The 56,931-nt window shown below is 47.7% G+C and carries 56 protein-coding genes, 2 pseudogenes and 1 CRISPR repeat array (1 of these 59 cut by a window edge); of the genes and pseudogenes, 23 read left to right on the plus strand and 35 right to left on the minus strand.

From position 1 onward, the window contains the following. Nucleotides 1–7: 7 nt before the first annotated feature. Nucleotides 8–275: a CRISPR direct-repeat array (repeat unit 28 nt; unit sequence TTTCTAAGCTGCCTATCCGGCAGTGAAC). 256 nt (nucleotides 276–531) lie between these two features. After that, complete coding sequence (locus tag B5D50_RS03360) at nucleotides 532–1,428, minus strand: LysR family transcriptional regulator (RefSeq protein WP_159448559.1); 897 nt, start codon at nucleotides 1,426–1,428, stop codon at nucleotides 532–534. A 148-nt stretch (nucleotides 1,429–1,576) separates the two neighbouring features. Here B5D50_RS03360 and B5D50_RS03365 point away from each other — a divergent pair, with 148 nt between their 5' ends. The 4 genes from B5D50_RS03365 to B5D50_RS03380 are packed head-to-tail and all read left to right on the plus strand — an operon-like array spanning nucleotide 1,577 to nucleotide 5,329. Continuing rightward, entirely contained in the window at nucleotides 1,577–2,866 is a 1,290-nt protein-coding gene (locus B5D50_RS03365) for a gallate dioxygenase (RefSeq protein ID WP_078921155.1), read from the plus strand. A 28-nt stretch (nucleotides 2,867–2,894) separates the two neighbouring features. Continuing rightward, nucleotides 2,895–3,515, plus strand: a complete 621-nt coding sequence (gene dctP, locus B5D50_RS03370) for a TRAP transporter substrate-binding protein DctP (RefSeq protein ID WP_078921156.1) — start codon at nucleotides 2,895–2,897, stop codon at nucleotides 3,513–3,515. Nucleotides 3,516–3,522: 7 nt separating this feature from the next. After that, a complete protein-coding gene (locus B5D50_RS03375; RefSeq protein ID WP_078921157.1) occupies nucleotides 3,523–4,038 on the plus strand; it encodes a TRAP transporter small permease in 516 nt (171 codons plus the stop codon). Then, the gene (locus B5D50_RS03380) at nucleotides 4,031–5,329 is read left to right on the plus strand and encodes a TRAP transporter large permease (RefSeq protein ID WP_078921158.1); all 1,299 of its coding nucleotides are present in this window, start codon (nucleotides 4,031–4,033) and stop codon (nucleotides 5,327–5,329) included. The genes B5D50_RS03375 and B5D50_RS03380 overlap by 8 nt, the downstream gene beginning before the upstream one ends. A 37-nt stretch (nucleotides 5,330–5,366) precedes the next feature. Here the strand turns inward: B5D50_RS03380 and B5D50_RS03385 are convergent, their stop codons facing one another. The 17 genes from B5D50_RS03385 to pqqA all read right to left on the minus strand — a co-directional run bounded on the left by B5D50_RS03385 (nucleotide 5,367) and on the right by pqqA (nucleotide 20,482). Continuing rightward, entirely contained in the window at nucleotides 5,367–6,071 is a 705-nt protein-coding gene (locus B5D50_RS03385) for a hypothetical protein (protein WP_078921159.1), read from the minus strand. Between the two features lie 2 nt (nucleotides 6,072–6,073). Beyond that, complete coding sequence (locus B5D50_RS03390) at nucleotides 6,074–6,592, minus strand: hypothetical protein (protein ID WP_078921160.1); 519 nt, start codon at nucleotides 6,590–6,592, stop codon at nucleotides 6,074–6,076. Next, nucleotides 6,589–7,197: a hypothetical protein gene (locus B5D50_RS03395; protein WP_078921161.1), complete on the minus strand. Its 609-nt coding sequence runs from the start codon at nucleotides 7,195–7,197 to the stop codon at nucleotides 6,589–6,591. Before B5D50_RS03395 ends, B5D50_RS03390 begins: the two co-directional genes overlap by 4 nt. After that, nucleotides 7,184–7,879 (minus strand): MotA/TolQ/ExbB proton channel family protein, encoded by a 696-nt coding sequence (locus B5D50_RS03400; protein WP_078921162.1) that lies wholly within the window; start codon nucleotides 7,877–7,879, stop codon nucleotides 7,184–7,186. Before B5D50_RS03400 ends, B5D50_RS03395 begins: the two co-directional genes overlap by 14 nt. Nucleotides 7,880–7,911: 32 nt before the next feature. Further along, the gene (locus B5D50_RS03405) at nucleotides 7,912–8,466 is read right to left on the minus strand and encodes a PQQ-dependent catabolism-associated CXXCW motif protein (RefSeq protein ID WP_078921163.1); all 555 of its coding nucleotides are present in this window, start codon (nucleotides 8,464–8,466) and stop codon (nucleotides 7,912–7,914) included. Further along, complete coding sequence (locus B5D50_RS03410; RefSeq protein WP_078921164.1) at nucleotides 8,463–9,401, minus strand: quinoprotein relay system zinc metallohydrolase 1; 939 nt, start codon at nucleotides 9,399–9,401, stop codon at nucleotides 8,463–8,465. Before B5D50_RS03410 ends, B5D50_RS03405 begins: the two co-directional genes overlap by 4 nt. Next, a complete protein-coding gene (locus B5D50_RS03415; protein ID WP_078921165.1) occupies nucleotides 9,398–10,147 on the minus strand; it encodes a quinoprotein dehydrogenase-associated SoxYZ-like carrier in 750 nt (249 codons plus the stop codon). Before B5D50_RS03415 ends, B5D50_RS03410 begins: the two co-directional genes overlap by 4 nt. A 7-nt stretch (nucleotides 10,148–10,154) precedes the next feature. Beyond that, nucleotides 10,155–11,018, minus strand: a complete 864-nt coding sequence (locus B5D50_RS03420; RefSeq protein ID WP_078921166.1) for a substrate-binding periplasmic protein — start codon at nucleotides 11,016–11,018, stop codon at nucleotides 10,155–10,157. 84 nt (nucleotides 11,019–11,102) lie between these two features. Further along, a complete protein-coding gene (gene pedF, locus B5D50_RS20590; protein ID WP_234975786.1) occupies nucleotides 11,103–11,936 on the minus strand; it encodes a cytochrome c-550 PedF in 834 nt (277 codons plus the stop codon). Nucleotides 11,937–12,015: 79 nt separating this feature from the next. Next, nucleotides 12,016–13,773: a PQQ-dependent methanol/ethanol family dehydrogenase gene (locus B5D50_RS03430; RefSeq protein WP_078921167.1), complete on the minus strand. Its 1,758-nt coding sequence runs from the start codon at nucleotides 13,771–13,773 to the stop codon at nucleotides 12,016–12,018. A 220-nt stretch (nucleotides 13,774–13,993) separates the two neighbouring features. Then, entirely contained in the window at nucleotides 13,994–15,187 is a 1,194-nt protein-coding gene (locus B5D50_RS03435; RefSeq protein ID WP_234975787.1) for a helix-turn-helix domain-containing protein, read from the minus strand. Nucleotides 15,188–15,424: 237 nt separating this feature from the next. Further along, the gene (pqqE, locus tag B5D50_RS03445; RefSeq protein WP_078921169.1) at nucleotides 15,425–16,510 is read right to left on the minus strand and encodes a pyrroloquinoline quinone biosynthesis protein PqqE; all 1,086 of its coding nucleotides are present in this window, start codon (nucleotides 16,508–16,510) and stop codon (nucleotides 15,425–15,427) included. Further along, complete coding sequence (gene pqqD, locus B5D50_RS03450; protein ID WP_078921170.1) at nucleotides 16,503–16,778, minus strand: pyrroloquinoline quinone biosynthesis peptide chaperone PqqD; 276 nt, start codon at nucleotides 16,776–16,778, stop codon at nucleotides 16,503–16,505. Before pqqD ends, pqqE begins: the two co-directional genes overlap by 8 nt. After that, nucleotides 16,775–17,512, minus strand: coding sequence for a pyrroloquinoline-quinone synthase PqqC (pqqC, locus tag B5D50_RS03455; RefSeq protein ID WP_078921171.1), 738 nt, complete (start codon nucleotides 17,510–17,512; stop codon nucleotides 16,775–16,777). The genes pqqD and pqqC overlap by 4 nt, the downstream gene beginning before the upstream one ends. A gap of 80 nt (nucleotides 17,513–17,592) precedes the next feature. Beyond that, nucleotides 17,593–19,383 (minus strand): AAA family ATPase, encoded by a 1,791-nt coding sequence (locus tag B5D50_RS03460; protein WP_078921172.1) that lies wholly within the window; start codon nucleotides 19,381–19,383, stop codon nucleotides 17,593–17,595. Nucleotides 19,384–19,473: 90 nt separating this feature from the next. Beyond that, nucleotides 19,474–20,391, minus strand: a complete 918-nt coding sequence (pqqB, locus tag B5D50_RS03465) for a pyrroloquinoline quinone biosynthesis protein PqqB (protein WP_078921173.1) — start codon at nucleotides 20,389–20,391, stop codon at nucleotides 19,474–19,476. Between the two features lie 4 nt (nucleotides 20,392–20,395). Further along, nucleotides 20,396–20,482: a pyrroloquinoline quinone precursor peptide PqqA gene (pqqA, locus tag B5D50_RS20815; RefSeq protein WP_078921174.1), complete on the minus strand. Its 87-nt coding sequence runs from the start codon at nucleotides 20,480–20,482 to the stop codon at nucleotides 20,396–20,398. 164 nt (nucleotides 20,483–20,646) lie between these two features. Between pqqA and B5D50_RS03475 the strand changes: the two genes are divergently transcribed. Next, a complete protein-coding gene (locus tag B5D50_RS03475; RefSeq protein ID WP_078921175.1) occupies nucleotides 20,647–21,801 on the plus strand; it encodes a CaiB/BaiF CoA transferase family protein in 1,155 nt (384 codons plus the stop codon). A 20-nt stretch (nucleotides 21,802–21,821) separates the two neighbouring features. Here the strand turns inward: B5D50_RS03475 and B5D50_RS03480 are convergent, their stop codons facing one another. Beyond that, nucleotides 21,822–22,700 carry a TetR/AcrR family transcriptional regulator gene (locus B5D50_RS03480; RefSeq protein WP_143594230.1) on the minus strand — a complete coding sequence of 293 codons (879 nt, stop codon included), beginning with the start codon at nucleotides 22,698–22,700 and terminating at the stop codon, nucleotides 21,822–21,824. Nucleotides 22,701–22,905: 205 nt separating this feature from the next. Between B5D50_RS03480 and B5D50_RS03485 the strand changes: the two genes are divergently transcribed. Genes B5D50_RS03485 through B5D50_RS03530 form a run of 10 tightly spaced genes read left to right on the plus strand, consistent with a single transcriptional unit; the run spans nucleotide 22,906 to nucleotide 34,626 of the window. Next, entirely contained in the window at nucleotides 22,906–23,943 is a 1,038-nt protein-coding gene (locus tag B5D50_RS03485; RefSeq protein WP_078921177.1) for a branched-chain amino acid ABC transporter permease, read from the plus strand. Further along, the gene (locus B5D50_RS03490; RefSeq protein WP_078921178.1) at nucleotides 23,940–25,715 is read left to right on the plus strand and encodes a branched-chain amino acid ABC transporter ATP-binding protein/permease; all 1,776 of its coding nucleotides are present in this window, start codon (nucleotides 23,940–23,942) and stop codon (nucleotides 25,713–25,715) included. The genes B5D50_RS03485 and B5D50_RS03490 overlap by 4 nt, the downstream gene beginning before the upstream one ends. Further along, nucleotides 25,715–26,464, plus strand: coding sequence for an ABC transporter ATP-binding protein (locus B5D50_RS03495; RefSeq protein ID WP_078921179.1), 750 nt, complete (start codon nucleotides 25,715–25,717; stop codon nucleotides 26,462–26,464). The genes B5D50_RS03490 and B5D50_RS03495 overlap by 1 nt, the downstream gene beginning before the upstream one ends. A 40-nt stretch (nucleotides 26,465–26,504) precedes the next feature. Then, complete coding sequence (locus B5D50_RS03500; protein ID WP_078921180.1) at nucleotides 26,505–27,650, plus strand: ABC transporter substrate-binding protein; 1,146 nt, start codon at nucleotides 26,505–26,507, stop codon at nucleotides 27,648–27,650. Between the two features lie 46 nt (nucleotides 27,651–27,696). Next, nucleotides 27,697–29,565: a feruloyl-CoA synthase gene (locus B5D50_RS03505; protein WP_078921181.1), complete on the plus strand. Its 1,869-nt coding sequence runs from the start codon at nucleotides 27,697–27,699 to the stop codon at nucleotides 29,563–29,565. A 19-nt stretch (nucleotides 29,566–29,584) separates the two neighbouring features. Beyond that, entirely contained in the window at nucleotides 29,585–30,355 is a 771-nt protein-coding gene (locus B5D50_RS03510; protein ID WP_078921182.1) for a crotonase/enoyl-CoA hydratase family protein, read from the plus strand. Continuing rightward, the gene (locus B5D50_RS03515) at nucleotides 30,352–31,620 is read left to right on the plus strand and encodes a thiolase family protein (RefSeq protein ID WP_078921183.1); all 1,269 of its coding nucleotides are present in this window, start codon (nucleotides 30,352–30,354) and stop codon (nucleotides 31,618–31,620) included. Before B5D50_RS03510 ends, B5D50_RS03515 begins: the two co-directional genes overlap by 4 nt. Before the next feature lie 8 nt (nucleotides 31,621–31,628). Then, on the plus strand, nucleotides 31,629–32,396 hold the full coding sequence (locus B5D50_RS03520) for an SDR family NAD(P)-dependent oxidoreductase (protein ID WP_078921184.1): 768 nt from the start codon (nucleotides 31,629–31,631) through the stop codon (nucleotides 32,394–32,396). A gap of 8 nt (nucleotides 32,397–32,404) precedes the next feature. After that, the gene (locus tag B5D50_RS03525; protein ID WP_078921185.1) at nucleotides 32,405–32,824 is read left to right on the plus strand and encodes an acyl-CoA thioesterase; all 420 of its coding nucleotides are present in this window, start codon (nucleotides 32,405–32,407) and stop codon (nucleotides 32,822–32,824) included. 14 nt (nucleotides 32,825–32,838) lie between these two features. Beyond that, nucleotides 32,839–34,626, plus strand: a complete 1,788-nt coding sequence (locus tag B5D50_RS03530; RefSeq protein ID WP_078921186.1) for an acyl-CoA dehydrogenase — start codon at nucleotides 32,839–32,841, stop codon at nucleotides 34,624–34,626. 66 nt (nucleotides 34,627–34,692) lie between these two features. On the opposite strand, the gene B5D50_RS03535 is transcribed toward B5D50_RS03530, so the two are convergent. From B5D50_RS03535 to boxA, 8 genes are all read right to left on the minus strand, one after another. After that, nucleotides 34,693–36,084 carry a TRAP transporter large permease gene (locus B5D50_RS03535; RefSeq protein ID WP_078921187.1) on the minus strand — a complete coding sequence of 464 codons (1,392 nt, stop codon included), beginning with the start codon at nucleotides 36,082–36,084 and terminating at the stop codon, nucleotides 34,693–34,695. Continuing rightward, on the minus strand, nucleotides 36,077–36,586 hold the full coding sequence (locus tag B5D50_RS03540) for a TRAP transporter small permease (RefSeq protein WP_078921188.1): 510 nt from the start codon (nucleotides 36,584–36,586) through the stop codon (nucleotides 36,077–36,079). The genes B5D50_RS03535 and B5D50_RS03540 overlap by 8 nt, the downstream gene beginning before the upstream one ends. Nucleotides 36,587–36,664: 78 nt before the next feature. Next, a complete protein-coding gene (locus B5D50_RS03545) occupies nucleotides 36,665–37,693 on the minus strand; it encodes a TRAP transporter substrate-binding protein (RefSeq protein ID WP_078921189.1) in 1,029 nt (342 codons plus the stop codon). A gap of 283 nt (nucleotides 37,694–37,976) precedes the next feature. Next, nucleotides 37,977–39,179, minus strand: coding sequence for a 3-oxoadipyl-CoA thiolase (gene pcaF, locus B5D50_RS03550; RefSeq protein WP_078921190.1), 1,203 nt, complete (start codon nucleotides 39,177–39,179; stop codon nucleotides 37,977–37,979). Between the two features lie 11 nt (nucleotides 39,180–39,190). Beyond that, nucleotides 39,191–39,625, minus strand: a complete 435-nt coding sequence (locus B5D50_RS03555) for a MaoC family dehydratase (protein WP_078921191.1) — start codon at nucleotides 39,623–39,625, stop codon at nucleotides 39,191–39,193. After that, nucleotides 39,622–41,127, minus strand: coding sequence for a 3-hydroxyacyl-CoA dehydrogenase (locus tag B5D50_RS03560; protein WP_234975788.1), 1,506 nt, complete (start codon nucleotides 41,125–41,127; stop codon nucleotides 39,622–39,624). The genes B5D50_RS03555 and B5D50_RS03560 overlap by 4 nt, the downstream gene beginning before the upstream one ends. Beyond that, nucleotides 41,124–41,918, minus strand: coding sequence for an enoyl-CoA hydratase-related protein (locus B5D50_RS03565; RefSeq protein WP_078921192.1), 795 nt, complete (start codon nucleotides 41,916–41,918; stop codon nucleotides 41,124–41,126). Before B5D50_RS03565 ends, B5D50_RS03560 begins: the two co-directional genes overlap by 4 nt. A 124-nt stretch (nucleotides 41,919–42,042) precedes the next feature. Continuing rightward, the gene (boxA, locus tag B5D50_RS03570) at nucleotides 42,043–43,329 is read right to left on the minus strand and encodes a benzoyl-CoA 2,3-epoxidase subunit BoxA (RefSeq protein ID WP_200807015.1); all 1,287 of its coding nucleotides are present in this window, start codon (nucleotides 43,327–43,329) and stop codon (nucleotides 42,043–42,045) included. 345 nt (nucleotides 43,330–43,674) lie between these two features. Here boxA and B5D50_RS03575 point away from each other — a divergent pair. Then, a pseudogene (locus tag B5D50_RS03575) lies at nucleotides 43,675–44,763 on the plus strand (ATP-binding cassette domain-containing protein); the annotation flags it as partial. On the opposite strand, the gene B5D50_RS03580 reads toward B5D50_RS03575, so the two are convergent. Continuing rightward, nucleotides 44,732–45,643, minus strand: coding sequence for a LysR family transcriptional regulator (locus B5D50_RS03580; protein ID WP_078921194.1), 912 nt, complete (start codon nucleotides 45,641–45,643; stop codon nucleotides 44,732–44,734). The pseudogene B5D50_RS03575 and the gene B5D50_RS03580 sit on opposite strands and share 32 nt — an antisense overlap. Before the next feature lie 101 nt (nucleotides 45,644–45,744). Here B5D50_RS03580 and B5D50_RS03585 point away from each other — a divergent pair, with 101 nt between their 5' ends. From B5D50_RS03585 to B5D50_RS03600, 4 genes are all read left to right on the plus strand, one after another. After that, nucleotides 45,745–46,485: a type 1 glutamine amidotransferase domain-containing protein gene (locus B5D50_RS03585; RefSeq protein WP_078921195.1), complete on the plus strand. Its 741-nt coding sequence runs from the start codon at nucleotides 45,745–45,747 to the stop codon at nucleotides 46,483–46,485. Between the two features lie 14 nt (nucleotides 46,486–46,499). Then, a complete protein-coding gene (locus tag B5D50_RS03590) occupies nucleotides 46,500–47,123 on the plus strand; it encodes an NADPH-dependent F420 reductase (RefSeq protein ID WP_078921196.1) in 624 nt (207 codons plus the stop codon). Beyond that, nucleotides 47,123–47,701: a TMEM175 family protein gene (locus B5D50_RS03595; protein WP_078921197.1), complete on the plus strand. Its 579-nt coding sequence runs from the start codon at nucleotides 47,123–47,125 to the stop codon at nucleotides 47,699–47,701. Before B5D50_RS03590 ends, B5D50_RS03595 begins: the two co-directional genes overlap by 1 nt. A 167-nt stretch (nucleotides 47,702–47,868) precedes the next feature. Further along, nucleotides 47,869–48,093, plus strand: coding sequence for a hypothetical protein (locus B5D50_RS03600; protein ID WP_200807024.1), 225 nt, complete (start codon nucleotides 47,869–47,871; stop codon nucleotides 48,091–48,093). A 195-nt stretch (nucleotides 48,094–48,288) separates the two neighbouring features. Here the strand turns inward: B5D50_RS03600 and B5D50_RS03605 are convergent, their stop codons facing one another. Together B5D50_RS03605 and B5D50_RS03610 are read right to left on the minus strand one after the other, a co-directional pair. Then, a complete protein-coding gene (locus B5D50_RS03605; RefSeq protein ID WP_078921198.1) occupies nucleotides 48,289–49,161 on the minus strand; it encodes a hypothetical protein in 873 nt (290 codons plus the stop codon). Then, on the minus strand, nucleotides 49,161–49,421 hold the full coding sequence (locus B5D50_RS03610; RefSeq protein ID WP_078921199.1) for a helix-turn-helix domain-containing protein: 261 nt from the start codon (nucleotides 49,419–49,421) through the stop codon (nucleotides 49,161–49,163). The genes B5D50_RS03605 and B5D50_RS03610 overlap by 1 nt, the downstream gene beginning before the upstream one ends. Nucleotides 49,422–49,473: 52 nt before the next feature. On the opposite strand from B5D50_RS03610, the gene B5D50_RS03615 reads away from it, so the two are divergent. Next, complete coding sequence (locus B5D50_RS03615; RefSeq protein ID WP_078921200.1) at nucleotides 49,474–50,571, plus strand: DNA cytosine methyltransferase; 1,098 nt, start codon at nucleotides 49,474–49,476, stop codon at nucleotides 50,569–50,571. A gap of 11 nt (nucleotides 50,572–50,582) precedes the next feature. On the opposite strand, the gene B5D50_RS03620 is transcribed toward B5D50_RS03615, so the two are convergent. From B5D50_RS03620 to B5D50_RS03630, 3 genes are read right to left on the minus strand one after another with little or no spacing between them, the layout of a single operon-like run. Beyond that, nucleotides 50,583–51,695 (minus strand): lipocalin-like domain-containing protein, encoded by a 1,113-nt coding sequence (locus B5D50_RS03620; RefSeq protein ID WP_078921201.1) that lies wholly within the window; start codon nucleotides 51,693–51,695, stop codon nucleotides 50,583–50,585. Next, a complete protein-coding gene (locus B5D50_RS03625) occupies nucleotides 51,685–54,174 on the minus strand; it encodes an ABC transporter permease (protein WP_159448561.1) in 2,490 nt (829 codons plus the stop codon). The genes B5D50_RS03620 and B5D50_RS03625 overlap by 11 nt, the downstream gene beginning before the upstream one ends. A gap of 5 nt (nucleotides 54,175–54,179) precedes the next feature. Then, nucleotides 54,180–54,866, minus strand: a complete 687-nt coding sequence (locus tag B5D50_RS03630) for an ABC transporter ATP-binding protein (RefSeq protein WP_078921203.1) — start codon at nucleotides 54,864–54,866, stop codon at nucleotides 54,180–54,182. 161 nt (nucleotides 54,867–55,027) lie between these two features. Between B5D50_RS03630 and B5D50_RS03635 the strand changes: the two genes are divergently transcribed. Beyond that, complete coding sequence (locus tag B5D50_RS03635; protein ID WP_078921204.1) at nucleotides 55,028–55,636, plus strand: Uma2 family endonuclease; 609 nt, start codon at nucleotides 55,028–55,030, stop codon at nucleotides 55,634–55,636. On the opposite strand, the pseudogene B5D50_RS03640 reads toward B5D50_RS03635, so the two are convergent. Both B5D50_RS03640 and B5D50_RS03645 read right to left on the minus strand, forming a co-directional pair. Then, nucleotides 55,588–55,788 (minus strand): annotated as a pseudogene (locus tag B5D50_RS03640) (PD-(D/E)XK nuclease family transposase); the annotation flags it as partial. The gene B5D50_RS03635 and the pseudogene B5D50_RS03640 sit on opposite strands and share 49 nt — an antisense overlap. 89 nt (nucleotides 55,789–55,877) lie before the next feature. After that, complete coding sequence (locus tag B5D50_RS03645; RefSeq protein ID WP_078921205.1) at nucleotides 55,878–56,450, minus strand: Uma2 family endonuclease; 573 nt, start codon at nucleotides 56,448–56,450, stop codon at nucleotides 55,878–55,880. Nucleotides 56,451–56,562: 112 nt separating this feature from the next. Here B5D50_RS03645 and B5D50_RS03650 point away from each other — a divergent pair, with 112 nt between their 5' ends. Further along, nucleotides 56,563–56,931, plus strand: partial view of a hypothetical protein gene (locus B5D50_RS03650; protein WP_078921206.1) — the 5' portion only. The gene runs 90 nt beyond the window's last position; 369 of the gene's 459 nt are visible here — the first part of the coding sequence; the start codon lies at nucleotides 56,563–56,565; its stop codon lies off the right edge, out of view.

The following is a 56,931-nucleotide window of genomic DNA, read 5'->3' on the forward strand; positions in this document are numbered from 1 at the left end:
TATTTGATTTCTAAGCTGCCTATCCGGCAGTGAACGTTTTATAGCGCTGTGCATCGCTTAATTTAGATTTCTAAGCTGCCTATCCGGCAGTGAACGGAATTGACAATGCAGCGATAAGTTTTGATCCTTTCTAAGCTGCCTATCCGGCAGTGAACATTTACCTTGCTATTTCAATACCTAATTCACATTTCTAAGCTGCCTATCCGGCAGTGAACTCGATGATGGTAAGCCCCATCACGATAGGACGTTTCTAAGCTGCCTATCCGGCAGTGAACAGTAACTATAACGCGATAAGTCCTCGTTTTTCAAACAAAAAAAGGGGAATTTTAGCATTTACCCCTTTTTTTAAGTGGTTCGCTAAGTCATTGATTGTTAAAGAGCGATTTTGATGCTGCCAAAATTGGGGTAGCAATTAGTTATTTGAGCATACTACTAAAACCATAATACTTAAACGATGGTCGAGCTGTTAATGCTTGCCACAACGGTTGGGTGAGATGCCACACTTCCTAGGCGGGTAGGCTTGGCTTTGGCTTAAATACGCTCACACAGCTCAATTAAAAAATCCAAAAAGGCGCGCGTTTTATTCGAAATCAAGCGGCGACTCGGATAAATCGCAGAAATCACCGACACCGACGGTTCAAACTCAATATGCTCAAAGACGCGAACCAATTCGCCCGTCGCTAGATGCTGCCTACAATAAGGGTCAGGTACGAGTGCTATACCAAACCCATTTAATACCGCCGAACGCACTGCAATAGGATCATTGACGCTAATCATTTTTTTATTCAAGGTCAGGATTTTCTTTTGCCCCTCAATGCGAATCGGGAAAGATTTCCCCACATAACGCTTTTCACACAGGTGGATATGTTGGAGTAAATCCTCAAGGGTGTTGCCTAATTCATTTCTCTTAAAATAGTCTGGGCTAGTCACACACCATAGCGTGCTGTCATAAAGCTTTTTCACCATTAAATCCGAATCATTCAGCGAACCAATGACCACGGCTAAATCAATCTGTTCACGAATAATATCCACCGGATGACTGGTAATGAGTAGCTCTAAATCAATTTGTGGATAGTGAGCACGAAACTGGCCTAAATGTGGAGCCACAATCTCACGTCCAAACGCCATCGGTAAAGCAATCACTAAGCGTCCGCTGGGCACTGTTTTAAAACCCGCCATCACCGCATTGGCCTCATTGACTTGTTCCATAATCAATAGGCAATGCCGATAAAATGCCTCACCCTCGCTAGTAATTCGTAAGTTGCGCGTATTGCGGGTTAATAAGCGCACACCTAAATCATGCTCTAAACGGGCAAGTGCTTTGCTGACGGCGGATTTAGAAATCTGTAAATAATCAGCTGCACTGGATACGCCATTGTGCTCAACAACCGCCACATACAACGGTACATTATCTAAGTTCCACGCCATAGCTTCCTCCTTCATTGTTTCCAATTAGAAACAGTGTATCTTTGATTATCATATTGTTTCCAAAAAATTCCAACCCTATGATGCATCAAATTCGATACTTGACTATGAAAACGCACTGATCCTAGGCAGTGACCAGGAGGAGATAAACATGGCTCAGATTATCGGCGGGATCGGCGCCTCACATTCACCGACCATCGCCTTCGCAAAAGACACGAATAAAGCCAATGACCCTGCTTGGGCTCCGATTTTCGAGGGCTTTCAAGCCGTGAAAAACTGGGTGGCTGATCAGCAGATTGATGTGCTATTTATGATTTTTAATGATCACATCACCTCCTTCTTTTTTAATCATTATTCTGCCTTTGTACTCGGTGTGGACGATCAATACATACCCGCCGATGAAGGCGGTGGTGCACGCGACTATCCACCGATCAAGGGGCATCTTGAACTCTCGCGTCATATTGCAAATGCCTTAGTTGCTGATGAATTTGATCTGTCCTTCTTCCAAAAGAAACCTCTCGATCATGGCTTATTTTCGCCGTTGTCGATGATTATTACGGATCAGCCTAGCTGGCAAGGTAGCGTGATTCCACTCCAAGTCGGGGTATTGCAAGCACCGATTCCGAGTGCTCGACGCTGCTACAAACTCGGCAAATCCTTACGTAAAGCAATTGAAAGTTACCCTGAAAACTTGCGTGTAGCCATCGTGGCAACTGGCGGTTTATCCCATCAAGTTCATGGTGAACGCTGCGGTTTTAACAATACCGCTTGGGATGACGAGTTTTTAGAGCTACTTGAACATGCACCTGAACAACTCACTCAATTACGGTTAGCTGACTATATTGAACGGGGTGGCATGGAAGGTGCAGAAGTCATTATGTGGCTGGTGATGCGCGGTGCACTTTCCGACACAATCAAGCGCACCCATTGCAGCACTTACCTGCCCTCGATGACTAATATCGCCACCGTGATTTTTGAGGACTTAGCTGAGCCTGCCAGTCCTGCTGAAATCGCTGCGTATCAAGCCTATATCAACCATGAATTAGCAGGCGTAGATCAACTACAGGGTACTTATCCTTTTACCCTCGAACGCAGCCACACGGCTTACCGTTTAAATGATTTCCTACATCGGTTAGTCATTCCAGAGCATCGCAAACGCTTTGTGAGCGAGCCTGAAGCTTTATTTGAAGCATTCCAACTCAGCCCTACAGAGCGCAGTCTAATTCGTGAGCAGAATTGGCTGGGGCTGATTCGCTACGGCGTGATTTTCTTCATACTGGAGAAAATGGCAGCAGTATTAGGGTTATCCAATCCACACATTTACGCCAGTATGCGCGGCGAAGATCTATCGACTTTTTTAAAAACCCGCAAGCTACCTTTGCAATATTCTGTCGCTGGCCATACGCAAGCACAAACCACACAACCGTTAGACCCGACGTGAGACGACTACACAAAAACTCTGGACCAACATTGAGCAACTCAATAACGAATATAAGCGGGTGAAGCTATTGGGGATTTGGAATAACCCTGAATCCGTGCTGATGACTAAAGACAAACCGATTAAATCACTGGAAGATTTAAAAGGCCTAAAAATTCGAGTGTCTTCGCGCAATGTCGGTGACTTATTAACCGCATGGGGTGCTTCACCTGTTTCTATGCCGATCACTGAAGTCTACAACTCGATGTCAACCGGCGTCATTGATGGCGTTTACACGGATGCCTCTGTCTTACAAAGCTTCAAGCTCAATGAGGTCACCCAATACGTAACCAAAGGCATGCACTCTGCACTGTCCCCTCAATTCCTGATTATGAACCGCGACTCATGGGAGGGTTTGGACGAGGCTGGCAAAGCGGCCATGACTAAGCTCACCGGCGTAGAAATGTCTGAAAAAGGCCGCAAAATTCAAGCGGATCATGCCGAGGCTGCACTTAAAGCTTTCACTGAAAATGGTAAAGAAGTGATAACACTCTCTGAGACTGAGGCCGCAAAATTCAATGCAGCCTCTGCTAAATTGCTCGATCAAGCTGTGGCTGATTTGGAAGCTAAAGGCGTGAAAGCGCAAGACTTCGTGTCTGCTTTAAAACAGTGAGAACCTTATGTCTGAACCAACTACCGGTCAACCCTTGATCGCTAGTCGCTGGGTACGTGTGCTTGATCTAGCCGCGTATCTATCGGGCATCTTGCTGCTTGGCATTATGCTCTTGGTGGCGACAGCGGTGTTCTTTCGTTATTTTCTGCATCAACCTATTCTCGGCTCACAAGAGATCGTGCAGCTGGGCATGGTATTGGTAGTGATGCTGGCTATTCCCTCTACCGCAGCACACGATCTGCATATTCGTGTTGATCTATTGGATAAAGCTTTAGGTAAAGGTGGGCGTTTCTTTGCCGATTTATTGGGACGAGTCTTAGGTATTGTCGTGCTGTCGCTGATGGTTTGGCGTTGTGTACTTAAGGCCTTTGACACCTACGAATATGCCGATACCACGAATATGCTCGCCTTACCTTTGTGGCCGATTTATGCAGTTATTGCAGCAGGCATGGGTATGTATGCTGTGATCCTGCTGGTGGAAATCATCGCCCCATTCAAAACCCGAGGGCTAACTCATGACTGAAGGTATGATGGGTATTATCGGCATTATTGGCTTATTAACGCTCTTGGGCTTACGGATGCCCGTTGGCATGTCTTTACTGGTCGTGGGCTTCTTTGGAATTTGGGCCTTGGATGACTTTAAAGCGGCTACCGCTGCTTTAGCCTCTGAAACCTTTTCCGCCACCTCGTCTTATTCAATGTCAGTGATTCCTCTGTTTATCTTAATGGGGAATATTGCGGGACAAGCAGGTTATAGTCAGCGACTGTATGAAAGCGCGCATGCTTGGGTCGGGCATTTACGTGGCGGCTTAGCTTCAGCAACGATTTTAGGCTGTGCCAGCTTTGCAGCGGTGAGTGGTTCGTCGGTGGCCACAGCAGTCACAATTGGTAAAGTCGCACTCCCTGAAATGAAGCGTTATGGCTATAGCGATGGTTTGGCCACTGACTCAGTCGCAGCGGGTGGTACGCTCGGAATTTTGATTCCACCGTCCACAGGGTTTGTGCTATATGCAATTCTGACCGAAGAGTCGATTGGTAAATTGTTTATGGCCGGGATTATTCCGGGCTTGCTGCTGACTTTATTATTTATTGCGGTGATCTATGTCACTACCCTGATCAACCCTCAAGGTAGATCAGGCGCAAAAACTACAAGCTCTGAGAAGTTAACTGCTTTATGGCGGGCAACACCGCTATTATCTGTGATTTTCATCTCGATTGGTGGGATTTACTTTGGGGTGTTTACCCCTGAAGAAGCCGCAGGGGTTGGAGCATTCTTAATTTTATTGATGGCTTTATTCTCACGGAAAATAGGCCTGCGTGATTTAGCACCCATCCTACTCAATACAGTTCGCACCACAGCGATGCTCTATCTGATTATTATCGGTGCTAGTGTGTTTGGGCCGTTCTTAACTTTGACGCATATTCCTGCGACTTTAGGGGAGTCATTAGGTCTGTTAGGTCTTGGCATGTACGGCACTTTATTGGTCATTGTCTTAGGCTATATTGTGCTGGGCATGTTTTTTGATGGCTTAGCCATGCTAGTAATTACCCTACCGATTGTATTCCCGATCATTACAGGCATGGGCTTTGACCCGATTTGGTTTGGTGTAATTGCCGTGATTGTCGTGGAGATGGGGCTAATTACGCCACCCGTAGGGATCAATGTGTTTGTGGTTAAAGGCATCGCCACCGATGTACCGATGGCGACCATTTTCAAAGGTGTATTGCCGTTTTGGTTCGCAATGGCTGCCTGCTTGCTGATTCTAACGGTATTTCCAGAGCTTGCGCTGTTTTTGCCGAACCGGATGCAGTGAAACTAGGCTCGGCTGAGCCAACGACTTGGCCGAGCTGCTAATCCTCAAACCTCACCAGCTCCATCACTATTTTCCCACCCTTGTAGACTTCCGTATCCAAAGGCTCTTCACGCTCTAGCTTCACTAAACCGACCCCCGGTGCATACCATTCACGAGTGGTAATCGGCACAATCGAGTTACCTTTGCGAGCATCGGCGTATAATGACAAATCGGTTTGCCCCTCAACTAACACACAATGGCTAAATTGACCTGCAGGCAACTCCACCGTTTCATCCAAACTCAAGACCGTATAAGTCATCGGGAACTGCAAGCTATCCGCAGTCATTACATCCTGCCCCTCAAACACCCGCTCAATCAAATAAGGCTGGGAAATCGTTGACCAAGTTTTGCCTTTGGCATGAGCAATCGGTAAGGGTAATACCATGCGTGGAATAGCATCGCTCTGTGGTTTAGCTTCCACTAAAGTGCGCTTGGCAACACGATAAATACCCTCCGTTTGTTGAGTCAGATAATAATCCGTACCATCGCTAGTACTGCGTATACTCACTTGTTGCTCTTTGAGCACCGTCTTACCTGTGACTTCAATGATCAAAGTTTTCGTAACAAGGCGCTGTGGGTGCTCAATCGCCACTTGATACTCCCAACGCAAGCCTTGATTCAAAGGGAAATAATCATCTTCCGCTGGCTGATCGCAAGCGGGCAGTAGACCTAAACACAATAAAGTTAAACTTAAGCGCCACATGCTCATTTCTCTGGCAAAGCAGGATCAGGTAGCTCGGTAAACTTGAGCTTTTCATGCACCTGCCCCAATTGGCGCAAATTCACAGGAGCCGCATTTTGGATTGGTTTATTCCGCTCCTTCACCCCAATTTGTACATTGCCATTACGTTGATTGCGCAGTGCATCTTGCAAGGATGAATGCAGCTCCCGATCATACGGAACCAGATAAGCACGTGGCTCACCCGCCGGTTTATTCCCCTGAAGATTTGAGGCCCAAATAAAAATCCGCCCAGTACTTCCCTGCTCTTGATCCGGTTCTTCAATCACCGAGGCATGCAATAAAAACTTATCCGGTAACTCCACGGCACTCGGCCAACCTTGCACTTGCTTCCAACCTTGATAGCTGAGCCAATACAAGCCCGCTGCAGCGATGACCAAGAGTAATTTAAGCCACCACGGTAGGCGCGCATACAGCAACACCAAAACTAATAGCGCTACTAGAAAAATATAAGCGACCACTAGCAACATGAGGATTTCATTCATATTTTCCCTCCTAGCACTAAAGATTTTTGCAAAGTATTAATGGCAGTGACTTGCCCCTGTGGCGTAATACTAAAGCGCACAGCGGTTCGCTCCTCACCTTCACGCTGCAAAGTCGTGGTCGCATAATGCAAAACCTTTAAAGTCGGATTAACTTCCGCCAAATAAACCGTGACCGGTATCGCCTGTAGGGTCTGGCTACGGTAGTAATGAATATTCACGATAAACTCACCGGCGGGGCGACCCCGAATACTGACGATTTCTTGATTGAGTGGATTAACGATTTCTTTGCCATCAATCAATTGCATGTCGTTTACCCTACCCCGATCATCTCGATCCAAATGCATCAGTCCTTCTTGAGGGCGCTTAAACCAAATCAATTGCCCCTTCGGTCCTTCTACCCAAGTATCAATATCATCAGGGCTATGATCCGGCCAACTCACCGTAATCATGAACTCGGCTTTAGGATTAATGATTCCGGTTTTCGCGGTCGGGTTCATCAGTAATAAAGCAATCAAAAACAGAAAGGTAAAGGTCAATAGCGCGTTAAAGAGTAGATCGGTAAAAGGATCAATATCCAAACGTTCGCGTGGCTTAAACAGTGCCATCAGCGACCTCAGGATTCGTATTCGCTTCGAGGGTTTCCGTCGCTAATGGCAGCTGGCTGGCTTGGATAGCAGCAATCAGAATTTGATCGGCGGTTCGATCCAAGATTAAATACTGCAAACCCAACAGACTACTGGCAACCAAACCAATGATGGTCGTATTCAGCGCAATCTTCATCCCTTGGGTCATTTGCTGCATCAGGGTTTGTACTTGAGCAATGTCTAGAGAAGATAGTTCGGTCATTGAGCCTAGCATCATCACAAACCCCACCACAGTTCCTAGCAAGCCCAATTTGATCAATAAACCAGTGATAAACCAACCCACCTGATGCTGCCCACGTAAGGCCTCACCTAATAACTCAGCAGTCAGTTGTTTATCTTGTGGCTGAGGCAACGCCTGCAATTCTTGTAAATAGCCGAATATTAAGCTATCAGCGGTTTTATGTGGATGCCGCTGTGGCCAAGCCACCAATACCTGAATTTGTTGCGCTAGAAATAAACTACGATAGCCACAATGCAAGCAAGTGAGTAAAAACAAGGCCACCATGAAGGGGCAAAGATAGGTATTATCGGTGGCAAACATGACTTGTAGCAAACCCTGATCCCAGAGGATCACGAGGCTCACTAATAGCAAACTGAACAGCCACAACCATTGCAACGGTAACACCCAAGCATGTTTTGTCATTCAGTCTCCTTAAGCTCTGACTATCCCTGACCTCATTTCTGATCAAATGGCTGCGGCTCACTATTCACTAACGGCCAACCGGCTGCTTTCCAACCATCAATCCCCTCTTTATACCAATACACATGCTGATAACCATAAGCACGCACCCGCTGCACTGCATTCCACGACATCCAGCAATCGGCGACACAATAAAAGACGAGGGGTCTATTCAAATTTCCTGCGGTAAGCTGTGCAAGTTGCGCCTTAAACCAAGCTTCAATCTTAGGTTCAAGCGTCCCATAACCGGTATTGGGCAACCATACACTCTGCGGTAAATTAAAATGGGGTTCATTCACTAGCCAAGTTGCCCCAAACTCCTGATCCTCCCGTAGGTAGACTGCCATCACATCAATCAACACAGGCTGCTCAGTTTCAATCAAGGTTTTTAGCTCGGCGGTAGCGAGAGTCACTCCCTGCGGTACACAAGCGGGCGTGGGGCTACGATAATGATCTAATTTTAAACCCGTGGGCATCTCTCGGGTGCGCACACATTCATTGGCATAGCAACTCGCTAAGCCAAAGCCAATAATGAATAACCAAACTCTCATTCAGCTTGCTTGGCAGGTTTTAATTGTTCGGTTTCTAAGGCAGGGTATAAATGTGCGACTGAACGGCGTAATTCACTCTGCGCCAAAGCCACGGCTTTAAAATCAGCAGGAATCGGGGTCGCCATCACCTCATTCATATCCAAACCATTGGCAGCAGCTTGCTGTAGGATGGTTTGCAACCACACTAAATAGGCGCGAGTTTGTGCAATCGGCTCAGCATCTTGAGTGATTTTGCCATGCCCGGGGACTAATACTTTGAAAGGCAGCTTCAATAACTGTTCTAATGAGGCTAGCCAGTCGATGATTTCAGCATGGGGTGTGGTGGCCGCACGGTTGTTGAACACTAAATCACCCGCAAATAAAACCCCAGTCGTATGATCAAAAATAGCTAAATCACCCTGGGTATGCCCCTTAAAAGCCAAAACCTCTAACTCATGCCCACCAAGGGTTTCCTTACCAACCTGAGCGACTTGATTCGGTGCGACCACACTAGTATCTCGCATCCAATCCCCAATCAGTCGATACATATTTGAGCTGAACATCTCCCCTTCTCGCTGCACACCCTGAGTCGTGGCGGGCAGTGCATAAATAGGCAGCTCACTAAAGGCCTGATTCCCTAGAAAATGATCGGGATGATGATGTGTAATATAAACACGAATAACTTTTTTACCCGTCGTTTTTTCAATTAAAGCCCGTTGTTGCTCACCAAATCGCCGTGACGCTCCCGTATCAATCACCACCACCCCGTCTTGAGTGACGATATAACCGGAATTGACAATAAAACCGCCATTGTCCTTGGAAAAATCCTCAGTTTTGCCTTCCAAAACAAAGGTATCAGTGGCGATCTGTTGTGGCTGCAAGGGATAATCAAAACCAGCCGCTGCTAGCTCTACACTGATGACTAAACTAGCAACTGCCCACAGCCAATGCCTCATCGCCCCACCTCAGCTTGAATCCGATTGCCATTATTGTCCCGCCCTTCTAATTTGAATTCAGTTTGTTTAGCCACATCAAAACTGAGCATTGGGTTTTCACTCAATGGCTCAAACAAATCTAACTCCGCTAATACTTGATCGTCTTGACTCAAGACCTTAAGGTTTTCAATATGAAAGGTCGGAATACCTGAGGCTAAGCCCGTATCCATTGGATGCATGAGTCGCACCCGCAAACGATTCGAGCCATCAGGGCGCTGCCACACATTGGCAGACACCTTACCCAAAGTTTTAGTCCAATCCCCTGACGAAGTACCGACACTCGGCAAAGTACAACCGCCCCCCGCTGCATTCACCCACACTCCACCCACATGCCAGAGACCATCAGCAGTCTTAGCAGCTACATGAATGGGGCTGCCTTGCTGGAGCTTCATCCGAAAGCCTAAATTAGGCCGCATCACTTTCGGACGAAACCGCAGTACTTGCGGGAGCGGATTCAGATCCGCCACTACTACAATCTCTTGTACTGAATCCAAGCCTTCCACTTGGAAGGATACCGGTACATTTAAGGAATCCTCGGCATCCGGTGGGGCTTCAACTTTAACCTTACCATCAAACTGATAAGGCTCACCTTTGAGAAAACGCTGGTGCACAAACTCCCACTGCGGGGAGTTTAAGGGATCAGGTTCATCGGCCCAAACCCAAGGACTGAGCAGTGAACTGAGAACGAAAACAAGGAAAGGTCGCATAGCTACCTCAGTTTTTAGTACTTAGCTCAGGTGGTGTCGCCGGGGGAGTATAAGTGACTTTATACTGCTCAAAAATTTTCTTGACGGTACCGTCCTTTACCAAAGCCGCCATACTTTCATTCACTGCTTTAACAAGCTCTTCATTATCTGCTTTAACGGCAATACCCATCGCCCAATTAGAACGCGCTAAGCCGGGGGTGATTAAGGATTGAATCTGCAGGGTTTCAGGGCGCTCTTGCAGCAAACCCTCTAATTCGCCACGTGGCCCCATAATTCCAGTCACCTCACCCGCTTTTAATGCCGCGACGGCTTTGGTTAGGCTATCAAAATGGCGAACGCTTTTACTCAACTGCCCTTGCATCGCTTCTAATAAATACAAATCACTGAGGGTATCGACTTCGACACCAATCGGTTCACTCATAAAATTAGCCAGAGTAGGCTGCTTACCGACTTTATTGGTATCAAAAGCAAACGCAATTTGCTCCAATTGATAAGGTGCGACGAATTTCACTTTATCGACTTTTTCTGAGAAGGCATTATCAACGGGCATATGCAACATCAAATCTGTTACCCCACCCCCTAAATAATGACCTTTCCAGACATTATTTCGTAAATCATCTTCGACATTTTCATCCGCACCGACCAAACGAATTTGGCTGCTGACACCGAGTTTAGCGGCTAAAGCATTAGCGATTTCAACATCAATACCGGATTGCTTACCCTCACTGATATAAGAGTAAGGCGGGAAATCTTTATATAAAGAAACGCTTAAAACACCTTTATTTTTAACCTCATCTAAACCAGCCGCGACTAGGCTGGAAGTGACTAGGCTTAAACTTAAAGCTAGGCTTGCTAACACTCGTTTATTCATAGCCTCTCCAACTATAAATACTGATCTACTGATTAAATACCACCGCAAACAGCGGTGGCAAACTCACACCTTGTCATACCCAGTCTAATTGGTAGCAGGCTTAGCGGGATCGCTAGCAGGTGCGGGTGCTGCCGCATTAGTCGCGGTCTCTTTGCCTAAATCAACCCCTGCTTTCCCAAATATATAGGTGATCGCTTCGCTGAGTTCTTGTTCGGTCAGGCTAGGATCACCACCTTTCGCGGGCATTTGATTTAAACCCGTCGAGCTTGAGGCGATCAAACCTTGTAAACCTTTCGCCGCACGTGCTGCCCACGCGGCTTTATCATCAATTTTAGGTGCATTTAAAATACCCGCTGTATGGCACGCAGTACACACCGTATTGAAAACTTGCTCACCCGTCCGTGCCACTGTAGGCACTGATGGACTAGCACTGGCTGCCGGAGCTGAAGCTGGAGCAGCTGCCGTTGCAGTGGCTGTTGCTGGAGCATCCACAGAGACCGACGCTAACCAACTACGAATCGCCCACAGCCCTTCTTGCTTGACGACACCATCAAACTTTGGCATATAAGTGACACCGTTACGAATAGCACCATTCACCATCCGCTCTTTAAAAATCTCATCACCTTCATCACCTAAAGGTAATTTCTCCCGTAAATCTGGGGCAATACCGCCAGATACTGCCTCAATACCGTGGCAACGCGCACAGTTTTGTGCATAAGCATGTTTACCAATCTCAATAGCCTTTTCATTACCTGGATAAGGATTTTTTTCCAACCAAACGGTGTCCGAGTCTTTAATCGGCTCTAAACCCGTAATATCAATTGGCTGCGGAGTGACATCTCCATGAGCCCAAACTTGTAGGGTAGTTGCCAATAAAAGCGCACCACAAATCCGCGTCAAAACCAACATGCGTTGCATTTGTTAAATAACCTCAAATCATTTGTATCGGTAACGAATCACTAAAAGGGGCAGGCAAGCTACCCCTTTTAACTTAAAACTAGGAAGGCGCTTTGGGTAGTTTAAAGACCCACAAACTACCGCCTTGATTTAAGTGCTTAACACTTTTAGCGACTTCGCCACCCCATAAAGGCACAGCACCACCCCAACCCGAAGGCACTGCGACAAACTGCTCACCATCTTGTTCCCAAGTAATCGGGCAACCAACTACCCCTGAGCCAGTTTGGAATTTCCATAGCTCATTACCAGTTTTAGCATCAAAGGCTTTTAAATAACCTTCTGGTGTACCTGTAAAAACTAAATTACCCGCTGTAGTTAATACTCCACCCCATAAAGGCGCTTTATTTTTGGCTTCCCACGCAACCTTACCTGTCTTTGGGTCGATTGCACGTAAAGCACCAATATAATCTTCGTTCAGTGGTTTAATCGTAAAACCAGCACCTAAATAAGCAGCGCCCTTTTTATAACTGATCGGCTCATTCCAAATATCCATACCCCATTCATTGGCAGGCACATAGAATAAATCCGTATTCGGGTTATAAGCCATTGGCATCCAGTTTTTACCACCTAAGAAAGAAGGCGCAGAAAATACGGATTGGCCTTTATCAGCAGCACTTGGTGCACCAGGGCGATTTGTATCATCATACTCAGGGCGGCCTGTTTTTAAATCAATGCCCTTAGCCCAAGTGATCTTATTCACAAATGGACTCGCACTGATTAACTGGCCATTAGTACGATCTAATACATAGAAGAAACCATTCCGATCAGCATGGCCACCCGCTTTGATAACCTTGCCATCAGCTTGTTTTAAATCGAAAGAGACAAACTCATTGACTCCATCAAAATCCCAACCATCATGTGGTGTCCATTGATAATGCCATTTGATTTTGCCGTCATCAGGATTAATTGCCAAAATCGAAGAGGAATATAAGTTGTCACCGGGGCGTAAATGCGAGTTCCAAGGCGCTGGATTGCCTGTTCCGAAGAATAATGAATTGGTTTCGGCATCATAAGTTCCGCCTAACCAAGTCGCTGCACCACCGGTTTTCCACAAGTCGCCCGGCCATGATTTATTAGTCTCGCCAGTAATGCCATTGTCTTTACCGTCCAAAGTCCCCATATGGCCTTCAACAGTCGGACGCATCCAAACTAATTTACCCGTTTTTGCATCACGCGCTTCAACTTTACCCACAATACCAAATTCACCACCCGAGACACCGGTAATGACTTTACCATTCACAATAATCGGAGCAGCGGTATTGGAATAACCAGCTTTATAATCCTCCATTTTCTCTTTCCAAACCACTTTACCCGTGTCTTGTTCAAGAGCCACTAATTGCGCATCGAGGGTAGAGAAAATAAACAGATTATCATACAGCGCACCACCACGATTCACCACATCACAGCAAGGTAAAATACCATCTGGTAAGCGATGATCATATTGCCATAACTCTTCACCTGTTTTTGCATCGACAGCAAAGACCCGTGAATAAGAAGCCGTTACGAAAATTTTTCCATTATGAACTAAAGGCTGAGCTTCTTGGCCGCGTTGCTTTTCATCACCATAAGATAATACAAACGCAGGTATTAAATTTTTAACTGTTTCAGTATTGAGTTTATCGAGTGGACTAAACCGCTGGCCTTGCAAACCGAGACCATAGCTCACCACGTCATTGGTTGTGGTTGCATCATTGGCAATATCTTGATCATTCACTGCCGCCATTAACGGTGCAGCATATAAAGCAGCACTAATAGCCGATGCTAATAATACCTTACGTAACAACTCGCCAGACTTCATACTAGAGTCTCCTCTCCAATAGTAATTGTATAAAGAAATTGTAATGTGACTCCCATTACACTACGGCCATCTGACAGCGATCATAACGGGTGATTGGTTGGGAAAAGGTTGGGGAATTAGGCTTAGTTTTAGTTATTCATTTAATACGCTTAATACGCTGACATCAACACCCACAAGACACGAGCCTAGCTTGCCTAGACCCGTGTACTCAGGATTTAACTCATGACCATTTGGGCTTATCGACCAACTCTGCTAAGCGCTCACGGACTAGTTCACTGCCGCCTGTGCTTCTACACAGCTTATCCATCAGTAAAGTAGCGTCCTCGCAAGAGCTAAGGGCTTTATCCATCACTGCATCAATACAATGTCGCCACTCCTCTAATTCTGGTGAATTGGATTGCACTAAAAAACTGCCTTGATAGAGCGTGAAAGCCGAGCTGGTATGGTTATGATGGAGTGCTTGCCAAACTTGAATAAAATCGGCCCAAACTGAAATTTGCAAACGATACGGCCGTGAACCAATTTGCCCATCTAAAATTCGCCGTAAATGCGACAGCTCAGCTTTTAAGGTAGAAAGGGATACCGATTGCTCACCGTATAAAGCCGCATGTAACCCCTCAAGACTCAAACCTTGTGGATTCAGGGCTAACAGTGAAAGGATCTCAACTTGACGCAGTGGCAAATGTAAGGTCTTACCTCGAAAAATCACTCTAGCTTGGCCTAAAGCATAAATTTCTAATTCGGCTTTAGGTAAATTTTGTGGCAAACCTTGTGCAATTGAACGGGCGATTTCCGTGACAGCAGCCTGCCCCAAAGGCGTATGCCGTCGCCAAGTGGTTGACATATCTAAGACCCCCACCAGCTCACCCGATTGGGGATGCAAAATCGGTGCAGCATAACAAACCCAGTCATGAACAAACGGCTGATAATGCTCGGAAGAAAATACCGTGACGGGACGCTTGAGATTTAAGGATAAACCGACCGCATTGGTGCCGACCGAACGCTCATCCCACCAACCACCTGCCGTGAAATTAACCGACTCCGCTCGGCTACGCATGTGCTGACTCGCCAAAGTCCATAATAGACGCCCCTGTGGATCAGCGATAGCGGCAACTAGTTCACCTTCTTTAGCTAATTGCTTAATTTGCTCTTGTTCGCGTTGTACCGCTTGGCTAAGAATCGAGCCTTTCCACATTTGCTGAGTAACATACAGATCATCAGCCGGTGCTGAACCCTGACGTGGCTGAATATATTGCGCACTGCGCTGCCAAGACGAAGCTATATCGTCACGTACTGGAATCTTGACTCCTCCGCTCGCACCAGACACAAACCGATTCCATTGGCTATCAATAACGCTGCGTCGCTTAAGTAACGACTCTGCGCCCATTTCTAAACTCTTGAGGACCTGCCCCATACACCTCCTCCTGCGTTGTAAGCATAAAATCTGTGCTCTATCGAGAACTTCGCGTCATTCAGAGTGAACCTCTCACTCTGATTTTGCAAGCTTTTCTGGAACTAGCCGCAGTTATTATTGAATTATTAACAGGGTTAGCAACACTTGGCTCAGGCTCAGCTTACTCTATATTTTCTATGATTTTTTGTCTTTTTTATCCTTTTCTGAGTTTTTAAGTTTTTATCTTTCTATCTCTGTTTATCTTTTTCTAAACAGGAGAGGCTTAGAACTGATCAGGTTCAGTTGGCTAGTATCAATCGCCTGCCCAATCAAATGGTGATGGGGTGATTTTGCACAGGTTGGATCGGCATTCTTGGGGTCACCCGTCAGTTTAAACGCTTGGCAATGACAACCTCCAAAATCTTTTTCCCGTTCATCGCAACTACGGCATGGCTCTTTCATCCAAGCTTCGCCCCGGAAATAATTAAAAGCCGATGATTCGTACCAAATCCAGTCTAAATCATGCTCACGCACATTATGCAATTCTAACCCCGGCAAGCTACGTGCTGAATGGCAAGGTAGTGCTAAACCATCTGGAGCAACTGCTAAAAATACCCGCCCCCAACCGGCGACACAGGCTTTCGGGCGCTGCTCATAGTAATCAGGTACGACATAATAAATTCTCATCTGCCCTTTTAATTTTTCTTGGTAGCTCTTTGCTACCCGCTCAGCGGCCCGTACTTGTTCTAAGCTTGGCAATAAATGATCACGATTGGCTAAAGCCCAACCTTCAAACTGAGTGGTCGCCAACTCCACATAATCTGCCTGTAATTCCACCGCCAAATCGAGCATTTGAGCAACCCGATGCATATTTTGGCGATGAATAACAAAGCATAACACCATCGGATAACCACTGGCTTTCACCGCTCGTGCCATGTCTAATTTATGCTGAAAAGCCTTGGTCCCCGCCAGATAGTCATTCAGACTAGCATCATCGGCTTGAAAACTGATTTGAATATGATCTAGGCCTAATTCACGGAATTTTTCCACCCGCGCCGCATCCATGCCTACACCAGAGGTAATCAGATTGCTGTAATACCCAAGTTTCCGTGCTTCGCCAACCAGCACCTCTAAGTCTTTGCGGACTAAAGGCTCTCCCCCCGAAAAGCCTAATTGTGCCGCCCCGAGTTTGCGGGCTTGATGCAAAACTTTTAACCAAGTTTCGGTATCTAATTCATCTTTTTTCGGCACTAACTCCAGCGGATTACTGCAATACGGACATTGTAAAGGGCAAGAATGTGTGACCTCAGCCAATAACCAAAGGGGTGGTGGAATCTTAGCCATAACGAATCCAACCTTCCGCTTGAGCCTGAACTAAGAATTGCAATACATCCTCTTGCAACCCCTCGATTTCATAGTCGCGCTCAAGATCAGCAATCAGGGTTTGCACATTGCGTTGGCCATCACATAGCGCTAGCACTGCTGCAGCCGTATCATTTAACTGCACCATTCCTTCAGGATATAAAAGTACATGGGTTTGTTGCACTTCTTCCCACTGAAAGCGATAACCAGCGGCGAGTTTGGGTACACTCGTTAAATTTAACTCACTCATGCAGACTCCTTCACATTAAAATACGGTGGCATCTGCTGTACATAGGCCAAATAGATCGCATCCAGCATCGACCATAAAACATCTAATTTAAATTTTAGAATTTGCAAAGCCCGCTGTTGTTGTTCATAGCTAGTGAAATGTTGCAAGGTCAACGCCAAACCATGATCAACGTCCCGATGAGCTTCCGTCAAACGATTGCGAAAATATTGCAAACCCGCATTATCAATCCACGGATAATGATCGGGCCAACTTTGCAGACGCTGCTTATGCGCCGTTGGTGCAAATAACTCGGTCAGTGAAGAGCAAACACCTTCCTGCCAAGCTGCATCCCGCACAAAATTAATATAGGCATCGACCGCAAAACGCACGCCGGGTAAGACATGCCGCTGATCTAATAATTCCTCACGCGGTACACCGCAGGCCTCACCGAGACGAATCCAAGCTTCAATCCCACCATCGGAAATATGTGCAGCACTAGGTCCGCCATCATGATCTAAGATACGCTGAATCCAAATCCGGCGTACCTCACGATCAGGGCAATTAAAAAGCAGGGCGGCATCTTTGCGCGGAATCGTCAGTTGATAATAAAAGCGGTTGGCGACCCAGCCACGCAATTGCTCAGCATTGAGCTTGCCTTCATACATCATGACTTGAAAGGGGTGGTGAACATGATAATAGCGCCCTAAAGCGCGTAATTGCTGTTCAAATTCGGTGGGGGTCCAAGCGGTGGCCATGCACTAAGCTCCTCTTCTTAAGGCACTACTATTATAGTATGCGGATACTGTGGTTGGGAAAAGGTTGGGACAGCGCCCACTTACAAGGTTTGCCAGACCACTCGATCAAAACCCAAGGCAACCACGGCCATACAATATAAGCGCTGGGGTTCTTGGTACTTGTCCACTAAGACTGTGCGATAGTGTTGTAATTGCGCTAAGGCCGCTTGTAAAGCTGCTTGCACCGCCGGTAGTTGCATCAAATGCTCACGGGATTGTTCACGCACCTGTTCGCCTGTCAGCTTTAAGTCTGCTAGCGGCAGGTATTTGAATTCGAGTACCAGATCTTTTAGTGTCGGATACTGACGCATACTCGGACGAATGATGAGCACTAGATCGGCATAACGGCGTTGCAGAGCCGTTTCTGAATCCACCACGTAATAAATGTCGTTGAAGAGTAAGGTCAGGAACGCGGTCTTGATGGTGAGTTCATTGCTCCATGCATAATCACGGTTATTGAAAGCAGCGAAGTATTTCTGCTCAAGATAATCAGCCAAGGGTTGCAGATCAGCGGTTTGATAGAATTTTTCGGCCAGATTGGCAACCGCAATCCGGTCTTTGGGGGCTGGCAGAATGCGCTGGCGCAATTCATCCACATACAAAGCGCGGGTGACCAGATTAGGGATACCCAGCATCAGTTTGCCGAGCCTATCGGTATCAACAATCGTCAGCACTCCGAAATAATACAGCAATGACAATAGGTAACGTTCATCCTGTTGTAAATCGGCCAGTTTTTCTACTCCAAAACGATTTTCCAGTACATCCAAGGTAATGGTGTTTTCTTCATCGAGAATCCGCTCTACCACATCCGTGCCACTGGGTTGGTTCGCCAAGTAACGAATACGCGCCGCATCCATCATGAGATTGCCGTCGAGCATCTGCCGGGGGGCTTTGCACTCATCCTGATAATGGCGCAGAAAATAGAAACACAAGATGGGATTGTAGAGGAGTGGCTGATCCAGTTGGTCACAGAAACGATAGCCGTTGTAAAACTGCTTCAAGGTTTGCAGCAAACCCTCACCTTGAGATTCATCTTGCCCACAGTCTTGCAAAACAGTAGTCACCAGTCCACCTAACTCCTGCTGGGTAAGGCCACACAAGGTGTTGAAACGAGGTTGCTGGGAAATATCCGTCGCCACATTATAACCGCTGGTCATATCCGCCAGCACCAAGGGGGATACGCCTGTAATGAATACCCGTGCAAGTTTGCCTTCAGCTGCACTGGTTTTGATGATCTTGAATAAACCTTTGAGAATGCCTTCACCTTCTAACAGTTCACGGTAAGGACGGCTATTGTGTGCATCTCTGACCAGGACTTCGTTGGCAAAATTGTCATATTCGTCGATTAACAAGTAAATCTGATGTCCATGCTCTTGTACCACCGTCACCAACTCTTCAAACGACGACAAGGCATTGTCACGCAGCAAGTTCAGCTGCACGTCGGGTAGTTGTTCACGATATTGATTGACGAAACCCTGAATACGCACATTGAGGTGATCAAATAAGTTTTGCCTGATCTGTTCAGCACTGCCTTGTGCCAATACATTAGAGAAATCCCAGCGCAGAATCAGGTAACGGTTATGCTCCGGGGTAGAGTTATGCCCAACTTCCAAGCCGCTAAACAGAGTATCAAATTGGTCAGCGGTTTTGATGTCATAATAATTTGCCAGCATAGAGAGCAGCAGGGATTTACCAAAACGGCGCGGACGCAAAAACACGAGTTGCTTACCCGCTTCTTCCAGCAGGGGAAGATAGTGAGTACGGTCAAGATACAGATAGCCTTCCGTGCGGATGACGGGAAAATTACTAATGCCGTAGGGAAACCGAATCATGAACTCACTCCTGCTAGAGTATGCTCTTTAGGATAGCACAGAAGGGAAAACCCACTGTGTGCAGAAAACCTTCCTGCTTGGTCGGATGCGTCAAAGCTCCAACAGCATCCCATCCCAAGACACTTCAATTCCGGCCTGCGTTAATTCCGCACGCTCCACCGAAGTATCCTCCAAAATTGGATTCGTGTTATTAATATGAATTAGAATCTTGCGCGTCTTAGGGAAATTAGCTAGCCACTCGATCATGCCGCCTTTGCCTGACTGGGGCAGATGCCCCATTTCACGCGCTAATTTATGTCCAACTTGGCGGCGCGACATTTCATCATCTGTCCAACAAGTACCATCGACTAATACCGCATTGGCCTTTGCAAAATAAGGCTGTAAATGCGGTTCAATTTCACCCAAGCCCGGTGCATAAAATAATTTACCGCCCGTCTGCGTATCTTCAAACCAGAATCCAAGATTGTCCCCTGCCGATGGCTGATGTCGATGCGGCGAATACGGCGGGGCTTTGCTATGCAAAGGAACGGGGGTGATATTTAAGTGATCGAGCTTTGGAATCTTTAAAGCGGAACCATCCAACATCAAGCTGTGCCGATTGACCCCACAATAATGTGACAGCATCGTTAATACCGGGAAGCCTGTAGTTAAATCTTCATACACCCGATCGGTGCAATATAACTCCAAAGGCTGTTTACTTTCGCGGAGGATCAATAAGCCTGTGGTGTGATCAATTTGGCTGTCCGCTAGCAATACTGCACTAATCCCCGAGTCACGCAAAGTGCGTGCAGGTTGTAAGTAGTGATGTAGGGTATTAATTTGCGTGCGAATATCAGGAGAGGCATTCACTAAGACCCAGTGAACCTTATCAGTGGATACCGCAATCGAGGATTGCGTGCGTGCTTGGGCTTGGATCTTGCCATCGCGCACTCCCGCACACATCGGGCAATTACAATTCCACTGCGGGAATCCACCTCCCGCAGCAGAACCGAGTACTAAGACAAACAAGTGCTTAGCGATTCATGATGTACAGGTTGATTTCAAACCCATAACGCAGATCTTTAAACGCTGGCTTAGTCCATTTCAGTGATTTTTTCATAAAATGCTCCTCATCAGTTTATCGGATTTTTAACTATAACTCATAAGGGTTGGGGAAAGGTTGGGAAACTTTTAAATTTAACCAAAAAATTAGCACTCCTTTTTAAATTTGAAAATGCTTAAAGCAATGCTAACCTGAAGCTCAGTATCGGAGGAGTTAAGACGATGATAGATCAAAGCTACCAGCCCTTAGCAGGTATTCGTGTAATAGAAATTAGCCACATGATTATGGGGCCTTCAGCTGGATTTTTTTTAGCTTCACTCGGCGCTGAAGTCATCAAAATCGAACCACCCGATGGCGATAACACTCGCAAACTTACTGGCATGGGGCGAGGCTTTTACCCTAGTTTTAATCGAGGTAAAAAATCTGTGGTCTTAAACACTAAAACACCCGAAGGTTTAGCCACGCTTCATCAATTGATTAGCACTGCCGATGTCTTTTTAGAAAACTTCCGTGATGGCTCAATGGAAAAGCTAGGCTTAGCCCCTACTCAATTACAGGAAAAATATCCCACCCTGATCATCGCTTCCTGCAAAGGCTTCTTACAAGGTCCGTATGAAAACCGCACTGCAATGGATGAGGTCGTGCAAATGATGACTGGCATGGCCTATATGACTGGGCCGAAAGGTCGCCCATTACGGATTGGCTCTTCGACAGTGGATATTACGGGCGGCTTATTCACCGCGTTTGGGGTGGTGGCTGCCTTATTTAAACGCCAGCAAGATGGCCTAGGCCATCAAATCCGCACGGGCCTATTTGAAAGTTGCCTACTACTAGTCATGCAGCACATGGTGCAATTTGATCTAGAAGGCACTGAATCACCACCGATGCCAAATCGTGAGTTCTCGTGGCCGATTTATGACATCTTTACCACCCAAGATGAGCGGTCAATTTTCATTGGCGCGATTACAGGTGGGCATTGGGAGCTGGTTTGTCGCTTATTAGGTTTGGAGGATTTACTCACTGCCCCGCGCTTGCAGACCCGGATGCAGCAGATCAACCATCGCGCATGGACGATTCCGCTCGTCGCTGCTGCCGTCGCTAAACAGCCTTATGCAGAGCTAGCCGCTCAGTTAGAACAGCAAGGTATCCCGTTTGGACCAGTCTCACGGCCTGTTGAAATGTATGATGACCCCCATGTGAATCGTCCGAATGGTTTACTGAGCTCAGTGGATAATGAAACTGGGCAAATTTATCGTGCACCTGGCTTACCCTTTGAAGTCGATGGCCAAGCTTTATTTCCAACTGATCCCAATTTAGCCGCCATTGGTGAGCATACTGAAGAAATCTTGGCAGCCCTTCAAAAACCAGCACAGTAAGCATGAACCAAGCTTGATAATCAAGCTTGGTTCTCCACCCCTAACCGCAGCATCTCAATCATCTGTGCGGCAATTTGTGCAGAGCTAAGTTTGCCCTCGTGATACCAGACATAGACCCAGTTCATCGCGCCTAATAGTTGTAAGCGTAACAGGGTACGATTCACGGCAGGCTTAAGCGGCAAAGCCGTAATTAAAGCTTTAATCACATCCTCATAAGCATCCCGATCAGCGCGAATCATCTCCAATAAACGTGGATGCCCCGTCAAAGCGAGGCTATGCCCGGTTAAGCGATCAATCGCCGAGCCGCCGACCATCCCATTAATATGCACCGTAAAGGCACGGGTTAAACGTTCCCAAGGATCGGTTGCCTCGTCCACCGCTGCTTGTAATTGCATCATCACCGAGCGAAACCCCTCTTGATGCACTGCCATGTACAGCTCTTCTTTGGAAGAAAAATAATGATAAACCGACCCCGGCAATAAGCCTGCTTGCCCGGCAATATCCCGAATCGTGGTACGGTCAAAACCTTGGGTCGAAAACAGTTCTGCGGCAGTATTCAAGATAATGCGCCGCCGATCCAAAGGCTCAAGCTCTGATTCTGGCACCGTGGCTAGTTCATCATCAGCAAGCTCCCCCTGAGCAAGACGAGTACTCAATAAGCCCCGCTCTAAATAACGGCGTTGATTAACCGTCAGGCTAGTTAAACAACCATCGTTTTCTGCGGCTAAAGCTTGTAAGCGCTTCACCGCCGTTTCTAAGCCATATTTTTGCCAAATATAGCGCACCCCAGAGGCCGAAATTTGTAGGCCTGCCTTTTGTAAACGAGTGGCCACTGCCGCTTGCCCTAACTCAGGCAACTCACGGGCTAAACGCAAAATTTCAGTTTCTACTTGCTTCATATCCTCAGATCTTAATTCAGATCTTAGTTCAGACTGCTGCTCTGCTTGCTGCATACTCTTTCGTCCTCTCGCTTATGACTAACTAAACAAATTAGCACAAACTAATTAATAAAACAACCGTTTGACAAGTTAGTTTTTAACTGCTAATTTGCGAATCACTCAATCCCGCGCTAAGCGATCCATAATACGACAGGAGGAGGTCTATGTGGATTTACAGATAGCCTTAATTCTCGGGCAAGATGGCATCACCAACGGTGCTATTTATGCGCTACTTGCGCTGGCTCTCGTCCTCGTGTTCGCTGTGACACGGGTCATTTTTATCCCTCAAGGTGAATTTGTAGCCTATGGCGCTTTGACGATGGCAACCCTGCAAACAGGTGCTGCACCTGCCACTATCTGGCTGTTAGTTGTTTTAGGAGTCATGGTTGCCTTATTGGATGGAATTCGCGCCGCCCGCTCAAAGCGTAATGACCGACTCATCAATATTTTGCTTTGGAATCTGGCTTATCCTCTGCTGCTGCTAGCAATTTTATTCTTATTACCACTAGCTAAACTCCCCCTATTAATACAAATGCTCCTAACCCTCGGCATCATTGTACCGATGGGACCGATGCTCTATCGCTTGGTGTATCAACCCTTAGCCGATGCTTCGGTTTTAATCCTGTTGATTTTATCGGTCGCTTTGCACTTATCACTGGTGGGTTTAGGTCTACTCTTTTTTGGAGCGGAGGGCCAACGCACCCCCGCTTTTAGTGAAGCGAGTTTTGATTTAGGCGCTTTGACGGTTTCAGGTCAAACCTTAGTGGTAGTTTTCACCTCACTGGCTTGTATCACGGCTTTGTATTTCTTCTTTGAACGCACCCTCTACGGCAAGGCCTTACGGGCGACCGCGATCAATCGCGTGGGTGCCCGCCTAATGGGGATACGCCCGGCTCTAGCAGGCAAAATCACGTTTTTTGTAGCGACTTTAATTGGTGCATTTTCAGGAGTATTGATTGCGCCGATCACTACGATCTACTACGACACTGGTTTCTTAATTGGCCTTAAAGGTTTCGTTGCCGCGATTATCGGCGGTTTAGCCAGTTATCCGCTGGCAGCCTTGGGCGCTTTATTAGTCGGTTTATTAGAGGCTTTCTCTTCATTCTGGGCCAGTGAATATAAAGAAGTGATTGTGTTCACGCTGATTATTCCAGTCTTGCTTTGGCGCTCACTGAAAAGCACGCAGGTGGAGGATGAAGAATGAAATTAGCTTTATCACCCCGCCTGTTAACTCTAAGCTTCGTCCTGCTAGCGCTAGTGGCGCCGTTAGTGCTACCTGCTTTCCATATCACATTAATGAACTATATTGGCCTGTATGCCTTGGTTGCTTTGGGCTTAGTGCTCTTGACGGGTGTAGGTGGTTTAACCAGTTTTGGCCAAGCTGCTTTTGTAGGTTTAGGGGCTTATACTACGGCTGTTTTAACCACTCAATTCCATGCCTCCCCTTGGCTGGGTTTGCTGGCAGGGATAGTGATTACCCTCGGGGTTGCCTTTATTTTAGGTGCTTTGACTCTGCGTTTATCCGGCCATTATTTACCACTAGGCACGATTGCATGGGGGATTAGTCTCTATTTTCTATTCGGGACGATGGAAACCTTAGGCGGACATACGGGCTTATCGGGGATTCCACCGATTGCTATCTTTGGCTTTGCCTTAGATGAAGGCCAAGAAATTTTTTATCTGATTCTAGGCTTCTTGCTATTGGCTATGTTAGCCACCAGCAACTTACTCGATTCCCGTGAAGGCCGAGCGATCCGCGCTCTTAAAGGTGGACGAGTCATGGCCGAGGCGATGGGCGTCAATACCTTACGCTCACGCATGACGATTTTCTTGATTGCAGCCTTGTTCGCTTGTATTTCAGGTTGGCTGTATGCCCATCTGCAACGCCTAGTGAATCCCACGCCGTTTGGATTACATAGCGGGATTGAATATCTGTTCATGGCGGTGGTCGGTGGTGCTGCCAGTGTTTGGGGGGCTTTAATCGGGGCCGGGGTGATTACTATTCTTAAACAATGGCTACAAGATTGGTTGCCCCAGCTTTTAGGTCAATCCGGCAATTTTGAAACGATTATCTTCGGCGTGATGATGATCCTGATGCTGCAATATGCCCGTGATGGCATTTGGCCTTTTTTAACTAAATTAGTCCCAGTCAAAAAGCAGCCGAAACGAATTGCCCCGAAGGCAGCGGCTTTGCCACGTCGCGAACTGCCCACAACGGGTGAGGTGATTTTGGAGGCCAAAGAAGTCACACGGAAATTCGGGGGCTTAATTGCCAATAATAAAATGAATCTACGCCTACATGCAGGTGAGATTCTGGCACTGATTGGCCCGAATGGGGCTGGCAAGAGCACCCTGTTTAATCAGATTTCAGGGGTGGATACCCCGACTTCGGGTGAGCTTCGTTTCTTGGGGCAAACTATCACGGGCATGAATTCGCGCACGATTGCTGGCATGGGAATGAGTCGTACCTTCCAGCATGTAAAGTTATTGCCCACCATGACCGTCTTAGAAAACGTTGCGATTGGGGCGCATCTGCGCGGATCTAAGGGCGTATTAGCCGCTGCTGCCCACACTGAACGCCACGAAGAAGCGAGTTTACTCGCTGAAGCCGCCCGCCAATTAGAGCGCGTGGGTTTAGGTGAGTATCTACAGGTCGAAGCGGGTAGCCTCGCTTTAGGCCAGCAACGTATTTTAGAAATTGCCCGCGCACTCTGCTCTGATCCTTGTTTATTGCTGCTCGATGAGCCAGCGGCGGGTTTACGGTATCGTGAAAAGCAAGCTTTGGGCGATTTACTAAAAAAGCTCAAAGCGGAAGGCATGGCAATTCTCTTAGTCGAGCATGATATGGATTTCGTGATGGGCTTAGTCGATCGGGTCCTCGTCATGGAATTTGGTGAGAAAATTGCCGAAGGCTTGCCTGAAGAAGTGCAGCAAGACCCCGCCGTCTTGGAAGCATATTTAGGAGGGGTGGAATAATGACCCAAGCAGTCTTAGCAATTCGGCAGCTTTCCGCTGCCTATGGCAAAGTTGAAGCCCTGAGCAATATTAATTTGAGCGTCGGTGAAGGGCAAATTGTCACCGTGATTGGCCCCAACGGTGCCGGCAAAACCACCCTACTTTCGGCGGCCATCGGCTTACTACCTTCGAAAGGTAATATCGAATTTGATGGGGTGCTCGAAGCTCAGCCCGAGGTTGAGCATCTGGTAGGGCGCGGCCTGATTCTCGTCCCAGAAAAGCGCGAACTTTTTAGTGAAATGTCGGTGGAAGATAACCTGATTTTGGGTGCTTTCCAACGCCATCGGGCCGGGCATCGGGATGCAGCAGCCACCCTGCAACAAGTTTATGACTTATTCCCCCGCCTTAAAGAGCGCCGCCATCAACACGCTGGCACGCTGTCTGGGGGGGAGCGGCAAATGCTCGCAGTAGGACGTGCCTTAATGGCGAAACCGCGCCTGTTGATGCTCGATGAACCCAGTCTAGGCTTAGCGCCGCTGATCGTGCGCGAAATTTTTCGCATTATTGCCGAACTACGCCAGCGCGGTGTTTCGATTTTATTAGTTGAGCAAAATGCGCGCGCGGCCTTGCAAGTCGCCGATTATGCCTATGTGCTGGAAAACGGGCGCACTGCGATGGAAGGCCCTGCCAGCCAATTACGTGATGATCCACGGGTGATCGAAACCTATTTAGGTCTCGGTGGCAAACACCAAGACTTGCTATCTACCTAAGTGTTGTTAATTAGTGTTGTTAATTTTGGAGGAGAGAACCATGAAATTAAACCCACTCGCTTTAGCTTGCGCAGTCGGCTTAGCTTTATCTGCACAGGCTGCTATGGCTGATATTAATGTCGGTGTCAGCTTATCGACCACAGGGCCCGGTGCTGCTTTAGGGATTCCAGAAAAGAATGCTTTAGCGATGATGCCCACTGAAATCGCCGGTGAAAAGATCAATTACATCGTGCTCGATGATGCGACTGATCCCACTGCTGCCACTAAAAACGCTCGCAAATTAACCTCAGAAGATAAAGTAGATGTCTTAGTCGGCTCTTCAGTCACCCCCACTTCTTTAGCCGTGACTGAAGTCGCCTTCGAAACCAAAACCCCGCAAATTGCTTTAGCGCCAATTAATTTGCCAGCGGACAAAAATACTTGGGTCTTCCGTACTCCCCAGCACAATGATGTCATGGCCAGTGCCTTAGCTGAACACATGAAAGCGAAAGGCATAAAAACTTTAGGTTTCATTGGTTTCTCCGATGCTTATGGTGAAGACTGGCTGACTGCCCTGAAAAAACCGTTAGAAGAAGCAGGGATTAAACTCGACCCCATCGAGCGCTATAACCGCACTGATACCTCAGTCACAGGGCAAATTCTGAAGCTCACCAGCGCAAAAACTGATGCGGTCTTAGTGGTAGGTTCAGGTAGCCCAGCAGCTTTACCGCAATTAGGTTTAATCGAACGTGGTTATAAAGGTCAAATTTACCAAACACATGCTGCTGCTAGCCCAGCCTTTATGAAAGTGGCACAAAAAGCCGCTGAAAATGTGATTATGCCGATTGGCCCAGTGGTAGTGGTTGATCAAATTCCTGATGATCATCCGTCGAAAAAAGCAGGCCAAGAACTCACTAAGCAATACAACGAAAAGTATGGCGAGAAAAGCTTCACTTCTTTTGCAGGCCACGCGAATGATGCCTTCCGCCTATTAGAAGCTGCAGTGCCGACTGCACTCAAGGCCGGTAAACCGGGTACACCAGAATTCCGCCAAGGTTTACGTGATGCGTTAGAGGCAACCAAAGATGTCGTCGGGGTACACGGTGTTTATACCATGACCCCAGAAAACCACTTTGGTTTGGATAACCGTGGTCGGGTTTTAATTCAAGTCCAAGGTGGCGAATTTAAGTTAATTCAAGCCCAATAATTAGCGGTAGGCTGCAAGAAATAGAGGCCAAGGAGGCGTGATTGCCATGACAGTTCAAACTCAAGACACGGGGCGTATTTATGCGCCCCCCAGTGTACAACAGGAAGTACGGGAAGACGGCACGCAATGGCTGCGCTCTGGCCTTCCCTTTGATGAAAACTATGCCCGTTGTGTGGGTGATTGGCTGGAGCATTGGGCCAAAACAACCCCTGAGCAACTATTTCTTGCCCAGCGTGATGCCAGTGGCGAATGGCAGAAGCTCAGTTACGGTGAAGTGCGCCAGCAGGTTGTGGCGCTGGCAACTTGGCTGTTAACGCAAAATTTATCGGCAGAGCGCCCCGTGGTGATTCTGTCCGATAACTCGATTGAGCATGCTTTACTCATGCTCGCCGCCCTGCATATTGGAGTACCTTCTTGTGCAATCTCACAGGGCTATTCGCTGCTCTCACAAGACCATGCCAAACTGAAAGAAAATATTAAATTGCTCAATCCGGGGGTGATTTATGCTGATCCCATTGACCATTTTGTGCCTGCCTTAAATCATATTGCAGGCCTACATCATGGCATAGTGCTTGCCGGTGGCAAGAGCGCAGTCTTACCTGAGGGTGCAATACGCTTGGCTGAAGCGTTGACAGCCACCGATGAAGCGGCTGTGCTGGCTGCGTTTGAGCAAGTCACGCCGGATACCATTGCTAAATTTCTGTTTACCTCTGGTTCAACCGGAGTGCCAAAAGCCGTGATTAATACCCAGCGGATGCTCTGCTCTAATCAGCAAGCCAAGGTACAAGCTTGGCCATTTTTGAGAATAGAAAAACCCGTCTTAGTCGATTGGCTGCCCTGGAGTCATACCTTTGGCAGCAATCATAATTTTAATATGGTGCTCGCGTGGGGCGGAACCCTCTATATAGACGAAGGCAAGCCAGCCCCCGGTTTGCTGGCAAAAACGGTGAATAACCTACGCGAAATTTCCCCCACCGTTTATTTTAGTGTGCCACGTGCTTATGACATGCTGGTTCCGCTATTGCGTGAAGATCAGCCGCTGCGTGAAAATTTTTTCCGGAATTTGCGTTATATCTTCTATGCAGGTGCTGCCCTGCCCCAACATTTATGGACTGCGATGCAGGAGTTGGCGGCTAGCGTACCGGGTTGTGAAACCATGTTAGTCTCTTCATGGGGGTCAACTGAAACCGCACCAATGGCGACCGACTGCCATTTCCAAGCCGAACGCTCGGGTGTAGTGGGTATCCCAGTTCCGGGCACTACACTCAAACTGGTGCCTAATGCAGGCAAACTAGAAGTACGAGTTAAAGGACCCAATGTCTTCCCCGGTTATTGGAAGAATCCTGAAGCAACTGCACAAGCCTTCGACACCGATGGCTTTTATAAGATTGGCGATGCAATGAAATTCGTCGACCCGCAGCATCCTGAATTAGGTTTGCTGTTTGATGGACGAGTCAGTGAAGACTTTAAGCTATTGACCGGAACTTGGGTTCATGTGGGTGCACTGCGAGTCGCGGGAATTGATGCACTCAAACCCGTCGCACAAGACATTGTGGTCACGGGTCATGATCGTAACGCAGTGGGTTTCTTGGTATTTCCTAATCTGCCAGAATGCCGCCGTCTGTGTCCTGAGCTGCCTGCCGATGCGACTGTTGAAACCGTGCTCACGCATCCAGCAGTACGCCAGTGTGTGCAACAAGGTTTACGTGCTCTGCACGCGCAGGGGACAGGCTCTTCGATGTTTGCACTCAAGGCACTGTTAATGGCTGAGCCACCTTCCGTTGAGGCGGGAGAGATCACCGATAAAGGTTATCTCAATCAGCGCTTAGTGTTGAGTCGGCGTGCCGAACTGGTCAATGCCTTGTATGCTGAGCAGCCTGATCAACAGGTTATTTCATTAACCCTAGCAGGCTAAAGCCCTAACGGATATGCCCATGAGCGAACAACTGGTCAAAACTGCCTATGAGGCGACTATTTATACGGTAACTCTAGCACGCCCCGAAAAACGTAATGCTGTCAGTGACCGCCTACTCGCTGCTTTAGAGCAAGCCTTAATCACAACGCCTGAAGGAACTCGGGTGATCATTTTAGCGGGCGAAGGCAAGCATTTCTGTGCTGGCTTAGATTTATCGGAACATCAACATCGCGATCCATTTGGCGTGATGCAGCACTCACGGGGCTGGCATCGGATCTTTGATCGGATTCAAAATGGTGGTATTCCGGTCATCGCCGCCCTGCAAGGTGCAGTGATTGGTGGGGGCTTAGAATTAGCCACCGCGACCCATGTGCGGGTTTCTGAACCCAGTACGATTTATCAATTACCGGAAGGCCGTCACGGTATTTTTGTTGGGGGTGGTGCTTCGGTGCGCGTTGCCACGATTATTGGAGCGGGGCGTATGTGCGAAATGATGCTCACGGGGAGGATTCTCGATGCCGATGAAGGCTTACGCTTAGGCTTAGCCCATTATTTAGTGGGTGAAGGTGAAAGCCTCAGCAAAGCTCAACAGCTCGCCCAACGGATTGCAGAAAATGCCCCCATGGCCAATTGGGCAATGGTGTCGGCAATTTCACGGATTAACAATATGGCTTCAGATGATGGTTTATTTGTTGAATCCCTCACCGCCGCACTGACCCAAACCAGCCCTGAAGTGGTGGCACGCATTGGGCAATTTCTCAACCGCTCGGGTAAAGGTCCACAAACATGAATACCAAGGTCAATCCTTTTGCTGACTCTGAAGCAGCTGCCCTCACCGCCAGCTACACTGATATTTGGTTAGTTGCTGGCCAACGCACCCCCTTCGCAGATTACAACGGTGTACTGCGTGAGGTTGCCCCCACGGATTTAGGAATTTATGCAGCACGCAGCTTATTGGCTAGCAGCGGTATTCCTGCCACGGAAGTAAATGCGATTATTGCGGGCAATATGGCACAAGCCAGCTTTGATGCTTATTTCCTTCCCCGCCATATTGGTTTGTACTCAGGTGTCAACCCTAACGTACCCGCTTTATTAGTCCAACGCCTCTGCTGTACGGGCTTTGAAACGATTTTGACAGCTGCCGACCAAATCAGTTTAGGCAAAGCTAAAATGGTGCTCTGCGTCGGGACTGAATCCATGTCACGCAATCCAATTGCAGCCTACACCCATCGCTCGGGCTTCCGTATGGGACAATTGGAATTTAAAGACTTCCTCTGGGAAGCCACCAAAGATACGGCGCCTGGGATTGGGATGGGTGATACCGCTGAAAACTTAGCTAAGCGCTATCAGATTAGCCGCGAAGAAGTCGACCGCTTTGCCGAAGCCAGCTTTGCGCGTGCAGTTGCGGCTTGGGAGGCGGGCTATTTCCAAGCAGAAGTGAGCGCTGTGGTGAATAGCCAATGGGAATTAGATGGTTATAAACCCAGAGGTCTGAAACTCGCGGATCGTGCTCAGAGTTTTGAACGCGATAGCCATGTGCGTGCTACCCACTTTGAAACTTTGCAAAAACTCAAACCCGCGTTTGGAGGTGTACAAACCGGCGGGAATAGCTCAGCGATTGTCGATGGGGCAGCAGCGGTCTTAGTCGCCCACGGTGATTGGGTAAGAGCGCATGGCTTAAAACCAATTGCACGGATTGTAAACGGTGCCGCCGTGGCCGTTCCGCCAGAAATCATGGGAATAGGCCCAGCTCCAGCCATTCGTGCGGCTGCGAAACGGGCAGGTATTCAAGTCAGCGATATTGATCGCGTGGAAATCAACGAAGCCTTTGGTGCACAGTATTTAGCTTGCGAACGCGAATTAGATTTAGATCCTTCTAAAGCGAATGTGAACGGCGGTGCGATTGCGATAGGTCACCCCTTAGGTGCATCTGGAGTCCGCTTAAGTCTCACCGCAGCACGCGCAGCACAACAAGCTGGGTTAAAATACAGCGTGGCCTCGGCTTGTGCAGGCGGTGGTCAAGGTGTCGCAATTTTACTTGAGAATGCTGAATAGGAGGCATCATGGAATTTACCCATAATACGTTTATTGTCACAGGAGGTGCATCAGGTTTAGGTGAAGCTACCGTGCGTGCTTTACATGCCCAAGGTGCCAATGTTGTCATTGCTGATTTAAACACTGACCAAGGTACGGCTTTAGCCCAAGAACTCGGCGAGCGTACTGTGTTTAGTCGCACTAATGTCGCCGATGAAACCGAGGCACAAACCACGGTCAATTTAGCTGTATCGAAATTCGGTCAATTACGCGGCTTAGTCAATTGTGCAGGGATTGGTGGTGCAGCCAAAGTTTTGGGTAAAAATGGCCCACATCCTTTAGCTGAATTCAGCCGCACCCTTCAAGTAAACCTGATCGGTAGCTTCAATATGGCGCGCTTAGCAGCAGCGGCGATGGCTGTTTTAGAGCCTGCAGCAGAAGGTGAACGCGGAGTAATTATTAATACGGCCTCGATTGCGGCTTATGATGGACAAATTGGGCAAGCGGCGTATGCAGCTTCCAAGGGTGGCGTGATTGCCATGACCCTACCGATGGCGCGTGAGTTAGCGAAAAATGGGATTCGGGTCGTGACGATTGCACCCGGTTTATTCATGACACCGATGATGGCCGCTTTGCCAGCCGAAATTCAGCAGTCTTTAGGTGAATCGGTGCCCTTCCCACCCCGCTTAGGTTATCCGGCTGAGTTTGCACAGATGGTTTGCTCGATAGTGAGCAATATTATGCTGAATGGCGAAACAATCCGTTTGGACGGTGCGCTGCGGATGGCAGCACGTTAGGAGACGACATGGCACGCACGCATATTTATCACTATCGGATTGCCTTTAGTGACTGTGATCCTGCACAAATTGTTTTTTTTGCCAATTATTTCAAATGGTTTGATACCGCTAGCCGTGAATTTTTCACAGCTTGTGGCATTCCTAGCTGGCGCGATACTCGTGAGCAACGCGGTATTATCGGTACACCCTTAGTCGATGCTCAAGCCAGCTTTAAAAACTCCGCCACCTATGGCGAAGATATTGAAATTGAATCTTGGATTGAGGAATGGCGAGGCAAAAGCTTTGTGATGAAACATATCGCTCGGCGCGAGGGTAAGGTGCTCTGTGAAGGCCGTGAAGTGCGAGTATTCGCCATGCAAGATCCAGATAATGCCTTACGGATTAAAGCCTTACCTATTCCTGAGGATATTCGCGCCGCCTGCGAATAAATAAGGAGGACACTATGTACGCTTACCAAGCTCCACTGCGAGATATGCAATTTATTCTCCATACTATTGCAGGTTTAGAAGAAATTGCGAGTTTACCAAACTGCGAAGACGTGAGTGCAGAGTTAGTCAGTGCCGTGTTAGAAGAAGCGGGCAAATTTGCTGCGGGTGTCTTAGCCCCTTTAAATCAAAGCGGTGATCGGCAGGGTTGTCGCTTAGAGCAGGGAGTCGTCCATACACCCGAGGGCTGGCAAGCCGCTTATGATCAATTCCGGGATGCGGGTTGGGTAGGCTTGGCTTTGCCGCAAGAATACGGTGGACAAGGTTTACCGAAGCTGGTTTCTACTCCAGTTTGGGAAATGTGGTTCTCAACCAATATGGCTTTTGCTATGTTGCCACAGCTCAATGTCAGCCAAGCGGAAGCCTTGCAAATCGCCGCGAGCCTCGAGCAAAAGCAGACTTGGCTCACTAAAGTGGTTAGTGGCGAATGGGCTAGTACTATGAATCTCACTGAACCCCAAGCAGGCTCAGATTTAGCTGCCACCCGCACTCGTGCCGTGCCAGAAGCGGATGGAACTTATAAACTGTTTGGGCAAAAGATTTTCATTTCCTACGGTGAGCATGAGCTAACCCCCAATATTGTGCATTTAGTGTTAGCACGCCTACCCGATGCACCCGCAGGAGTGAAGGGCTTATCCTTATTTATCGTCCCAAAATACTTACTCGATGCCGAAGGCAAGCCCAGTACGCGCAATGATGTCCGCTGTATTGCTATCGAACACAAAATGGGCATTCATGGTAGCCCGACTTGTACCTTAAGCTATGGTGATGAAGGCGGTGCGATTGGCTATTTAGTTGGCGAGGCGAATCGCGGCTTAGCCACCATGTTCATTATGATGAATGAAGCACGTTTCGGCGTAGGTGTACAAGGTGTCGGCTTGGCTGAGCGTGCTTATCAATATGCGCTCAATTATGCGCGCACACGGGTACAAGGTCGGGATGCTATTACGGGTGAGAGCGGCCAGCCAATTCTTTGCCATCCAGATGTGCAACGCGCCATTTTGTCGATGCGCGCCCGCGTAATGGCGATGCGCTCACTGTTGTATACCGCAGCGGGCTGGTTTGATTTAGCTCATCATCATCCCGATCCAGTCATTGCTGATCAATATCGACGCTATGTGGATTTGCTGATGCCTGTGGCTAAGGGCTGGTGTACCGAAGTTGGCAATGAAGTCTGTGACGATGCCATTCAAGTGTTTGGCGGTATGGGCTTTGTGGAAGAAACCGGAATTGCCCAATACTTCCGCGATGCACGAATTATTACTATCTATGAAGGCACTACGGGGATTCAGGCCAATGATTTAATAGGGCGCAAAATCCTGCGGGAACAAGGCGCGACCTTATACGAATTAATCGCGGAAATGCAACAAACTGAACCTGCCTTAGCGCATTCAGCAGCATTGACGCAGTTAGCACTGCCATTTAAAACCCTGTTAACCGACCTAAAAACTGCCAGCGATTGGATTGTGAATCAAGATCAAGCCCAACAAGCCCAAGTATTAGCCGCAGCAACCCCCTTTTTATACTTGCTTGGTACAGTCTGTGGTGCTTGGCAATTAGCTCGACTCGCTTTAGCCGCTGCCACAAAACAAGCCGACTCAAGTTTTGATCCGGCTTATTGCCAAAGCTTAATTGAGCTGACTCAGTTCTATTTCCATAGTTTTGGGGTACAAGCCAGTGCTTATGCTGCAACCGTGAGACAGGCTGGTGAGAGCTTAATAGCCTTTGATTTTGCTCAAGCCTAACCAGCCTAAATCCTGTCTGTCCGAACAGGGGCTAAATAATTAACCCCTGTTGGCTTTAACGAGCGGCTAGCCTGCCAACCAATGAGGTAAGAACAAGCACAAAGCTGGAATCAACAATAAAATACCAATCCGCACAAACTCCGCAGCTAAAAACGGCAGGACTCCCTTAAAAGTTTCCGCCATCGGTGTACCCTCCGACAAAGACGCAATAATGAAGACATTTAAGCCTACAGGTGGCGTAATTAGCCCCAGCTCAACGACAATTAAGGCAAGAATACCGAACCAAATTTTTAAATTGTCTGTATCTAAGCCATAAGCCGCCTCCGCAGCACTGACATGATCACCACCGTTCAAGGCAATTAGCGTTGGCCAAAAGAACGGTAATACCACCAAAATCATTGCCAGCGACTCCATAAAGCAACCTAAAATGATTAACAGCACGAGCATGGCAATTAAAATCATCCACGGATCCATACTACTAGTAGCCGCCCAATCAGCCATTGCGGAAGGCAGACCTGCCCGAGTGAAAAAGCCTTTTAAGACTTCAGCACCAAATAAAATCATATAGATCATGGCAGAAGTGACCGCTGTATCACGAAAGGCTTGCAACATCCCTGCGACACTCAAACCTTGGCCAGTACGCCAACGCATGAAAATACCGTAAACAAAAATCACGAAAACACCAATGCTCGCGGCTGGCGTGGGCGTGAATAAGCCAAAGCCTAAACCTAGGATAATACTGCCAAAAATTACCAGCACTGGAATTAAACGTCGATAAGCTTCCCGTTTTTCTTCAGGCGGCATCGGTCTAGGCTCTGGTGCAAGTGATGGATTAATCCGTACCTGTAAGGCAATCACCAAAATAAAACCCACCACCGCCATTAAGCCCGGAATCAAAGCCGCTTGGAACATCTGCAAAATAGAGGCTTCGACAATAATCGCATAAATAACTAAAGCGACCGACGGTGGAATCAAAATCCCTAAAGTACCCCCTGCGGCTAGAGCACCGGTTGCTAAACGGGGTGCATAACCGAGCTTTTTCAATTCAGGCAAAGCCACTCGCCCCATCGTTGAGGCGGTGGCTAACGAAGAACCACACACAGCCCCAAAGCCACCACAAGCCGCAATCGCAGCCATCGCCACCCCCCCTCGACGCTTACTCATCATCGCCTCTAAGCCTCGGAATAAATCCCGACTGAGATTGGATTGGCTAGCGAGATAGCCCATCAAGACAAACAGCGGTACCACAGAGAGATCATAATTCGCCATGGTCGACCACAGCAGCGATTTAAACTGTTTAATATACGGCTCAAAACGGACATGCTTAACCGCTAAACTCAAAGCAAAAGTCCCACCGATGCCCACTAATACCATCGAAATACCGACGGGCATCCGTAACATGAGGAGAATAAACAACACCAATAAGCCAAGAATACCAATCACTTCTGGGCTAAACATGACTCACCTCCACGGGTGCTTGGTCAAAAACCTGCACCAAGGCAATCGCAGCCCATAGCAACAAAGATAAAATACCGGGGATATAAAATGGCCACTCTACCCAATTCAACACGCCAACCACGACATGATCCGCTCGCTTTTCAAACAGACCAATAATCATCCAGTACATCAGGAACAGCGCCATGATCACTATCAACACAGCCCAGCACTTATCTGTAAAGCGTTGCAACCATGCGGGTGCTTTATTCATAAAAATATCGACCGCTACATGCCCATGTTTCACTTGCGCGTAGGGGAAAAACATTAAAGCAGCAGCACTCATCGCTAAGCGCACAAAATCCTCATAACCCGATAACCCAGCTACTTGACCACCCAATAAACTAGCGATGCGATTCAAAGCAAAGGCAGTCACATTAGTCGTGGTAACCAATACAATCGCCATAATGATTAGCCCGCCCCCTAAAGCGAAATAATCAGCTAACCGATATAGGAAACTACGCATGGAAGAATCTCCTGCGGAACTTGAGAGTGATGAAGAGGGGTTACTTGAAGCAGTAACCCACCAAAAACTGACGGAAGCTTACTTAGCCGCCTCTGCAATCGCAGCACGGGCTTTCTCAACTAAAGCCGCTCCATCAAAACCTTTAGTTTTAGATTCTTCAATCCAACGTGCCACTACTTTTTCATTAGAGGCTTTGAATTTTGCAGCTTCTTCAGCGGATACAACGATGCGCTCAACCTTAGTCGAAGCTAAAGCTTCGTCACCGGTTTTTTCAAACTCTTCCCACATCTTGCCAATATCCGCAGCAACCTTCATACCTGAATTATCATCAATCACTTTTTTCAGATCATCAGGTAGATTGTTATAGCTATCTTTATTCATAGCAAACATGAAAATCGCTGTACCGAAGCGATCACCCCCTGGCAATTCAGTGACGAACTTGTCTAATTCTTGCAATTTCAGCGCAGGCACAATTTCCAAAGTGGTCAAAGCGCCATCAATTGCCCCTTTAGACATCGCCTCGGGTAACTCAGGTACGGGTAAACCGACTGCTTCCGCACCCATCCCCTCAATCACCCAAGAACCGGTCCGTGACGGAGTACGCAATTTCAAACCTTTGGCATCTTCAAAGGTACGAATCGGCTTACTGGCAGAGTGAATGACATTACCGTCATTCGCATGCAGGAATAGAACTTTAATATCTTTAAAATCATCCGCTAGCATATCCATCGTGGCATTCAGGGCCACTGTCGTCGCAGCAGCAGAACCGGTATGAACTAGGGGTAATTCATACACTTCAGAACGAGGGAAGACACCGGGGGTATAACCTAATAAAGTCCAAACGATGTCGGCTGTACCATCACGGACTTGACCATATAACTCAGACGGCTTACCGCCCATTGCCATTGCAGGGAATAATTCAAACTTGAGTTGATTATTACTGTCTTTAGCCACTTTATCCGCCCAAGCTTGTACCATCTTGGTGTGTGCATTCGATTTAGGCGACAAAAAATGATGAATCGTTAAGGTCGTTTCTTCTGCGAATGCAGCCGTAGTTGACAAGCAAGTAATTAGTAAAGCGCTACCGAGCCAGCGTAATGGTTTCATAGTGATCTCCTCCGATTAATGAAATATATTGCATATAATCATAATACTGATTACTTAAAATCAGGTCAAGCTGCCAAACTAAAGTGGCTGCACCGTAGTTTAACTCTTGAAAAAGCGCAGAAATTAGCAATACTTCCCTAGCCTTCCTAACCGCAGTATTAAGAAGCAACCCGCCAAAGTCTAGGGATTAAGAACACATCTTATTGTACTTTTTGATGGTTTGATCAGTGAGAGGAGTAAAGTGGATGAGAACTAGCCTCGTCCACATTGACTGAATTAGACTTTAAACACGTTCAACAATCAGAGCGATTCCCTGCCCGACACCAATACACATCGTACAGAGAGCGTAGCGACCCTGAATGCGTTCGAGTTGATTAATGGCCGTAGTAATCAAGCGCGCACCACTCGCCCCTAAAGGATGCCCCAAAGCAATCGCTCCACCATTAGGGTTCACCCGCTCATCATCATCCGCTAAACCTAAATCCCGTAGCACCGCTAAGCCTTGAGCAGCAAAGGCTTCATTTAGCTCAATCACATCCATGTCCGCTAAGCTTAAGCCCGTTAAAGCAAGGACTTTGCGCGTGGCGGGAGCCGGACCAAAACCCATAATCCGTGGCGCTAAACCTGCCGTAGCCATCCCAACGACTCGAGCACGCGGAGTCAAGCCATAACCTCGAGCCGTCGCCTCGGTCGCTAGCAATAAAGCACAAGCACCATCATTTACTCCAGAGGCATTACCCGCAGTGACTGAACCATCAGCTCGCACAACGCCCTTCAACTTAGCTAAAGCTTCGAGTGAAGTTTCGCGGGGATGCTCATCTTTGCTGACGATAATGGGATTACCCTTTTTCTGTGGGATAATGACTGGCGTGATTTCTGGATCGAAATAGCCGTTTTGCTGTGCACGTAAAGCTTTGGTTTGCGAACGCAGGGCCATTAAATCCTGAGCAGCACGCTCGATTTTGAAATCAACTGCCACATTTTCAGCAGTTTCGGGCATGGAATCGACGCCATATTGCGCCTTCATCAACGGATTGATAAAACGCCAGCCAATTGTGGTGTCATAGACCGCATTCGCACGACTAAACGCAGACTCTGCTTTAGGCATCACGAAGGGTGCACGGCTCATACTCTCCACACCGCCTGCGATCATTAATTGGGTTTCACCACTTTTAAGGGCGCGGGCTGCGATCCCGACAGCATCCATACCCGAACCACATAAACGATTCACCGTTGTCCCCGAGACCGTTGTTGGCAAACCCGCTAATAAAGCCGACATGCGTGCCACATTGCGATTGTCTTCTCCGGCTTGATTCGCACAGCCGTAAATCAAATCATCCACCGCAGCCCAATCCACTTGCGGATTACGCTCCATCAGTGCTTTGAGTGGTACTGCACCTAAATCATCGGTGCGTACACCTGATAGAGCACCCCCATAGCGCCCAAAGGGAGTCCGAATCGCATCACAAATAAAGGCTTGAGTCATAGAAGTCACCCTTAGGAAAGATCAAACAAACTAGTGGCTTCGAGATCCAATACCTCGGCACCATCCTGATTAAATAGCTGCCAGCGCCAATGCAAAATCCCCAGCGTCGAACGACTACTCGAGCGCCGTGCATCCAGCACCGTTGCCCGCAGAGACAAGACATCATTAGGGCGTACTGGATTCGGCCATTTCACATATTTCAAGCCGGGAGAAGCAAAGGATTCTGAGCCTGCTAAAGCTGCGGGTACTAAGAGCTTCATGGCAATCCCACACGTATGCCAACCACTCGCAATCAAACCACCAAACCGCCCTTGCTTCGCTGTCTCAACCTCGGTATGAAACCATTGTGGATCATACGCAGTCGCAAACTGGAGAATCTCTTCCTCGGAGACGGTATACCGCCCAGCTTCAATCACTTGACCACTATAAAATTCGGCAAATTTCATGCTGCCTCCTGCCACGCTTTGTGGCGCAACCAAGGACTTACCCGATAACGCTCACCACGATAGAAAGCATCTAAATGATCTAACAGCTGCACAATTTTGCCTGCATCCCAGCCTGCCAACCATTCAAACGGCCCAGCGGGATAATTCACTCCCAATTTCATAGCAGCGTCGGCCCCTGCTGCTGAGCACACGCCTTGCTGTACCGCATCAGCCGCTTCATTGATCAGCATGGCTAAAGTGCGCGCCACAATTAAAGCAGGTGAATCTGCCATCAGTTGAGGATTAAAGCCTAAGAACCTTAACCAAGTCGCTGCATACTCAGCTAGTTCAGTTGAAGCACGATTGGAAACGGCGAAGGCCAATGGCTGCCCTTGCTGTTTAGAAACCGGCAAATCAAATACAGCCAGTTCTTTGCCCAGCTGTGAAGCAGGTCGACCATCGGTCAAGCGTAATTCAGCTGCATCAAGACTTAACCCTGTCCAAGCAGATTCAGGCACATGAGTAAAATTAACTTTGGCTGTGGTTAAAGCATCAACCAAGTACTGTGCCACTGCACAATTGCCCTGTACTTGAACCTTGTTCGCAGCAGGCATCGTAGCAGGGGTAAAATGGGCTATTTCTGGCTTGACTGCAGCTTCACGATAATCATAAAAGCCCTGCCCTGATTTACGCCCGAATAAGCCACCATCAACTAAATCGCGTTGGACTGGTGAGGGCACATAGCGCTTATCAAAGAAATTGGCTTCATACACTGAGCGTGTGACTGAATAATTCGTATCTAAACCAATCAGATCCATCAGCTCGCAAGGTCCCATGCGGAAACCCACAGCCCGCAAACAAGCATCTAACACATACGGCTGGACGCTTTGCTCATGCAAGAGTGCTAAATTTTCCGCATAGTAAGGGCGAGCAATCCGATTAACGATAAAACCCGGGGTCGAACGAGCATACACAGGGACTTTGCCCCAAGCCTTAGACAATTCAAAAATAGCTTCAGCCACAGCTGGCTGAGTTTGCAAACCCGAAACCACTTCAACGAGCTTCATCAAAGGTACTGGATTAAAGAAATGCATCCCCACCAAACGCTCAGGGTATTGCAGGCCATTCGCAATCGCTGTCACAGAAATAGACGAAGTATTGGTCGCTAAAATCGCCTCTTTACCCAGCAAAATCTCAAGCTGCCTAAACAAGCCGCGCTTCACGTCTAGATTTTCAATAATCGCCTCAACCACTAAACCCGCACTACTTGCCTTAGCTAATTCAGACAAGGGCTGAATCCGTGCGATTGCCTGCTCGGCTGCGCTAGCGTCGAGCTTGCCTTTACTGACTAAACCTTCGAGAGTTGTCGCAAGCTTTGCTTTGGCTTCGGCAGCTGCATGATCTTTAGTATCAAACAGGAAAACTGTATGCCCTGCTTGAGCGGCAATTTGCGCGATACCCGCTCCCATAATCCCGGCACCGACGACTAAGACTGCAGTCTCTTTAGTGATAGTCATACTCATACTGGAATCCATTTAGCGGGACGTTTTGCAAGGAATGCGGCAAACCCCTCACGGGCTTCATCCGTACCACGAATCCGGCTAATCGTGCGGGCCGTTAAATCACGAACCTCATCCGTAATCGGACCTACTGCTAATTGAGCAAATAGCTCTTTAATTTCCCGCTGGGCTTGTGGGCCACCGGCGAGTAATTCGGTCACGGTCGCATCGACTGCGGCATCTAGGTCTTCTAAGCGGGTGACTTGGTGAACTAAACCAATACGAAGGGCTTCATCTGCTTGAATGCGTGTGGTTGTTAGGGCTAAACGGCGCGCCTGCCGCTTGCCAACCGCATTAGTAACATAAGGGCCAATGACAGCAGGAATAATCCCGAACTTCGCTTCACTCACTGCGAAACTGGCAGTGTCTGCAGCAATCGCAAGATCACAGGCACACAGTAAACCGACCCCCCCTCCTAAAGCGGCCCCATTCACCCGTGCTACCGTCGGTTTAGGGCAAGTTTCCAGCTTGCTAAACAGACCTGCAAAGCGACGAGCATCAGCTAGATTCCACTCTAAGGTGGCAGTACTCGCCCGCTGCATCCATTGCAAATCTGCACCTGCACTAAAATGCTTACCCTCACCCGCCAAAACAATCACTCGCACCGCCGGATCAGCGATCAATTGCGATAAGGCCTCGTCCAACTCACCTACCATTGCTTCATCAAAAGCATTGAATACTTTTGGCCGTGCCATCGTAATTTGTGCGACACCCGCCGCACGGTTAGTGATTTTAATCGTACTGAACTGGTTCATTATTCCTCCTTTCACCCAAGACTGCCTGCCAAGCTTGATTGAGCCAGCATGTTAAAGTGATACATTTTCTTAGTCAAAATATATTTATCAGTATCACTTTTGAGCCAGCCGTTTAGCGACTCGCTTAATAAGTTTCTAAGTGTAAACGCCCGGTTTGTTTCAAATTCATACCTAGACTTTCCCACTCTAGATTGCCTTGCTTAGCAATATCGCGCAGAGCTAACACAACACCCTCTTCCATACTTTTCAATCCACAGACATAAAAGTGCGTATCGGGGCTTTTGAGGAGTTCAACTAAGTCAACTGCCCGCTCCCGCATCAAATCCTGCACATAACGCTTAGGCTGCCCTATGGTTCGTGAGAAGGCGAAATTGATGTCGATAAAGTCTTTCGGTAAATTTTGCAAAGGGCCAAAATACGGCAGCTCTTCTTTCGTGCGCGCACCAAAGAACAGCATCAGTTTGCCCCCTTCAAATTTGCCACTTGCCCGTAAGCGTCTGCGCCATTCGGTCATGGCTCGCATCGGTGCACTGCCTGTACCAGTACAGATCATCACGATATTGGAGCGCGGATGATTCGGCATTAGGAAGCTGGTGCCAAACGGCCCAATGACTTGCACTTTGTCACCGACTTTCAGATCACAGATATAATTAGAAGCCACACCACGCACGGGGCGACCTTGATGATCTTCTAGCACCCGCTTAATGGTTAAGGAGATATTATTATAACCAGGGCGCTCGCCATTACGCGGACTAGCAATCGAATATTGGCGGGCATAATGTGGTTTGCCATTTTCATCCACGCCCGGTGGAATAATGCCAATCGACTGCCCCTCTAAGACTGGGAAAGGCATCGAACCAAAGTCGAGCATCAGGTGGTGAGTATCGTATTCACGCCCCACTTCAGTCACACGCACATTACCGACTACCGTCGCAGTGACAAACTTTTCAGCCGCTTTTGCACCATAAAGATTCGTATAAGCATGCGCAGCTGACCAAGGCGGTAAACTGGCATTGTATTGCGCACTATTGAAAGGCGCTTCACCATCGGAGGTCGCTACATGAGTACTAGGAACAGCCGCTAAAACTTCGACATTAGCAGCATCAGATGCAACACCTGCCTCAGCTAATTGCTCAGCACTCAGCTCAGCAGGCAACTCATCCCAACTGAGTTGCTCTTCAAGGGTATAAGGCTGGCTCGCAGGCATAGAGCGCCAATTATCAATCGACCCTGTTGGGCAAGGCGGCACACAGGCCATACAGAAATTACATTTGCTGGCGTCCACTACATAATTACGGGAGTCATGGGTGATGGCAGCGACCGGACAGGTGGCCTCGCAAGTATTGCAACGTATGCAAATCTCCGGGTCGATTAAATGCTGATTTAGCAGCGCAGATGAGACTGTATCCACAATGGCTCCTCCGACGTGTGGCTGATGATTAGATTTATGCATTATTATGCATATTAACTTCTATAAATTCAAGCAATTTAATGCATGCTACCACTAAAATTAAGCAATTGATCCATACTTAAACACAACTTAACTAGATTAGGCTTAACTGTGATATCCAAAGATCAGCCACCAGCCATTGGGCACATAGAAATTGAAGTAGATATAGGAAAATCAACTTGGACTGTCTTCTGCTAAGTAAAATTAAACTCAACCTAGAGTGGTTTATAGATGCAAGTCAACGTCCATCTGTGGACTTTCCTACAAGGATGGATACAGTCATTAATCTTATACTATCAGCTAGCGGAAAAAGTGTTTGCCACGCCGGATTCGGTGACGGGGCAATTCATGTCCGGGCGGCGCAAAATCACCATGCCCGCCCAACGTACCCCGTTCAACCCCGAACGCACCATTAAACTGATCGGCGTGACCGGCAATAACCTCAATGACGTGTCGCTGGAAATTCCGCTGGGGCTGCTGACTTGCATCACTGGCGTGTCGGGGTCGGGCAAATCGACGCTGATCAACCGCACGCTGTACCCGTTTCTGGCGCGGCATCTGCACGACAGCAGCGTGGAAGTTGCTCCGGTACGCGAAGTACTGGGCGTGGAGCAAATCGACAAAATCATCGACATCGACCAAAGCCCGATTGGGCGTACCCCGCGTTCCAACCCCGCCACCTACACGGGCGTGTTTACCGCGATTCGGGATATGTTTGCGGCGACGCAGGAAGCGCGTTCACGCGGTTATTTGCCGGGGCGGTTTTCGTTCAACGTCAAAGGCGGACGCTGCGAAGCGTGTTCCGGTGACGGCTTGATCAAGGTCGAAATGCACTTTTTGCCCGATGTGTACGTGACCTGCGAAGTATGCGCAGGCAAGCGTTACAACCGCGAAACCCTCGACATCCGCTACAAGGGCAAGAACATCAGCGAAGTGCTGGCGATGACGGTGGAAGATGCCTGCGAATTCTTCGCCGCCGTGCCGTCGATCCACACCAAACTGCAAACGCTGATGGACGTGGGGCTGTCGTACATCACGCTGGGGCAAAATGCGACTACGCTTTCGGGTGGTGAGGCGCAGCGGGTCAAGCTGGCGAAAGAGCTGTCCAAACGTGGCACGGGCAAGACGATTTATATTCTGGATGAGCCGACCACGGGGCTGCATTTCCACGACGTTGACCAGTTGCTGCAAGTGCTGCATCGCTTGCGTGATGGTGGCAATACGGTGGTGGTGATCGAGCATAATCTGGACGTGATCAAGACAGCGGACTGGGTGGTGGATTTGGGGCCGGAAGGTGGGAGTCGGGGGGGGCATATTATTGCGGTGGGTACGCCGGAGCAGGTGGCGGAGGCGGAAGGGTCGTTTATGGGGGAGTTTTTGAAACGGATGTTGTGAGGGTAATAAAGTTTTGTACCGCATGATCCACAAATGCTCTAACTTTGGGGGTCAAGTAACGATTGCTAGGGAACACCGCATGAACAGGGATTTGCGCCATTGTCCATTCTTCCAAAACCTGTGATAACTGCCCCTGCTTGGTTTCCGTTTGTGCCAACAACCAAGGCAAACGTACAATTCCCAAACCGTGTAAGGCTGCATCCATTAGACTCACGCGGTTATTAAGGCGTAACCGTGACACCAATGGCACTATGATGGTTTCGCTGGCTTTGGTTAATGACCACGTGCCCGTCACCTGCCCACCGGAAAATATCAGCAAATCATGTTGGGTTAACTGTTCAGGATGTTTTGGTATACCACGTCGTTGCAGATAGGCAGGGTTGGCAAATAAACCGTATTCCAACATTCCTAGTCTGCGGGCAACCAGTCGAGTGTCATCAAGTGAGCCAATGCGGATGGCTAGATCAAAACCTTCATGCACTAAGTCTACTAAACGTCCTGTAAACTCAGCTTCAATGGTGATCTGCGGGTAGTCCAGTAGGAATTGATTAATCCACTGACTGACTACCATCATGCCGAATTCTGTACCACAAGTAATTCGCAGTATACCTCTTGGTTCTGTCCACATCTGCTGGGCAACACGTTCAGTATCGTCTACGGCGGCAATAATACCTACTGCACGCTCAAATACTTCGCGTCCGATTTCCGTTAAGCGCAAGGCTCGGGTGGAGCGCGCCAGCAGGCGTACCCCCAGTTTGGCTTCAAGCTGGGTAATAGTACGACTAACATGAGCCTTGTGTGATCCAAGCAAAATAGCAGCCTGAGTAAAACTACCTGTTTGTACCACTTTAATCAGAGTACGTAATTCCTGAAGATCCATTGTTGCTTATTCTGGTAACAATACGTGCCATTATAGCGTATTTATTCCTATTGATGGGAAGCAGATACTGCTCACCATGTTAAACACAGAGAGCAATTGACATGAGTGCTAATCACAACTTGTCGGGTAAATCGTATCGAATTTTGATGATTGCCGCTAATCCTGCGGTTTCTACTGTTACTCAGTGGCCCGTAGGATTTTGGTTGGCGGAGTTGATCCATCCGTACTGGATATTCAAGGAAGCTGGTTACGAAGTCACCATTGCCAGCCCAGACGGAGGTAAACTGGAAATGGACGGTTTTTCTGACCCACGTCATGCAAGTGGCTATGCTGCAGACGACATATTGTCACTTGGTTTTATCCATTCACCACAACACGCTGCCTTACTCGATAATACACCTAGCTTGGACAGCATCAGTCCAGACGATTACGACGCAGTGTTTTTGGTGGGTGGGCAATCACCGATGTTTACCTTTATTGATAATACTGCATTGCAGCACTGGATCGCACAGTTCTATGAAAGCGGCAAAGTGGTGGCAGCAGTTTGTCATGCAACTTGTGTCTTGCTCAAAACGCGCTTATCCGATGGTAGCTTGTTGGTAAACGGTAAAACGTGGACGGGTTTTGCGAATGCTGAAGAACGCTTTGCTGACGAATGGGTCGGGATGCGCATCCAGCCGTTCTGGATTGAAAATGAAGCTAGAAAATTACCGAACACTAACTTTATTGTTAACACTCGCTTCCGTGAGTTTGCGTTGCGTGACGGGCGTTTGATTACTGGGCAGCAGCAGTTTTCTGGTGCAGCTACTGCACGTTTATTAATCGAGGTTTTGGGACAGTAAAGGAGGATACTGAGATGAAAATTGCACTAATTGGTGCGGGTAACGTCGGGCAGGCATTGGCAAAAGCGATTGTGCAACGTGGTGAGGTAGTCATTTTCGGTGTCCAAGAGCCAGTCAAGTATGAGGTCGTGGCTCAGGACATCGGTATCCCAGTCATGACGGTGACACAGGCTGTGGCACAGGCAGAAATGGTGATACTAGCAGTGCCGTATGCAGCTACCGCAAGCATCGCCCGCAGTATTCCTGATTGGCAGGGTAAAATTCTGGTGGATGCCACTAACCCATTGGCTTCCGCATTGACTGGTTTGAGTGTGGGAACGACTGACTCTGGCGCAGAAACTTTGGCGCGACATGCGAATAATGCGCGTGTCGTCAAAGCTTTTAACACGACAGGGGCTGAAAATATGGCAAATAGCCACTACTCCAGTGGTCAAGTTTTTATGCCAGTGTGTGGGGATGATGTCGCTGCTCGTCAACAAGTAATAGCACTAGCAACCTTACTCGGTTTTGACGCAGTGGATATGGGCGGGTTGCAAGTCGCACGTTATTTAGAACCTTTTGCGATGACCTGGATACACCTTGCCATTCTTCAGGGATACGGGCGTAACTTTGCTTTTGGCTTATTGCGGAGGGGTTAATGGAAAAAAATCGTTTGGAGGCATTCAGCGATGGTGTAATGGCGATCATTATCACCATTATGGTGCTAGAAATAAAAGTGCCACACGGCGAAGATGTGCAAGCGTTACTGCCATTACTACCTGTTTTTATGAGTTATCTATTGAGTTTTATTTATATCGGTATTTACTGGAATAACCATCATCACATGTTGTATACCATGCGCCATGTATCTGGAGCAATATTGTGGGCTAACTTACATTTATTGTTCTGGTTGTCATTAGTGCCATTCGCTACTGGATGGATGGGAGAAAATCATTTCACAGCTTTACCTATATTTTTGTATGGAGTGGTATTGCTGATGAGTGCTTTAGCCTACTGGATTTTACAAAATCTTATCATTGCGACCCAAGGTAGTGATTCGGCGCTGCGTAAGTCTATACAGCAAGATTGGAAAGGGAAAGGGTCACTATTGGCTTATGCTATAGCAGTGATAGTATCGCTGTGGTTCAGTTGGTTATCACTGATGCTCTATGTGCTAGTTGCTTTGTTGTGGTTATTGCCAGATAAACGCATTGAGCGGGCTTTAATGACAAGGTAGTAGGTCAAATTGCAATGAAGAATATAGGAATCTGATCCCATTCGTGTGAGCAAAATGATGGAAGTAGCAAATGGAATGCCAGAGTTTGGAACATTTTATCGAAACTTTTCACAAATCAGCTCGGACTCCTATAGTTAAGTCTGAGCCGCAGCGCGGAGACGCTCTCTATGTCTGGGCGGCGCAAAATCACCATGCCCGCCCAACGCACCCCATTCAACCCCGAACGCACCATCAAGCTGAATCTGGACGTGATCAAGACGGCGGACTGGGTGGTGGATTTGGGGCCGGAAGGTGGGAGTCGTGGGGGGCATATTATTGCGGTGGGTACGCCGGAGCAGGTGGCTGAGACGGAAGGGTCGTTTACGGGGGAGTTTTTGAAGCGGATGTTGTGATACACCAAAACAGCCCCGTTTTCGGGGCGAATGAACTTTACCTAGGCGGTTAGTTCTTTTGTTGGAAGATGCTGTTCCAGCCTTGTTTCGTCTTGGTGGAAATATTGATGTCTGTCACAAATGCCTGAAGTTCTTCCAAGAAATTCAGCATTTGCGCAGGTGTTAGCAAGGTTGAAATCACAAAGATAAACTCCCTTATATCAATAAAATCAAAGGTTTTTCCTTTACCTTTATATTGCTGCCAAGTCCCTGTAGCGTATCAATGCAGTCATCAAGCCTTTTCAGATTGATCTTTTTGACGGTGACTTCATACAGATTCAGGATTTCCCCACTTTGACCCGTCCAAATATCGGCGGGTTTCTTGGATGTGGTATTTGTACCGAAGACGCTTTCATCCCCGCCATGAACAGTGATGGTGGAATCTGCAGACAACGATGCCAATAACTTGGCAATCACAAACTGTGGCACGTTCCCAGCTTCCGGGTATTCAACGCAGAATGTTGCGAGTTTCCCTGCTATTTGTCGCGTGCTTTCCCCGGCCGTGCTGGTTGTGGCAACTACTTGCTGGTGTAGCTGCTGTGTATAGCAGAGCAATCTGAAAAAGAAGTAATCAATCAAACTAGCTCTTTGTTTGCCTTTGCTCTCCATGACCATCCGCAAGAAACTGACAGCAGCACCGGCTGCCGCTTCAGGACGTTTGCCTTTTGCCCACGCTTCATTCAGTTGACTAATGTTTTTTGCCACATTGAGTGGGTCTGACTTGCCGCAAGGAATACCTTTTTCAGTCAAAGCATACCAAATGCCTTCCTCAAAAATGGCTCGTGGATTACATCCGTAAAAATCGTTGAGTGGTTCGTATTCTGAGTTAATGTGTATGCCCACTAAAGCGGTCAAAACAACGCCACGAAAGCCCTTTGCATGGATTTCTATTAGGTTTGTGAGAAGGTTACGGACTTCTGGAGTTCCAGTGAGCAAATCATGGAAGTCAGATTCCTGTAATGTCTCAGCCCGCAGTAGTTTAGCGTTGACATAGTATTTGGCATCTTCATTGCGTTCCGATACGTTCATTAAATTTCCATGCCTAGTAAAACGGTTATTTTTTCAGAAAAATGTTTGTTTTCACTGATTCGGAAGGCTTCCAGAATACGCACAAATTCCAAGACATCCAACCGCCGTTCAAGTTGCTCAATTTTGGATATATCTGACTGATTCATGCCAACTTTATTAGCAAGTTCAGCTTGAGAAATATTCAAACGCTTGCGCTCGCTGGTAAGGGCTTCGATCAGCGAGTGATACCGTAGGTCGTGGATGGACTTGTCTTTCTTCATAGAGTGGATAATGCTATGATTCACAAATTATTCGTAAATGGAATATTTCAATATGAAAGCTGTTTCCTTGTTTTCTGGTGCAGGTGGCATGGATGTCGGTTTCAAACGGGCAGGTTTCGAGGTCATTGCTGCTAATGAAATAGATACTTATGCCTGCCAGACATTCAGGGCGAATCACGCTGGGACAACGCTTTACGAGGGAAATATTACTTCCAACTTACAGGCATTAGGCGGTTTTAAAAATATTGATGTTGTATTTGGTGGCCCGCCTTGTCAAGGCTTCTCGGTGGCAGGAAAAATGGATGCTGATGATCCTAGAAGCCAATTAATCTTCAGTTTTGCCGATGTGGTTGATCTCATCCAGCCGCGTGCTTTTGTGATGGAAAACGTTAAGGCATTAGGCAGTTTGGAAAAGTTCGCCGAAGTCAGAAGAAAGCTCATGGCACGTTTCTCCAATGCGGGTTACGCGGTGACAGTGACTACCTTGAATGCAAAAGATTTGGGGATTCCGCAATCACGCGAACGTGTATTTTTCATTGGTTTTAAACAGGGCGTTAATCCAATTAATGCCGCTTCTTTCAGAAAATATCAGGCAACACCCCCAACGCTACGTGAAGTTTTATCACCATTGGGAAAAGCAGGGACACAAACAAACAATAAAGTATGCAAAGCGAAAATCACCTTGGCATTAAAGCCTGTGTTAAGGCAGTCACCTTATGCGGGTATGTTATTTAATGGTCAAGGTCGCCCGCTTAACCCCGATGGTTGGGCAAGTACCCTACCGGCTAGTATGGGAGGAAATAGGACTCCCATTATTGATGAAGCTCATTTATTTGACGCTGCTAAACCGTGGGTTGAGGACTATCACCGCCATCTGATGAAAGGGGGAAAGCCGCACGGAACGAATGATGCCCCGATGTCCCTACGGCGGTTAACCGTTGATGAAGCGGCGCTGTTGCAAGGTTTTCCTGCTGATTACCGATTTTGTGGCTCACAAACTAAGGTTTTTTCGCAGATTGGTAATGCAGTACCTTGTCGGTTGGCTCAAGTGGTGGCTGAGGTTGTATACAGCGTTTTAAATCGTAATCACAATTATCAAGAAAGTGAATATTTAGTCGGACAAAACATGGAGTTTAAGTTCGCAGTTTGACTAAAAAACAACTAATACCCCGATAACTCCAAATACCCCCGCCCCACCACTTTACCACTTCCTAGCTCCTTCACCCGTACTGCGCCTTCCCAATACAGCACACGGGTCACCATTAACTGATCCTCCACCACCGCCTCAATCCGCCAATGGCCTTGTATAGCCGGATAATGCAACTCCCAAGCAATGGGATATTGCGTGCCATTCTCAGCTTGCCAATAGTCAATCGGCTTCAACTGTAGATCTTTCAGGCTTAAATTTTGAGTGCTGGCATCCGCTGCGACCCATTTACCTTGGCTATGCGCCTGATCAGCTGCACCGGAAGTTTTGCGCAATTGATAGAACATTAGCTCCTGCCCGTCGTTAAATTGCAGCGAGAACCAATCCCAACCCGCCTGATCTTTGCCTAAGGCGCTGGTGCTCCACTCACGGTCTAGCCACGATGAACCCGTGACTTGCAAATCCTGATCTTGATAATGAATTAAGCCCGTGGTGGCTAAGCGGGTGAAAGAATAATAGTAGGAAGCATTACCCGCCGCACTACTCTTTTGGCTTAAACCTTGGTTACCTTGCAGCACGACGGGCTTTTCCGGTTGCAGCTTAAGTTTAAGGCTGAACTCTGCATGCGCTACCTCGACCGTCCACGGAAACTCACCATTGTCTTGTCCTAAAATTTGCCAATCTTCCAGCCAAACTTTAAAGGGCTGCATCTGCTGACCTGCTAAGCCTGCTGCACCCCGCGCCAAGCGTTGCTGGTGTAAATGTTGATGACCCTCCACATCAGTTAAAGCAATATGTGCCATCCAGACTTGATTGCTTGCCCAAATAGATGGGTTGTCAGGTGGTTGGGGGCTAAGCGCGATACGAAATAGTGTGACTTGATAACCAAAATGCCGCCCTGCTTCGGTTTGTAGATTGCCTGTCACATACCACCATTCATTGCGAAACTCTGGGTGGGCTGCATGCTCCTTGGGAAATTCAAACAGGCGGGGTTCTAATGCGCGTGCAAAGCCCGCCTCTGGAATCCCCCCTAAAGCCAGATTCAAATCCATCCCTACTGACTCAGATTTTTTATCGCAACCTGCCAGCAATAGTATTAAACAAAACAGACAAAATCTAACGACCATCTAAGCCCTCCCGAATCGAGAACTGACCGATACGATGCACCGGATAGAGGCTAGCAAGGAGAGCGGCGATCACTGCTAACAATAGGGCTTGCAGTGGAATGCTCGCAAAGAAATAAGTCTGCATCGTCCAACCGAAAGAGCGTTGGTTGATAATCTCAATGAGTAGCACCGACATCAGCCAGCCGAGTGGCCAAGCTAATACTCCCGCTAGCAGCCCCAATAAAGCAGCTTGACCTAGCACCAAAGCTTGCACTTGTTTCGGCGTGAACCCCGTTGCCCGTAAAATCGCAAACTCACGACCTTTCTCTAAAAACAAAGCCATCAAAGCACTAAACACCCCCACAAAGGCGACGATTAACACTAAAACACGTAGCACATGGGTAATCGCAAAGGTACGGTCAAATACTTGCAAAGAATTATCACGAATCTCCTGATTGGAGCGAATCACTAAAGACTGTTCAGCGGATTGTAAATCATTCGCCCAAACCTTGAGTTTATCTTGCACCAAGGCTGGATTCGTACCCGGCTTTAAAGTCAGACCCAATGAAGACATCCCCCGCTCTGCCCAATAACGCTCATACAAACCTCGCGGCAGCACTAACATGCCTTGCGTAGAGCTGTAATCACGGAATACACCCAAAATTGGCAGCTTAATTAAGCCCGCCGTTTCAGTTGCTAGCTGCACACTCGCACCCACAGCACGCTGGTAGTGATAAGCGAAAGGCTCTGAAACGAGTATGCCTTCAGCTTGCTCAAAGCGCTGCCATGCATTGCTGGGCGTATTTTGCAAAAACTCAAAACCACGCTGACTCTGTGCTCCGGGCTGCAAGACTAAAGTCGGCAAGGGCATCCCTTCCACGGTTAAGCGGGTAGAAAACCCAGTACTTAAACTCGCTAATTCGGGCAGGGTTTTCACCCGCTCTAGCCAAATGGGCGCGAGTGAACCTTCTACACGAGACGCATCCGCACTTAGCGCGGATACATAGACATCACTCGGCAAAGTCAACTTCAGCCAATCCGCCACACTAGCGCGGAAGGAGCCAATCATCATACTCACACCAATCGTGGCCGACACTGCCACCGTGAGGGCGATAATCGCTAAACTAGTACGACTTAAACTCGCTTCCAGACTGCGTAAAGCCAGCGCAACTAACCACTGAGCTTGCGCAAACTGAGCATTTAAGCGCTGCAACAGCTTTAAGAGTTTACGCAGTACCCACGGTATTAACAGGCTATAACCCACAATCAGCAGAAACAAGCCCGTGAATCCCAGCACCAATTGCTGCCCCGAACTCATCATCAAGAGTGCACTGCTGAAGATCAGCACTAAGCCTGCCAGCGCGAGCTTCGAGCTTAAACTTTGATTCGTTTGCTCTAAACTTGAACGGCGCTGCACTTGTACTGGAGCCACTCGTGCTGCTTCCAAGGCGGGTGCAAGCGTGGCTAGCAGCACCGCTACTAAAGTGATACAGCTACCTTTAATCGCAAGCGCGGGCGTAATCAGCAAATCGGTGGGTGATACAGTCACATATAAATCGCTAATGGTTTGTGTGACTAGCACTAACAAGCCCTGCCCCAACAACACGCCGAGCAACACGCCTAAAGCACTGCCAACTAGACCTAATACACAGGCCTCAAGCAATAAATGCCGAAACAATTGCCCCGCCGTGACACCCAACATGCGGGTAATCGCAAAACTCTGGCGACGTTGTAAAACCGAAAAAGTCATGGTGTTATAAACCAGAAACGCCCCCACCAAGATAGCTAACAGGCTCATTGCTAATAGATTCGTGTTAAAAGCTCCGGTCATTTGCCCGAACACAGCCTGCTGCTGGGCGAAGGATTCCAGTTTCAAATGAGGTGGTAAGCGGGCTTGCAAGCTTTGGGCTTCAGCAGCAGTTAGTTTGAGTTGAATGCGGCTTAAACCTAGAGTGTTGCCTTGTACCGTAGCCAGATCTCCAAGCAGCAAATCACTCTGCACTAAATCAGCAAGGGCAATAATCCTAAAACTTCGCTCCCCTGCTTGAATCACCTGCCCTCGCTGCAAACCTGATTGTGTAGGTGCAATAACGCTATCGGCCTCAGTCAGTAAGCGGGTGAAGACTCCAGCATCCAAAGCCCCCAAACTGCTTGCAGGCAAAGCAGCTGCAAAGGGGTCTAAGCCTAATAAACGGTAATGCACACCTTTAATAGTCAGTGGTAACTCGAGTTCAGGTAAACTCGCTCGATAGCCCCATTCCACCCGCAACTGTCGATAGAAAGCATCGGGAATTCGTCCCTGCACGGCTTTAATTTCATGTGTCATCGGGCTAGCAAGGGTATTCACGGATTGCTGGAAGGATTGCGCGGCACTGTGCGTTGCCAAATCGACGGCTATCATCACTGCCGCCCCCAAAGCAATGCTCAATAAAGTCAGCCCCAATTGCCAAGGGTGGCGCGTGAAGAACCGCCAACTCGAACGCAATAATAAATTTGGCATCACCATCACCACGCCAAATCATTGGGATGGGTTTGCAACACACCTTCTTGCAGTACCAAAATGCGCTCGGCGCGCTCCGCCACTGTTTTACTATGCGTCACCACTAACAGGGTTTGCTGGAGTTGTTTAGCTAAATTAAATAATAAATCCAAAATCAGTTGCCCAGTTTTCGCATCCAAATTGCCCGTTGGTTCATCGGCTAGGACTAAAGCGGGTTGATGAATTAAAGCACGCGCAATCGCTACCCGCTGTTGCTCCCCCCCCGAAAGCTGATCAGGAAAAACCCTTGCCCGAGTGGGTAAGTGAATCGCATTCAACCAAAAGGCTAAACGCTCTTGTTGTTGAGCAGCCGGAATACTAAGCAAACTTAATGGCAGTACAATATTTTCCGCCACCGTCAATGTCGGAATCAGATTAAACTGCTGATAAATAAAACCAATCTGCTGGCGACGCAACACAGTTAAGGCGGGCTCTTTAAGTGCAGTCAACTCTTGCCCGTTAAGGAAAATTTGCCCCGCAGCTGGTTGATCCAAGCCTCCCAGTAAATTCAACAAAGTCGACTTGCCTGAACCACTACTGCCCACCAAAGCGACCTGCTCGCCATGCTTTAACTCTAGGCTTACGTCATGAAGCACGCTATGCAGCTGACCTGCTTCTGGATAGGTGTAGTGAAGATGGTAGGCACTGAGCACGGCTATAGTCCTAAAACTGAAAAGGCAGATTTAGCATGGAATACGGCGGGAAACAAACCTAAGCACTTTACAAGCGGCCTTTCGGTGCTTTGGCCATTAACTACCTTTTTCAGTTTGCACACTCTATGCTTAAAACACTCCTAAGACTCATGGAAAAACAAATGTCTGCTCTACCAAATTTTACTTACCTGTCCCCTGAGGCTTATCTTTTGGGTGAGAATGATCGTACTGATGCAGTGAAATATGAGTATGTGAATGGTCAGGTGTATGCAATGGCGGACGCAAGTCGTAACCATAATCGTCTTGCCCGCAATTTGACAACTCGTTTAGATATTCACTTGCGTGGCAGTCGTTGTGAAGTCTTTCAAGGTGATATGAAAGTCGGGATTCAAACGGCGAGCGAGCAGCATTTTTATTATCCTGATGTGCAGGTGAGCTGTGTGGAAGAAAATAACCGCTATTTCAATACCTCACCCTGCTTAATTATCGAAGTGCTTTCAGAAAGTACCGCACGGGTTGATCGTTATGAGAAGCTGGTTGCTTATCGCTTATTAGATTCTTTGCAAGAATATGTGCTGTGCTCACAAGAAACCGCACACGTAGAAATCTATCGTAAACGCACTGGCTGGCAAACAGAGTATTTTGTAGCGGGGCAATATTTTACGCTGGAATCGGTGGGTTTAACGGTGGGGATGAATGAGCTGTATGAGTTTCTTTTGCCACAGAAGAGGTCAAAAATGACTTTACGATCAGAAGCACTGATACCTTGATATTCGTTTTTTGTGTAAGTGAGTTCAGAGACTTGATGATGATCAGGCAGTAGGGTATTGAGAAAACTAATCAGTAAATCTTTATGCGGCTCTTCGCCAAACAATTTTTTAAAGCCAAAGTCGGTAAGCGGGTTGAGGTAGATGTCTTGCATGCCTTAGGAATCGTGCAGGTGATAGGCAAAGTATAGTGCAAATGAGCAAGGACGCCTACGATTGGTACACTTTCGCCACAGAATTAGCTTTAGCTAGCACCCAGCCATTCAACGCCCTCGTAAAAAACTGAAACTACTAATGATTCTTTAATCGAGTCTAAGTTTAAAATATCAGTCAATTGACGATATTCATGCAAATTCCATTCATAAATCCCCATTCGTTGATAATGCTCAACTAAAATAGTCTCGGAATCAATTAGCAAATAATCCCGCAAGCTTGGAATAGAGCGGTAATGATGAAATTTATCACCCCGATCATAACTACGGGTACTGGGTGACAAAACCTCAACAATCAATACTGGATTGAGCAGGGTTTTATGATGATCAATCAGCTCTGGTTGACCACAATACACCGATGCATCGGGATAGGTATTGAGTCCTGAGGGCGTGGTAATACGCATATCGCTATTCATCGGTTGACAGGGTTTACCACGTAAGCGTACAGCGAGTCCAGTGGTGGCATTCAATCCAATACGGGCATGCTGGAAAGTACCCCCAGCCATTGCGAACACTTGGCCTTGATAGAACTCATGTTTTTCAGTGCTGGTTTCTTCTAGTTTTAGGTAGTCTTCACGACTAATTAGGGTTTTGATGGCTTGCATGTTTGCCTCCAAAGTGATGTTTGATGTTTAGACTATACAACCAACGCTGGTTTTGGCATAGCTGAATGTTCGAGTGTAAAATATACAAATTATCATTTTACAGGGGGGTTTAATGTCTATTTCAACAATCAGCAGTGATATTACAAGAACACAAAAAGAAATAGCCGACTTAGAGCACAAAATTAGCTTGGAGAGTAAAAAAGAAGCAGATTATTTGGGTAAGATTGGGCAAATTCAACGAAGTATTACAAAAAATATTTCACTTTCAACATTGAATAGCAAAAATTCTGAGATTGAGCGTAAACAATCAGATATAGCAAAAGCTCAATCAAATAAAGCTGATCTTCATAGAAAGCTAACCGACAAGGAGAGCCGCTTATTAATGCTCAAACAAAACCTTGCAAAAGAAGAGGCAAATGAAAGAAAAAAACAATTAGAAGTTGCAGCTAGAGAGCAGAAAAAACTAGATGAATTAGAAAGA

Origin of the sequence: Thiothrix eikelboomii (assembly GCF_900167255.1) — a bacterium.
Lineage (GTDB): Bacteria > Pseudomonadota > Gammaproteobacteria > Thiotrichales > Thiotrichaceae > Thiolinea > Thiolinea eikelboomii.

Bases quoted from the DNA above. Each gene is read 5' to 3' on its own strand.
- B5D50_RS03585 (WP_078921195.1), top strand. From the start codon at position 45,745: ATGAGTGCTAATCACAACTTGTCGGGTAAATCGTATCGAATTTTGATG.
- B5D50_RS03515 (WP_078921183.1), top strand. From the start codon at position 30,352: ATGAATACCAAGGTCAATCCTTTTGCTGACTCTGAAGCAGCTGCCCTC.
- B5D50_RS03490 (WP_078921178.1), top strand. From the start codon at position 23,940: ATGAAATTAGCTTTATCACCCCGCCTGTTAACTCTAAGCTTCGTCCTG.
- B5D50_RS03605 (WP_078921198.1), bottom strand. From the start codon at position 49,161: ATGAACGTATCGGAACGCAATGAAGATGCCAAATACTATGTCAACGCT.
- pcaF (WP_078921190.1), bottom strand. From the start codon at position 39,179: ATGACTCAAGCCTTTATTTGTGATGCGATTCGGACTCCCTTTGGGCGC.
- B5D50_RS03615 (WP_078921200.1), top strand. From the start codon at position 49,474: ATGAAAGCTGTTTCCTTGTTTTCTGGTGCAGGTGGCATGGATGTCGGT.
- B5D50_RS03625 (WP_159448561.1), bottom strand. From the start codon at position 54,174: ATGCCAAATTTATTATTGCGTTCGAGTTGGCGGTTCTTCACGCGCCAC.
- B5D50_RS03530 (WP_078921186.1), top strand. From the start codon at position 32,839: ATGTACGCTTACCAAGCTCCACTGCGAGATATGCAATTTATTCTCCAT.
- pqqD (WP_078921170.1), bottom strand. From the start codon at position 16,778: ATGAGTGAGTTAAATTTAACGAGTGTACCCAAACTCGCCGCTGGTTAT.
- B5D50_RS03390 (WP_078921160.1), bottom strand. From the start codon at position 6,592: ATGAATGAAATCCTCATGTTGCTAGTGGTCGCTTATATTTTTCTAGTA.
- B5D50_RS03635 (WP_078921204.1), top strand. From the start codon at position 55,028: ATGTCTGCTCTACCAAATTTTACTTACCTGTCCCCTGAGGCTTATCTT.
- B5D50_RS03610 (WP_078921199.1), bottom strand. From the start codon at position 49,421: ATGAAGAAAGACAAGTCCATCCACGACCTACGGTATCACTCGCTGATC.
- B5D50_RS03400 (WP_078921162.1), bottom strand. From the start codon at position 7,879: ATGACAAAACATGCTTGGGTGTTACCGTTGCAATGGTTGTGGCTGTTC.
- B5D50_RS03365 (WP_078921155.1), top strand. From the start codon at position 1,577: ATGGCTCAGATTATCGGCGGGATCGGCGCCTCACATTCACCGACCATC.
- B5D50_RS03415 (WP_078921165.1), bottom strand. From the start codon at position 10,147: ATGCGACCTTTCCTTGTTTTCGTTCTCAGTTCACTGCTCAGTCCTTGG.
- B5D50_RS03510 (WP_078921182.1), top strand. From the start codon at position 29,585: ATGAGCGAACAACTGGTCAAAACTGCCTATGAGGCGACTATTTATACG.
- B5D50_RS03600 (WP_200807024.1), top strand. From the start codon at position 47,869: ATGTCTGGGCGGCGCAAAATCACCATGCCCGCCCAACGCACCCCATTC.
- B5D50_RS03525 (WP_078921185.1), top strand. From the start codon at position 32,405: ATGGCACGCACGCATATTTATCACTATCGGATTGCCTTTAGTGACTGT.
- pqqC (WP_078921171.1), bottom strand. From the start codon at position 17,512: ATGGCCACCGCTTGGACCCCCACCGAATTTGAACAGCAATTACGCGCT.
- B5D50_RS03385 (WP_078921159.1), bottom strand. From the start codon at position 6,071: ATGTGGCGCTTAAGTTTAACTTTATTGTGTTTAGGTCTACTGCCCGCT.
- B5D50_RS03535 (WP_078921187.1), bottom strand. From the start codon at position 36,084: ATGTTTAGCCCAGAAGTGATTGGTATTCTTGGCTTATTGGTGTTGTTT.
- B5D50_RS03460 (WP_078921172.1), bottom strand. From the start codon at position 19,383: ATGATTCGGTTTCCCTACGGCATTAGTAATTTTCCCGTCATCCGCACG.
- B5D50_RS03620 (WP_078921201.1), bottom strand. From the start codon at position 51,695: ATGGTCGTTAGATTTTGTCTGTTTTGTTTAATACTATTGCTGGCAGGT.
- B5D50_RS03420 (WP_078921166.1), bottom strand. From the start codon at position 11,018: ATGAATAAACGAGTGTTAGCAAGCCTAGCTTTAAGTTTAAGCCTAGTC.
- B5D50_RS03520 (WP_078921184.1), top strand. From the start codon at position 31,629: ATGGAATTTACCCATAATACGTTTATTGTCACAGGAGGTGCATCAGGT.
- B5D50_RS03435 (WP_234975787.1), bottom strand. From the start codon at position 15,187: ATGGGGCAGGTCCTCAAGAGTTTAGAAATGGGCGCAGAGTCGTTACTT.
- B5D50_RS03590 (WP_078921196.1), top strand. From the start codon at position 46,500: ATGAAAATTGCACTAATTGGTGCGGGTAACGTCGGGCAGGCATTGGCA.
- B5D50_RS03580 (WP_078921194.1), bottom strand. From the start codon at position 45,643: ATGGATCTTCAGGAATTACGTACTCTGATTAAAGTGGTACAAACAGGT.
- B5D50_RS03475 (WP_078921175.1), top strand. From the start codon at position 20,647: ATGATAGATCAAAGCTACCAGCCCTTAGCAGGTATTCGTGTAATAGAA.
- B5D50_RS03505 (WP_078921181.1), top strand. From the start codon at position 27,697: ATGACAGTTCAAACTCAAGACACGGGGCGTATTTATGCGCCCCCCAGT.
- B5D50_RS03595 (WP_078921197.1), top strand. From the start codon at position 47,123: ATGGAAAAAAATCGTTTGGAGGCATTCAGCGATGGTGTAATGGCGATC.
- B5D50_RS03540 (WP_078921188.1), bottom strand. From the start codon at position 36,586: ATGCGTAGTTTCCTATATCGGTTAGCTGATTATTTCGCTTTAGGGGGC.
- B5D50_RS03360 (WP_159448559.1), bottom strand. From the start codon at position 1,428: ATGGCGTGGAACTTAGATAATGTACCGTTGTATGTGGCGGTTGTTGAG.
- B5D50_RS03480 (WP_143594230.1), bottom strand. From the start codon at position 22,700: ATGAAGCAAGTAGAAACTGAAATTTTGCGTTTAGCCCGTGAGTTGCCT.
- pqqA (WP_078921174.1), bottom strand. From the start codon at position 20,482: ATGAAAAAATCACTGAAATGGACTAAGCCAGCGTTTAAAGATCTGCGT.
- B5D50_RS03375 (WP_078921157.1), top strand. From the start codon at position 3,523: ATGTCTGAACCAACTACCGGTCAACCCTTGATCGCTAGTCGCTGGGTA.
- B5D50_RS03545 (WP_078921189.1), bottom strand. From the start codon at position 37,693: ATGAAACCATTACGCTGGCTCGGTAGCGCTTTACTAATTACTTGCTTG.
- B5D50_RS03565 (WP_078921192.1), bottom strand. From the start codon at position 41,918: ATGAACCAGTTCAGTACGATTAAAATCACTAACCGTGCGGCGGGTGTC.
- B5D50_RS03380 (WP_078921158.1), top strand. From the start codon at position 4,031: ATGACTGAAGGTATGATGGGTATTATCGGCATTATTGGCTTATTAACG.
- B5D50_RS03495 (WP_078921179.1), top strand. From the start codon at position 25,715: ATGACCCAAGCAGTCTTAGCAATTCGGCAGCTTTCCGCTGCCTATGGC.
- B5D50_RS03555 (WP_078921191.1), bottom strand. From the start codon at position 39,625: ATGAAATTTGCCGAATTTTATAGTGGTCAAGTGATTGAAGCTGGGCGG.
- B5D50_RS03430 (WP_078921167.1), bottom strand. From the start codon at position 13,773: ATGAAGTCTGGCGAGTTGTTACGTAAGGTATTATTAGCATCGGCTATT.
- B5D50_RS03500 (WP_078921180.1), top strand. From the start codon at position 26,505: ATGAAATTAAACCCACTCGCTTTAGCTTGCGCAGTCGGCTTAGCTTTA.
- B5D50_RS03405 (WP_078921163.1), bottom strand. From the start codon at position 8,466: ATGAGAGTTTGGTTATTCATTATTGGCTTTGGCTTAGCGAGTTGCTAT.
- B5D50_RS03560 (WP_234975788.1), bottom strand. From the start codon at position 41,127: ATGAGTATGACTATCACTAAAGAGACTGCAGTCTTAGTCGTCGGTGCC.
- B5D50_RS03395 (WP_078921161.1), bottom strand. From the start codon at position 7,197: ATGGCACTGTTTAAGCCACGCGAACGTTTGGATATTGATCCTTTTACC.
- pqqE (WP_078921169.1), bottom strand. From the start codon at position 16,510: ATGGCTAAGATTCCACCACCCCTTTGGTTATTGGCTGAGGTCACACAT.
- B5D50_RS03410 (WP_078921164.1), bottom strand. From the start codon at position 9,401: ATGAGGCATTGGCTGTGGGCAGTTGCTAGTTTAGTCATCAGTGTAGAG.
- pedF (WP_234975786.1), bottom strand. From the start codon at position 11,936: ATGCAACGCATGTTGGTTTTGACGCGGATTTGTGGTGCGCTTTTATTG.
- B5D50_RS03645 (WP_078921205.1), bottom strand. From the start codon at position 56,450: ATGCAAGCCATCAAAACCCTAATTAGTCGTGAAGACTACCTAAAACTA.